Origin of the sequence: Martinezella lusitana, from assembly GCF_014207095.1 — a bacterium.
GTDB classification, from domain to species: domain Bacteria; phylum Pseudomonadota; class Alphaproteobacteria; order Rhizobiales; family Rhizobiaceae; genus Rhizobium; species Rhizobium lusitanum_B.
In genome coordinates, this window is the sequence record NZ_JACHBG010000012.1 from 113,441 (window position 1) to 158,997 (window position 45,557).

39 protein-coding genes and 1 pseudogene (1 of these 40 cut by a window edge) are annotated in these 45,557 nt (G+C 59.4%); 18 read left to right on the top strand and 22 right to left on the bottom strand.

Annotated elements, in window-relative coordinates; translation table 11 throughout:
- Positions 1-394: the 3' portion of an LLM class flavin-dependent oxidoreductase gene (locus tag GGD46_RS22100; RefSeq protein WP_210325673.1), read on the top strand. It extends 698 nt beyond the left edge of the window; 394 of the gene's 1,092 nt are visible here — the last part of the coding sequence; its start codon lies off the left edge, out of view; the stop codon is at positions 392-394.
- A 326-nt stretch (positions 395-720) separates the two neighbouring features.
- Positions 721-1,401 carry a hypothetical protein gene (locus tag GGD46_RS22105; RefSeq protein WP_184707951.1) on the top strand — a complete coding sequence of 227 codons (681 nt, stop codon included), beginning with the start codon at positions 721-723 and terminating at the stop codon, positions 1,399-1,401.
- A gap of 116 nt (positions 1,402-1,517) precedes the next feature.
- Here the strand turns inward: GGD46_RS22105 and GGD46_RS22110 are convergent, their stop codons facing one another.
- The 4 genes from GGD46_RS22110 to GGD46_RS22125 all read right to left on the bottom strand — a co-directional run bounded on the left by GGD46_RS22110 (position 1,518) and on the right by GGD46_RS22125 (position 5,983).
- Positions 1,518-2,327 (bottom strand): mechanosensitive ion channel family protein, encoded by an 810-nt coding sequence (locus GGD46_RS22110; protein ID WP_184707954.1) that lies wholly within the window; start codon positions 2,325-2,327, stop codon positions 1,518-1,520.
- 121 nt (positions 2,328-2,448) lie between these two features.
- Positions 2,449-3,915, bottom strand: coding sequence for a sensor domain-containing diguanylate cyclase (locus GGD46_RS22115; protein ID WP_184708049.1), 1,467 nt, complete (start codon positions 3,913-3,915; stop codon positions 2,449-2,451).
- 201 nt (positions 3,916-4,116) lie between these two features.
- Positions 4,117-4,566, bottom strand: coding sequence for a manganese-binding transcriptional regulator MntR (mntR, locus tag GGD46_RS22120; RefSeq protein ID WP_184707957.1), 450 nt, complete (start codon positions 4,564-4,566; stop codon positions 4,117-4,119).
- A 106-nt stretch (positions 4,567-4,672) separates the two neighbouring features.
- Entirely contained in the window at positions 4,673-5,983 is a 1,311-nt protein-coding gene (locus GGD46_RS22125) for an Nramp family divalent metal transporter (protein ID WP_184707960.1), read from the bottom strand.
- A 538-nt stretch (positions 5,984-6,521) separates the two neighbouring features.
- Here GGD46_RS22125 and GGD46_RS22130 point away from each other — a divergent pair.
- On the top strand, positions 6,522-8,459 hold the full coding sequence (locus tag GGD46_RS22130) for a methyl-accepting chemotaxis protein (RefSeq protein WP_184707963.1): 1,938 nt from the start codon (positions 6,522-6,524) through the stop codon (positions 8,457-8,459).
- Positions 8,460-8,562: 103 nt separating this feature from the next.
- Here the strand turns inward: GGD46_RS22130 and GGD46_RS22135 are convergent, their stop codons facing one another.
- The 8 genes from GGD46_RS22135 to GGD46_RS22170 form a co-directional block, all read right to left on the bottom strand.
- Complete coding sequence (locus tag GGD46_RS22135; RefSeq protein WP_184707966.1) at positions 8,563-9,567, bottom strand: inorganic phosphate transporter; 1,005 nt, start codon at positions 9,565-9,567, stop codon at positions 8,563-8,565.
- The gene (locus GGD46_RS22140; protein ID WP_184707969.1) at positions 9,567-10,208 is read right to left on the bottom strand and encodes a DUF47 domain-containing protein; all 642 of its coding nucleotides are present in this window, start codon (positions 10,206-10,208) and stop codon (positions 9,567-9,569) included. Before GGD46_RS22140 ends, GGD46_RS22135 begins: the two co-directional genes overlap by 1 nt.
- Positions 10,209-10,318: 110 nt before the next feature.
- The gene (locus GGD46_RS22145; RefSeq protein WP_409527704.1) at positions 10,319-11,386 is read right to left on the bottom strand and encodes an LLM class flavin-dependent oxidoreductase; all 1,068 of its coding nucleotides are present in this window, start codon (positions 11,384-11,386) and stop codon (positions 10,319-10,321) included.
- A gap of 72 nt (positions 11,387-11,458) precedes the next feature.
- A complete protein-coding gene (locus tag GGD46_RS22150; protein ID WP_184707973.1) occupies positions 11,459-12,313 on the bottom strand; it encodes an ABC transporter permease subunit in 855 nt (284 codons plus the stop codon).
- Positions 12,310-13,098 (bottom strand): taurine ABC transporter ATP-binding protein, encoded by a 789-nt coding sequence (locus tag GGD46_RS22155; RefSeq protein WP_184707976.1) that lies wholly within the window; start codon positions 13,096-13,098, stop codon positions 12,310-12,312. The genes GGD46_RS22150 and GGD46_RS22155 overlap by 4 nt, the downstream gene beginning before the upstream one ends.
- A 57-nt stretch (positions 13,099-13,155) precedes the next feature.
- The gene (tauA, locus tag GGD46_RS22160) at positions 13,156-14,169 is read right to left on the bottom strand and encodes a taurine ABC transporter substrate-binding protein (RefSeq protein ID WP_184707978.1); all 1,014 of its coding nucleotides are present in this window, start codon (positions 14,167-14,169) and stop codon (positions 13,156-13,158) included.
- 323 nt (positions 14,170-14,492) lie between these two features.
- A complete protein-coding gene (locus GGD46_RS22165) occupies positions 14,493-15,518 on the bottom strand; it encodes a CDP-diacylglycerol diphosphatase (protein WP_246806441.1) in 1,026 nt (341 codons plus the stop codon).
- A gap of 22 nt (positions 15,519-15,540) precedes the next feature.
- Entirely contained in the window at positions 15,541-16,443 is a 903-nt protein-coding gene (locus GGD46_RS22170; protein ID WP_184707981.1) for a LysR family transcriptional regulator, read from the bottom strand.
- A gap of 186 nt (positions 16,444-16,629) precedes the next feature.
- Between GGD46_RS22170 and GGD46_RS22175 the strand changes: the two genes are divergently transcribed.
- From GGD46_RS22175 to GGD46_RS22190, 4 genes are all read left to right on the top strand, one after another.
- Positions 16,630-17,937 carry a cytosine permease gene (locus GGD46_RS22175; protein WP_210325674.1) on the top strand — a complete coding sequence of 436 codons (1,308 nt, stop codon included), beginning with the start codon at positions 16,630-16,632 and terminating at the stop codon, positions 17,935-17,937.
- Between the two features lie 2 nt (positions 17,938-17,939).
- Positions 17,940-18,653 carry an SDR family oxidoreductase gene (locus GGD46_RS22180; protein ID WP_184707987.1) on the top strand — a complete coding sequence of 238 codons (714 nt, stop codon included), beginning with the start codon at positions 17,940-17,942 and terminating at the stop codon, positions 18,651-18,653.
- Positions 18,650-19,690, top strand: a complete 1,041-nt coding sequence (locus GGD46_RS22185) for a DUF917 family protein (protein ID WP_184707990.1) — start codon at positions 18,650-18,652, stop codon at positions 19,688-19,690. The genes GGD46_RS22180 and GGD46_RS22185 overlap by 4 nt, the downstream gene beginning before the upstream one ends.
- A 222-nt stretch (positions 19,691-19,912) precedes the next feature.
- Complete coding sequence (locus GGD46_RS22190) at positions 19,913-20,764, top strand: PhzF family phenazine biosynthesis protein (RefSeq protein WP_184707993.1); 852 nt, start codon at positions 19,913-19,915, stop codon at positions 20,762-20,764.
- Positions 20,765-20,885: 121 nt separating this feature from the next.
- On the opposite strand, the gene GGD46_RS22195 is transcribed toward GGD46_RS22190, so the two are convergent.
- Entirely contained in the window at positions 20,886-21,191 is a 306-nt protein-coding gene (locus tag GGD46_RS22195; RefSeq protein WP_184707995.1) for a hypothetical protein, read from the bottom strand.
- A gap of 421 nt (positions 21,192-21,612) precedes the next feature.
- On the opposite strand from GGD46_RS22195, the gene GGD46_RS22200 reads away from it, so the two are divergent.
- From GGD46_RS22200 to GGD46_RS22235, 8 genes are all read left to right on the top strand, one after another.
- The gene (locus GGD46_RS22200) at positions 21,613-22,605 is read left to right on the top strand and encodes an MsnO8 family LLM class oxidoreductase (RefSeq protein WP_184707998.1); all 993 of its coding nucleotides are present in this window, start codon (positions 21,613-21,615) and stop codon (positions 22,603-22,605) included.
- Positions 22,606-22,630: 25 nt separating this feature from the next.
- Positions 22,631-23,980 carry an LLM class flavin-dependent oxidoreductase gene (locus tag GGD46_RS22205; protein WP_184708001.1) on the top strand — a complete coding sequence of 450 codons (1,350 nt, stop codon included), beginning with the start codon at positions 22,631-22,633 and terminating at the stop codon, positions 23,978-23,980.
- Between the two features lie 16 nt (positions 23,981-23,996).
- Positions 23,997-25,196 (top strand): M20 aminoacylase family protein, encoded by a 1,200-nt coding sequence (locus GGD46_RS22210; RefSeq protein ID WP_184708004.1) that lies wholly within the window; start codon positions 23,997-23,999, stop codon positions 25,194-25,196.
- On the top strand, positions 25,193-25,756 hold the full coding sequence (locus GGD46_RS22215; protein ID WP_184708007.1) for a GNAT family N-acetyltransferase: 564 nt from the start codon (positions 25,193-25,195) through the stop codon (positions 25,754-25,756). The genes GGD46_RS22210 and GGD46_RS22215 overlap by 4 nt, the downstream gene beginning before the upstream one ends.
- A gap of 39 nt (positions 25,757-25,795) precedes the next feature.
- The gene (locus tag GGD46_RS34280) at positions 25,796-27,580 is read left to right on the top strand and encodes an amino acid ABC transporter permease/ATP-binding protein (protein WP_184708010.1); all 1,785 of its coding nucleotides are present in this window, start codon (positions 25,796-25,798) and stop codon (positions 27,578-27,580) included.
- 94 nt (positions 27,581-27,674) lie between these two features.
- Positions 27,675-28,619 (top strand): ABC transporter substrate-binding protein, encoded by a 945-nt coding sequence (locus tag GGD46_RS22225; protein WP_184708011.1) that lies wholly within the window; start codon positions 27,675-27,677, stop codon positions 28,617-28,619.
- 77 nt (positions 28,620-28,696) lie between these two features.
- Positions 28,697-29,632, top strand: a complete 936-nt coding sequence (locus GGD46_RS22230; protein WP_313206327.1) for an ABC transporter substrate-binding protein — start codon at positions 28,697-28,699, stop codon at positions 29,630-29,632.
- Positions 29,633-29,644: 12 nt separating this feature from the next.
- Positions 29,645-30,685, top strand: coding sequence for an LLM class flavin-dependent oxidoreductase (locus GGD46_RS22235; protein WP_184708015.1), 1,041 nt, complete (start codon positions 29,645-29,647; stop codon positions 30,683-30,685).
- A 76-nt stretch (positions 30,686-30,761) separates the two neighbouring features.
- Here the strand turns inward: GGD46_RS22235 and GGD46_RS22240 are convergent.
- The 3 genes and pseudogenes from GGD46_RS22240 to GGD46_RS22250 all read right to left on the bottom strand — a co-directional run.
- A pseudogene (locus GGD46_RS22240) lies at positions 30,762-31,160 on the bottom strand (ABC transporter ATP-binding protein); the annotation flags it as partial.
- Between the two features lie 130 nt (positions 31,161-31,290).
- Positions 31,291-31,710, bottom strand: coding sequence for a hypothetical protein (locus tag GGD46_RS22245; RefSeq protein WP_184708019.1), 420 nt, complete (start codon positions 31,708-31,710; stop codon positions 31,291-31,293).
- Positions 31,711-31,721: 11 nt separating this feature from the next.
- Positions 31,722-32,900 (bottom strand): NAD(P)/FAD-dependent oxidoreductase, encoded by a 1,179-nt coding sequence (locus GGD46_RS22250; RefSeq protein WP_184708021.1) that lies wholly within the window; start codon positions 32,898-32,900, stop codon positions 31,722-31,724.
- Positions 32,901-33,017: 117 nt separating this feature from the next.
- Here GGD46_RS22250 and GGD46_RS22255 point away from each other — a divergent pair, with 117 nt between their 5' ends.
- On the top strand, positions 33,018-33,812 hold the full coding sequence (locus GGD46_RS22255) for an AraC family transcriptional regulator (RefSeq protein WP_184708023.1): 795 nt from the start codon (positions 33,018-33,020) through the stop codon (positions 33,810-33,812).
- Positions 33,813-33,897: 85 nt separating this feature from the next.
- Here the strand turns inward: GGD46_RS22255 and GGD46_RS22260 are convergent, their stop codons facing one another.
- The 6 genes from GGD46_RS22260 to GGD46_RS22285 form a co-directional block, all read right to left on the bottom strand.
- On the bottom strand, positions 33,898-36,246 hold the full coding sequence (locus GGD46_RS22260; protein WP_184708025.1) for a heavy metal translocating P-type ATPase: 2,349 nt from the start codon (positions 36,244-36,246) through the stop codon (positions 33,898-33,900).
- Positions 36,247-36,391: 145 nt separating this feature from the next.
- Complete coding sequence (locus GGD46_RS22265) at positions 36,392-37,570, bottom strand: diguanylate cyclase (protein ID WP_184708027.1); 1,179 nt, start codon at positions 37,568-37,570, stop codon at positions 36,392-36,394.
- A 195-nt stretch (positions 37,571-37,765) separates the two neighbouring features.
- Complete coding sequence (locus tag GGD46_RS22270) at positions 37,766-38,743, bottom strand: zinc-binding dehydrogenase (RefSeq protein ID WP_184708029.1); 978 nt, start codon at positions 38,741-38,743, stop codon at positions 37,766-37,768.
- A 42-nt stretch (positions 38,744-38,785) separates the two neighbouring features.
- On the bottom strand, positions 38,786-39,388 hold the full coding sequence (locus GGD46_RS22275; protein ID WP_184708031.1) for a TetR/AcrR family transcriptional regulator: 603 nt from the start codon (positions 39,386-39,388) through the stop codon (positions 38,786-38,788).
- A gap of 56 nt (positions 39,389-39,444) precedes the next feature.
- Positions 39,445-40,701 carry an arsenic transporter gene (locus GGD46_RS22280; protein ID WP_184708033.1) on the bottom strand — a complete coding sequence of 419 codons (1,257 nt, stop codon included), beginning with the start codon at positions 40,699-40,701 and terminating at the stop codon, positions 39,445-39,447.
- 90 nt (positions 40,702-40,791) lie between these two features.
- Complete coding sequence (locus GGD46_RS22285) at positions 40,792-41,226, bottom strand: universal stress protein (RefSeq protein WP_184708035.1); 435 nt, start codon at positions 41,224-41,226, stop codon at positions 40,792-40,794.
- 806 nt (positions 41,227-42,032) lie between these two features.
- Here GGD46_RS22285 and cydD point away from each other — a divergent pair.
- A complete protein-coding gene (gene cydD, locus GGD46_RS22290) occupies positions 42,033-43,754 on the top strand; it encodes a thiol reductant ABC exporter subunit CydD (RefSeq protein ID WP_184708053.1) in 1,722 nt (573 codons plus the stop codon).
- A complete protein-coding gene (cydC, locus tag GGD46_RS22295) occupies positions 43,751-45,442 on the top strand; it encodes a thiol reductant ABC exporter subunit CydC (protein ID WP_184708037.1) in 1,692 nt (563 codons plus the stop codon). Before cydD ends, cydC begins: the two co-directional genes overlap by 4 nt.
- Positions 45,443-45,557 lie beyond the last annotated feature (115 nt).

Consider the following 45,557-nt stretch of genomic DNA (forward strand, 5'->3'; position numbering starts at 1 on the left):
GAGGGCGGAAAAGAACGGCAGGAAGGTCGGAGTTTACACGGTATGCCATGTCGTCTGCCGCGAGACACAGGCGGAAGCCGAGGATTATTACACCCGCTATGCCGTTACCATGGCGGATCATGCCGCTGTCGACCAGCATATGGCGGGCAAGAAGGAATTCTCCCAGTCCCACGACCGCGACGCCTATGATCGCTATCGGCAACGCTTTGCCGGCGGGGCGGGAAGCTACCCGTTGATCGGCACGCCTGAGCGAATTGCCGATGAAATGATCGCGATTGCGGAGCAAGGCTATTCGGGCATTGCCCTCTCATTCGTCAACTACACGCAGGAACTTCCATATTTCTGCGATCGGGTGCTCCCGCTTCTGAAAAAGGCTGGCCTCCGGGTCGCCTAACTTGCCAGCTGTAGGGAACCGTCCCATCGCTGCCTTAGTGTCCCGCTGAGCGCTAGCCCGGGCTCCATGTCCGCTGCAATGAAAACTTGAGCCAAGGGGTTTACAAGCGCGGCGGTGGATGGGATGCTTGCATGTGAAGATGCCGCCTGATTTGCGGTGGCTGTGGTCTTCACGCGGATGCCTCATTGGCTCCGAGGCACTCTGACTTCGAGTGCCTAACCAAACAAATAAATCCGAGGCCTGATGCGGCGCTAGCTGCATATATGGCTGTTGTCTCGATGCGCCCCGATAATCATTGTGCTGGGCGAAAACAAATGGGTCTATGAATGGCTTCTGCTGCAAAGCACGCCTTGCTCGGCGTTCTTGCAACTGTGCTTTCGCTGTCGCAAGCTGGAAGTGCCGGTGCCAATGCCAGTCCTAGTGCCGGTGACTTGATGATCTGGTCGCCGGTGAAGGTTGCACCCCGCACCTATAAAACCACGGTCGGCTTTCGATTGCCCCTGGCTTGGGATGTGAGCGCGGGTGTCGATCTGGGTCTCGCGGGTGCGATAAATGGAACGATCCCTCGCGACAGCAGGCTTGCAACCTTCTGGTGGATGGCGGTTGACCACCCGGGGCGTTTTTCGAACTCACCGATGCGTGAAATGGCGCTCCGTGTTGACACGCTCAATGGCGCGGGATCGCTGTGTTTTGGCCGCACACATAGCTGGATTGCCTCTGAGGATCTCGATATGCGCTCCTCCCGGTCCTTGAGCCTGAATTATGCGGGCGGGCGAAACGAACCGACCTTGATTACCGCGTCGCAGGCCGTAACCGTTGCGGTTCCCTGGACTGGAACGTCCATATCTGCGAGCGGCAACCTCAAACAGGTTGGTAGCATCTTCTCGAGCGCAGTATCATTCCAGCAGCCGATCGCCCCACACCTCAACTTCTCCGCTTCCTTCACCGATCCGCAGAAGCTCACTCCGTCAGGCAATCTTCGCCTGGATTATCGCGTACGATGGTAGCGGATGCGTAGCGCCATCCAGGTGCTGGCCGGAGAGGTGCTCGGCTCAGGCTCTTGATGTTTCGCCTGTCGTCGTCGCAAAATCGCGCAACACTTTTGCGCGACATGCGCCGGCCGCTACTTGAGTGCGATATTGGCGGCGGCCAACTGCGCCAGCAGCTTCGAGATGACGTCCTGGCGGGTAGGCGTCCAGGCCGAAGTGATCGTCCAATAGTCGATCTTCAGTGTAGTCTGGCCAGCGGACAGATCGTCGATATAAACGACAGGCGAGGGGGTGGTCTGGACACGTTGATCGGATTTGACCACGTCGAGAATGATTTTGCGCGCGAGTTCGATATCGGAGCCACCGGCGAGGATGATCGAAAGCTCCTGGCGGCGGTCGGGCTCGCGGCTGTGATTGACGATCGGCGTGTTCCAAAGGGTAGAATTCGGCGCCATCAGATAGAGGCCGTCCGCGGTTCTCATTTCCGTTGCGAAAAGACCGATATCCTTGATGAAGCCTTTGACGTTCGTCGTCTCGATGTATTCGCCAACCCGAAACGGCCGCAGGATCAGCAACATTATGCCGGCGGCGATATTCTGAAGCGTTCCTTGGAGTGCGAGGCCGATGGCGAGGCCTGCGGCGCCAAGTGCGGCGATGATAGAGGCGGTCTGAACGCCGAACTGCCCGAGAACGGTGATGAACACCAGGATCAGCAGGCTATAATGCAGGAGGTTCTGGAAGAAGCTCGCCAGCGTTTCGTCGATGCCGCGGATACGCGAGATGACACGGTAGGATGCTCGACTGACGACGCCTGCAAGAATCCAGCCGGCAATCAGCAGGATGAAAGCGCCGAGGATCGAGAAGCCATATTGAACCGCAAGCGCGGAGGCCTGATCCAGGGCCGTCCGGGTGGCAATGACGACGCCCGTCGCTTGATCTTCCATGTAAAAACTCCGTGTGTCCGCAAGGCCAAATGAGACGCGGCGGATTTTTGTTCCCGCTTGCCGGATATTTGGCGGCTGGCCTTCCAGTCATTAGCAGGGACAGAAATGCAGGATGTCGACTTCAGGCACCATGCTTTGCGTGATGCATATCCACCTTGGCTACCGCCGCATGATGGGCCTTCTTGTGCTCGTACATTCCCAGATCGGCCCGTTTCACAGTGGCCTCTATGGTTTCGCCCTGCAGGCTGGTGGCAACGCCGACCGCGACGCTGAGAGGCGCGCTGGAATAGAACTGATTGTTGATCTTCAGCAGTTCGTTGATGGTGTCGACCATGGCGGCCGCTGCCATTTCATCGGCTCCCGGCATAAGAACAGCAAATTCATCGCCGCCGATCCTGGCGGCGTGATTTGGCTGGGACACCACGCTGGAGAGTACTTCTCCCATGCGCCGCAGCAACGAGTCGCCGGCATCGTGCCCGCTCTCGTCATTGGCCTCCTTCAGACCATTGAGATCGATGACGATGGCAGAGACTGGCCGCAAGGATTTGCGTTCCAGCCTGTTGACCTCATCCATGTAGAAGGCGCGATTGTAGAGCCTGGTAAGGACATCGTGCTTGCCGAGATATTCGAGATAGGCCTCGGCCTTCTTACGCGCGGTAATATCCGTCAGTGCGACCTGAACTAGCGACCAGTCGTGTTCATGGCCCGGGAAGACGGAAAACTGCAACAGAACGTGGCGTTCGGAGCCATCGAGGGCGTAGTTCAGCACTTCGCGCTGATGGAAGAGGCGGTCGTTCCACAATTCCACGAGCTGACCGCGAAAATGCTTCTCCATATCGTCGCGGAAGACTTCGCCGATCCGTTGGTGCAAGGTCTGGCGGTCCGGCGCGCAGAACAGATCCAGCGTGGCCTGATTGACGTCGAGCACGCTGATCTCGCTCATGCATTGCTGCACGAACTCGGGGTGCACGTCGAGGAAGACCTGAAAATCGATGATGCCGCGCTTGCGGATGTCGTCCAACAGGATTTTGATGCGGCTGAAGTCCTCGACCCAGAGTGAGACCGGCGAATGTTCGAACATTCCCTCCGCGTAGCGGCGCTGGCGTTCCTCCTCGCGCCGTGCTTCCTCGCGTGCCGTCACGTCTTCTGTTGTCAGCAGCAGGCGGTCCCAGGAGGCCTCGTGTCCCGGCAGGACGACGGCGCGAAGCTGGATATCCAGTCTGCGTCCGCCCAGCGTGTAGTTGATTGCCGTGCTCGAAAACTCCGTCTTTCCCTCCCAAAGCGCCACCAGCTCATTGACATGGCTTTGAAGCATCTCGCCTCGGAAAATATCGGAAAGCCCGCCAACCAAAGCTTCGAAAGATTGCGCTTCAAACAGATCCAGGGCTTTCGCATTGACGGCGAGGACGCGGATATTCTGCGAGCAGGTCGCCACGCGGCGCAGATCGGCTAGCAAGAAAGAGCGCAGGTCGCTGACCCCTTCGCTCCGCCAATGTTCGAATTGCTCCTTGATTCCGCTGAAATCCTCCAGCCACATGGCAACGGGAGCGAGATCGAATATGGTGGAACTAAAATCCTGGGCGTTCATCATGATTCCCTGTGCCGGTCGGATAGGCGGAATGCAAAACAATGGGACCGGCGGTTCGCTAAATTCTGCCTAGCGAATATTCGTAAAACTTGCGTTGATACCGGCTGACTGGTCAAGTCAGGCAGTTGTTCGTAGACTAGTTTCAATTCATTCTTATTGAAGCTGTGCCAAAAATGGCTCTTTGGTCCTGCCTTGTGGCCATCATGTCTTCAGGAAGCGCTCAAAAGCTTCCAGGGTCTTCTCGCTGACGTGATGTTCGATGCCCTCGGCGTCGTTTCTCGCGGTGTCGGGATCGACGCCCAGACGGCAGAGGACGGCCTCGACGACTTGATGTCGCCGCCGCGTCGCCATGGCGAGGCGATGTCCTTCCTCTGTCAGGAAGACGCCGCGGTAAGGGCGCTGGGTAATGAGGTTTTCTTCCGCCAGCCGCTTGAGCATTTTTGCCACGGTAGGCTGGGTTACCCCGAGCCGCTGCGCGATGTCAGTCTGACGCGCCTCACCGGCATGTTCTATCAGGTCGGCGATGAGCTCGACGTAATCCTCCATGAGCTCCGTGCGCCGGTCATCGCGGCTTTTCTGAAACGCCTCGACATGCGTCTCGACTTCGGTAGAAGCAAGGCGGCTTTCCGGGGCGGCGGGTGGTTTCGTCAAGGCGGCTTACCCTCATGAGATTAAGAGTCGTGTAATGACGTTTAGCCTTGACTATAAAGAATGCAACTCCGTTATGAAACTCCGGTCTCCGATCCCCAGATATGGATCAGCCGTTGCCGAAGCCGGGGATCGGGATGCCGAAAGTCCGGAGGAGCAGGATCGCGTTCAGGCCGAGAATGACGATCGTTCCACCGATTGCCGCGATATCGGTCAGCCTGCCGTTGGCGAAGTTGCCCATGATGGCGCGGTTTCGGGTGAACATGACGAGCGCGATCATCGGAATGGGTAGCGCGAAGGATAGCACGACCTGGCTATAGACGAGCGCTTCCGTGGTGTTGACGCCTATGAGGACGACGACGAATGCCGGGAGCATCGTCACGAGACGGCGTATCCAGACGGGAATGCGGAAGCCGACGAAGCCTTGCATGATCATCTGCCCGGCCATGGTGCCGACTGCCGACGACGAGATGCCGGAAGCCATGAGGGAGATCAGGAAGATGCTTGCCGCCGCCCCGCCGAGCAGAGGTGTGAGGGTGTGATAGGCGCTTTCGATCTCTGCGACATCGGAATGGCCCGCATGGAAGGCGGCCGATGCCATGATCACCATGGCCATATTCACAGCTCCGGCGACGGCGAGCGCAATCACGCATTCCCAATTCGAAAAGAAGACGAGTTTCCGGCGCTCATTGTCGTTGCGGCCCGGAGCGCGATGTTGAGTGAGGCCGGAGTGCAGATAGACTGCGTGCGGCATGACTGTTGCGCCGATGATGCCGACTGCGATGGTCAGGGCCGTAGAATCCGGGATCGACGGCAGGATCGTGCCGAGAGCTGCCTGGCCCCAGGCAACGGGAGCAATGAACATCTCGGCGATGTAGCAAAGGCTGATGATGGCAACCAGGCCGCCGATGATCAATTCCATGGGTCGAAAGCCGCGCTTCTCCATCAACAGCACGCCATAGGTCACCACTGCGGTGACCGTCATACCGGCGATGAGCGGCATCTGGAAGAGGAGCGAGAGGCCGATTGCGCCACCCAGGAATTCTGCAAGGTCCGTCGCCATCGCAGCGATTTCACTGACGACCCACATTGTATAACGGACGGGCGCTGAAAATTCGTCACGACAGAGCTCTGCAAGATTGCGGCCGGTGACGATGCCAAGTTTTGCCGAAAGCGCCTGAAAGAGCATGGCGATAAGGTTCGCCACCAACACGACCCAAAGTAGAGAATAGCCGTAACCGGAGCCCGCCTGGATATTTGTCGCGAAATTGCCTGGATCCATGTAGGCAATGGAAGCAATGACCGCCGGGCCTGCGAAAAGAAGGGCGGATCGGAACCCACGGCGCCTGCCGGCCAGAACTTCGCGAATCTGCGTATCCGTACGTTCCGACAGGGTCTGCCGGGCAATCGAGTCTGTCATGGGGCCTCTCCAGCTCGCTGCAAAAAATATAGCCCGGGCTAAATTTATGTCAATATACCATTATTGAGAGTTGGTGCTAATCCCTGCTGGCCGATGGCCGCCTGCGACAAGAAGCGAGTGCCTCATCTTCGTGTACGGGTGAATACGAGGGGTTCTGGTTGGGGTGGAGGGAAATATATTGATCTTCCTCAAGGTTGTTGTTGTGTTATGTGGCATCTAAAAGTATAAATTCATCGCAATTTGCTCTTGTGTTTAAACGTAAAGATTGAGAGTGAAGTATTGCTTCAATCAATGATTATATATGACGATATTATTAGAATATAATATTTATGTCATATTTAAAAATTGTGTAATATTTAGTTAAATTAACCGATTTGTCAGCCAGTTATGTTTTTGTTGCTTTGCAGCGCCATTGGTGGTGAGCAGGACGCTCTTTATCTGCGATGCTCCCGACTCCCCCACGGCAGGCAATCATTGGCGCGGACGCACTCTGCGGCGTGCACGCGATTGTCGGCTCTTCACCGAGAGCAGGCAAATCATGTCATTTCTCCAGAATGCCAAAATCAGGACGAAAGTACTCTCCATCATCATCCCGATCTGCCTGATCGGGGTTGCAAGCGTCTTCTTTATATCGAGCCAATATAAGGATAGCGTTGGCACCTATTCGAATTTCATTTCGAAGGATGAGACAGCGGCCGTCGAGATGTCCAGAGCCAGCCAGCGGCTGACAGCACTGAGCTACAATGCCTATCAAATCCTGGTCTACAGCAGGAAAGACCCGGCAATGGCGACGTTTTCGAAAGATTACGAGGAGAACAAGACTGTTCTTCTCGCTCGCGTCGCGACAGCCAAACAGTTGATTCCAGCCGAAGCGGATGCGATCGACAAGCTGGCTGCGAAGGCAAATGACATTGTTGCGCTGACCGATCGGGCCGTGAAGGCTGGGCTGGTCGATGACAACGATACGGCCACCACGCTTCTGAAGCAGGCAGATCCCCTCATCAAAGATGAAGTCCTTGCCGTCCGCCACTGGCTCGATACCTTAAACGACAACATCAACACCAAGAGCGATAAACTTGATGAGCATGCATCGAGCACGATCACCAATACGCTTGTCGCACTCGGTTTTCTCTTTGCCGCGGCAATCCTGATCGCAATTCTTGTTTCTGCCCGCGGTATCACCACACCTATCGAGCGACTGCGAGCCCGTATGGTATCGCTTGCCGACGGCCATACGGACGAACAGATCTCAGGCCTTGGCCGCAAGGACGAGGTTGGTCAGATGGCGGCGGCAGTCTCTGTATTTCGCGACAATGCGCTCGAGCGTATTCGCTTGGAGCAGGAAGCTGCCGCAGGGCGAAGCCTCTCTGAACGGGAAAGACTGGAACGTGAGGCGCAGAAGGCCAAGGACGCGGCCGATACTCAATTCGCCGTTGATGGGCTGGCGAGCGGCTTGTCTGAGCTTTCGAATGGCAACATGGTCTATCGCATCGAGAAGCCTTTCGTCGCCCACCTCGATCAGCTGAGGACGAACTTCAACGCGTCGATGGCAAAGCTTGAGGAGACGCTGCGCGCGGTCGGTCAGGGCGGTCAAGCGATCGCAGCCGGTGCCAGCCAAATCCGCTCGGCGGCCGACGATCTCTCCAAACGCACTGAGCAGCAAGCGGCCTCGGTGGAGGAGACCGCCGCGGCACTCGAGGAAATCACCACCACGGTCAAGGATTCCACCCGGCGGGCGGAAGAGGCGAGCTCGTTGGTCGGACGGGCCCGCGTCGGCGCCGAAAAGTCCGGCGAAGTCATGCGCGAGGCGATCGCCGCCATGGAGGCCATCTCGAAATCGTCGAGCGAGATCAGCAACATCATCGGCGTCATCGACGATATCGCCTTCCAGACAAATCTGCTCGCTCTCAATGCAGGGGTTGAAGCGGCACGAGCTGGCGAAGCCGGCAAGGGATTTGCCGTCGTTGCTCAGGAAGTGCGTGAGCTTGCTCAGCGTTCGGCAAAGGCTGCCAAGGAAATCAAGGCACTGATTTCGACGTCCGGCCAGCAGGTCGACAGCGGCGTGGATCTCGTGTCGCGAACTGGGCAGTCGCTTCAGCAGATCGTCAAGGAAGTCGAAGACATCGATCGCAATGTCCGTGCGATCGTCGAGGCCGCGCGTGAGCAGGCAACCGGATTGCAGGAGATCAACACTGCGGTCAACACCATCGATCAGGGTACGCAGCAGAATGCAGCCATGGTCGAGGAGTCCACGGCTGCGAGCTACAGCCTGTCCAAAGAAGTCACTGCCTTGAACGAGCTGCTTGGACAGTTCGCGCTCAATGGCGACCGCGGCCAGTCACGACCCGCAATGGCGACGGAGCAGTCGAAAGCCGCCGCTTCGCCGGCGCGTTCGCTGCGGTCACGTATCGCCGGTGCGTTTACGGGCTCGGGCGGCGCGACTGCTGCTGCGGCCTCCTCATGGGAAGAGTTTTGATGCCGGACATGTATAATTGCCAATAAGCAATTGATAACAAGAAGTTTAATGACCGCGGCTTTGCAAGTCGCGGTCATTTTCGTTCATCGTCGCTTCTGCTTGCTTACCTGAAAAGCTGCATGCCCCAGTAGGAAAGTGCAGAGATCGCTGCCGCCGCCGGCAGTGTAATGATCCAGGCGATCACGATATTGCCCGCGATACCCCAGCGTACCGCCGAAACGCGACGAGCGGCACCAACACCAATGATGGCGCCGGTGATGGTGTGGGTGGTGGATACCGGTATGCCAAGCCAGGTCGCGGCAAAGAGCGTCAGCGCGCCACCGGTCTCCGCGCAGAATCCCTGCATCGGATTGAGACGGGTAATCTTCGAGCCCATCGTGTGCACGATCCGCCATCCGCCAAACAGTGTGCCGAGCGCCATGGCTGTCTGGCAGGAAAGCACGACCCATAGCGGAACATGGAAGGAACCTCCGCCATATCCTTGGGAATAAAGGAGAATGGCGATGATGCCCATGGTCTTCTGCGCATCGTTGCCGCCGTGTCCCAGCGAATAGAGCGACGCCGAGAAGAACTGCAGGATGCGGAATGTGCTGTCGACGGCAAAGGGTGTCTGTCGCACGAATAGCCAAGTCACGATCAGGACGAGGAATAGCGCCAGGATAAAACCGATCAAGGGTGACATCATGATCGCGCCGGCCGTCTTGAAGACACCGAGCCAGACGATCGAGCTTACGCCGACCTTGGCGAGGCCGGCGCCGATCAACCCGCCGACCAGCGCATGCGACGAGCTGGAGGGTATCCCAAATATCCAGGTGACGATGTTCCAGACGATCGCTCCCAGCAGTGCGGCGAAGATGACGGAGGCATCGACGATACTCGGATCGATAATGCCGGTTCCGAGCGTCTCGGCCACATGCAACCCGAAAAAGAGGAAAGCGATGAAGTTGAAGAACGCTGCCCACAGGACCGCATATTGCGGCCGCAGGACACGGGTCGACACGATGGTGGCGATGGAATTTGCTGCATCATGAAGCCCGTTCAGAAAGTCGAAGAACAAGGCAGTGGCGATGATCCCTATCAGCAAGGGAAAGGCGAGGGTGGCCTCCATCAGACGCTCTCGAGCACGATGCCGTTGATCTCATTGGCGACGTCCTCGAAGCGGTCGACAACCTTCTCCAGTTCGCCGTATATCTCGCTGCCGATGATAAAGGCCATGGCATTGGAGGCGCCGTAATTGCGGAACAGATCCTTCAGTCCCTGGTCGTGGAGTTCGTCGGCGCGACCCTCCACCTTGACGATCTCTTCCGTGAGATTGGCAAGCTTGGAGGCATTGGGACCCATGCGATCGAGAAGAGGAACGGCCTCGGCGACGAGATGCGCGGCTCTGACGATCACTTCGCCCATCTGCTGCATGCCGGGATCGAAGCTTTTCTGCTCGAACAACCGGATGGTTTTCACCGTCTTGTGCATCATGTCGATGGCGTCATCCATGGACATGATGAGATCCTTGATGTCGCCGCGGTCGAATGGCGTGATGAAGCTGCGCCGCACCGCAAGCAGCACATCGCGCGTGATGCCGTCAGCCTGATTTTCAAGCTCTATGATCCGCCGGCCTTTCGCGTCGATGTCCTTGCCGGCCAAAAGTTCGTTCAGGGCTTCAGCAGCGCCGACGATCGTGCGCGAGTGCTGCGCGAAGAGATCGAAAAAACGATCCTCGCGCGGCATGAGTTTGCGAAACCAGCCTAACATCAAAACTCCATGCATTTATTGTCATGAAACCGTCATAATTGACGGAGCGCGGCTTGGAAAGTCGCGTGTTCTCGATGTTCTGTGGGTAGAGCTAACGGCTGTTTAGGTAATCAGTCGCGTAGAAGGGGCAGCAATTGATCCCCCTGGCGCTGAATTTCCGTCAGGTAGGGCGTATCCGACAGGACGAAATGCGTGATGCCCAGCTCTCTGTATTTGCGCAGCGAGCGGGCAACCTCTTCTGCCGACCCAACCAGCCATGTGGTCCCGGCGCCGCCGCCACCGAATCTGCCCGGTGCGGTGTAAAGGTTATCGTCGAGTACATCGCCGCGTGCATTGAGGTCGAACAAGCGTCTCTGTCCGACTGCAATGGACTGCCGGTGATCATGCCAGCCTGTGCCGTTATCTTCAGCCATCCTGGCGACTTTTGCTTCGGCGTCCGCCCACGCCTCTGCGCTGGTCTCGCGCACGAGCGTGGTGATGCGCAAGCCGAATTCCAGCGGAGCGAGATTGCGATCGAGCGCCTTGCTCAGCGACTTCAAGCGCTCGATCCGTTCGCGTACGCCATCAAGCGGCTCACCCCAGAAGAGCTGAACGTCCGCCTCGGTGGCCGCCACGCTTTCGGCCGCCTCCGAAGCGCCGCCGAAATAGAGCTTGGGGTGCCTGCGCTCGCCGCAAGCCTGAATCCGCGGCGCTGCCGTTGATTCGGCAACGCGGAAGTGTTCACCCTCATAAGTAACGCTCTCTTCGGTCCAAAGCTTGCGAACCAGCCGCATGAATTCCCGGGTGCGGGTATATCGCTGCGCTTGATCTCCCTCGCTGTCGCCATAAGCGGCGAGATTGTCCTTGCCGGAGACTATGTTGACGCGCACGCGGCCGCCGCTCAGCTGATCCAATGTGGCGGCCGCGGATGCGAATTGTGCAGGCCGCCAATAGCCGGGGCGAATGGCGATCAACGGCTCGAAGCTTGTGGTTCTTGCGGTAAGAGCGGTGGCAACGGTGAAGGTATCAGGCCGCCCCCAGCCGGTGCCGATCAGCGCGCCTTTCCAGCCATGCTCTTCCAGCGCCTTGGCGTGGTTCGTCAACGTTTCCAGGCTGTTGTGGCTTTCGACTGTGGAGTCGCCTCGATGGCCGGGCTTCGTGTCATTGGGAATGTACCAGAGAAATTCGCTGCTGCTCATGACCATGCCTGCATGTATTGGATGGGAAGGTATCGCCGCGACGGAGATGGGTGACACCCGTCCATCATGCGCTCAGAGTTTGCCCTTCCACGGAACGAGAACTGCTTCGAGAATGCGGATCGTCGCCGTGAAGGCAAAGGCGCAAAGGGCGATTATGCCGATGCCGACGAAGACGACGTCGGTTGCCAGGAATTGTGATGCCGACATGATCATGAAACCGATGCCGCGCGTCGAGGCGATGAGTTCCGCCGCCACCAGCGTTCCCCAGCCAATACCGAAGGCAATTCTGACGCCGGTCAGGATCTCCGGCAAGGCCGAAGGCAGGACGATGGAAAGGAAGAGTTGCAGCCGGTTTGCGCCGAGCGAACGCGCTGCATTGACACGCTCGAGAGGAAGCGAGCGCACACCGGCCTGAGCGGACAGGCAGATCGGTGCAAACATGGCGAGTACCAGCAGGGTGATCTTGGAGGTTTCGCCGATGCCGAGCCAGATGATCATCAGCGGCAGGTAGGAAAGCGGAGGCAGCGGCCAGTAGAATTCGATCGGCGTGTCCAGAATCCCCTTCGCCCAGCGGCTAAGGCCCATCAGCAGGCCGGCAGGAATGCCGACCGCAATCGCAATCGCCGCCGCGACGACGATACGAAACAGGCTTGCGATTATGTGTTCCGAGAGTGAGGCGCCAGCATAGCCATCGCGGTAGATGACGCCGATTTGCGTCAGGACTTCGTCGGGCCGCGGGAGAAAGAGGTGGGAGACCAGGCCGAGCTTGGAGACGAACCACCAGGCGCCCAAAAAGACAATTCCGGTTACGAGGCTGATCGCGATTGTCGGCTTCGCACCGACGCCGAATCCGGGCATGCGAACAAGCTTTGCTTTTACTTCCGGCGAACGGACGGAAACGGGGCGAGTGCCAGTAATGTCGGTCATGCCGCGCTCCTGATATTGTCTGCATTGTGAAGGATCGCGCGAATTTCCTCTCTGAGTTCGGCAAATTCGCGGGAAGTGGTGATCGACCGCGCATCGCCGTTGGCGGCCAGACGATGCACGAAATCGAGATTGAAGCGGGCGACGACCCGGCCCGGCCGCGGCGACATCACCAGCACCTCGGTGCCCAGAAACAGGGCCTCTTCGATCGAATGGGTAATGAAGAAGATCCGCTTGTTGGTTCTGGCCCAGATGGAGATGAGTAGTTCCTGCATCTGCTCCCGCGTCAGGCTGTCGAGCGCGCCGAAGGGTTCGTCCATCAACAGAATGTCCGGGTCGGTTGCCAATGCGCGGGCGATGCCCACGCGCTGACGCATTCCGCCCGAGAGTTCATAAGGCGTTGCGTTGGCAAAGTCCGTCAGCCCGACCAGACGGAGCAACTCCAAAGCACGCTCACGCCGTTCGCTGCGTCCCAGGCCCGCAAACTGCAGTCCAAGCGCGACATTATCGGCAACGGACTTCCACGGCAGCAGCGAATCTTTCTGGAAGACCACGCCACGATCCGAGCCCGGACCGGAGACAGGCCTACCATCGAGCGTGATGGATCCTTCGGAAAGCGGCAGGAAGCCGGCGATCGCATTGAGCAGGGTGGATTTGCCACAACCGGAAGAACCTAGGGCAACCACGATGCCGCGTTCGGGGATATTGAAGGAGACGCGATCGAGCGCGTGAACGGTTCTCCCGTCCCACGCTGCGAAGAATACACTGGCGTGATCGACTTGAAGCATGGCTTTTTTCTCGAACGTTCGACGCCGGCGCGACAGGCACGCCGGCGTCAGGGAGGATCAGTTGCTTGCGCTCACGAGCGCATCGGCTGTTACGAAGGCGCCATAGCTCGGCAGAATGTCGGAGACCTTGCCCTGGCCCTTCAGGAAGGTTGCCGTGTCCTTCAAGATTTTCGCCGCCCCCGACTTTTCGCCGCCACCGAGCCAGTCGGCCGATGCCTGTACGTCGGGTGTCAGGAGAGTAAGGTTCTTGAGCGCGGCTGCCTGCTGATCCGCAGTTCCGCCGAGCAGTTTGGCAAGTGCTTTTGCGTTGTCACTCTCCGGTCCCCAAGCCGCCTTGTCCGCGGCGAAAGAGGCATAGTATTTGTTGATGACAGAGGCATAGGCCTTCAGGAATTGCGGGTTGTCGGCTGCGAATTTCGATGTTGCCACCCAGGCGGAAAAGGTCGGCGCGCCCTTATCAGCGACGTCCTTTGACGTGACGAGGACCTTGCCGTTTTTCTTCAATTCGCTCAGCGCCGGATCCCAGACGAAGCCGCCGTCAATATCGCCGCGATTGTAGCTGGCCACGATTTCGGGCTGCGGGACGGCGAAGACCTGCACATCCTTTTCCGTGAGGCCGAGCGACTTGATGAGAGCGAGCAACTGGTAGTGGTCGGTCGAAACCGGTGCTGCCGCGAGCTTCTTGCCCTTCAGGTCGGCGAGGGTATTGATGCCGGAGCCGTTGCGCACCACAAGCGCTTCGTCGATACCAGAGATGGACGAGAGGTAGAAAGCCTTGACCTCAAGGCCGCGCGATGCGGCGGCTGCAAATGGGCTCGAGCCGACATAGCCGATTTGGACATCGCCCGATGCGATGGCGGCAAAGATCTCTGCTCCCGAGTTGAATTTGCGGAAGTCGATCGTGTAGCCGGTCTCCTTGGCGAAATCGCCGTTGGCAATGGCGACGGAGGAAGGCAGCGCATCGGTTTGATAGCCGACAACGACCTTCTTGTCGGCCGCATTCGCGGCAACCGCGATCGAGATGCTGGCGAGACCGAAGGCGGCCGCGGCGACGAGTTGTTTGAATTTCATATCTGTCCCCTTTGCCGGGCGTCCATTTCCGGCGGTTCCCTGACTTCAATGGACGAAGCCTAGCGACAAGAACGGGGTGATCGATAGAAATAACAAACTATTTTTATAGACTATAAGGGGAATGGTTTGTCAAATTGGCGCTCACGATGGAGTCTATGCATTTTGAAGGATGAGATGTGGCAAGGAACGAAAGTAAGATACTGGCTCGGACGCGATGCCGAACTTCTTTCGAGCTCTACGCTTCAGCAAAGGTTCGTCCCTTGCTTTCTCCCATCCATGCTGCATGGATAGATATCAGGAAAGTCGCAACGGCTTGCCGGGCGTTAGGATTGGCACTTGGGATCGATCATGTCCTCTGCAGATCCATGAGATTTGTTTTCTCCCATGATCCTCGCCAGAATATAGAAGCCGCGCTGACCGTCCGGCAATGTCGAGCCGAAGACGCCAACGACAACGTTCTCCATGTCCGAGCGGGCTCCCTGCAGACCGTCTGCCACCAGCTTCAGAGGGTTCAGATTTGTGAGGTCGTCAGCCTTGTGGAAGAGAGCCCACCAACCGGCTCTGGTCTTCAGGCTTGTAAACCTGTCACTTACGATTTCTGCGGCATGTGTCTTCAAGAGCGCGCGAAAGCGGGGCGTCTCGCACCCCATATGGATGTGGAGCCGATCCTGTGTGCGCCAATTGGCGGCGTTTATCGCGAGCGCAAAACGCTGCGATAAAACTCCTTCCTCGCGCAGGCCGGTGCCGGTCGATTGCTCCCGCCACGCCTCATCAAAATAGTTCGGTGCTCCTGCCGTCAGAAGTCGGGGGTCTTCGATACCGGGCACGTCGGCCAGTGGCGCAAGAATCGTGCGTTCCTTGTCGGTCGGCTCGCGCAGCACCGCGTAGGAAGACAATGGATCCTGTGCCTGAACGACTTTGAGGCACGGATACGGCGATCCCGTGAGGGTGGAATTGATCTCGCAGGCTCTGACAACCAACCCCAAAGCGGAGCGGCTGACGAATGAGCTCATGACGATAACTGCGAAGGCGAGAAAGCCAATAAGAACAACGGGACGATACTTCATGCGTGATTTCGTATTTTTGCTCACAAGCCGATCATTTCCAAAGACCTGATTGTCATCATACTCCAACTTCAATGTCTTTTGATAGGCGAAGAGAAGCCGCTGGCGCCAGGATTCTGGCCAGGCCACCGTTGCGGCTGGCGAAACATTGATATCTCCAGACTCATTGTCTGGAAAAGTGGTAGGAATGCACAACCCTTCTCCAAGGATATCTATCGATTCGCAGGGCGCCGACGAGCAAATGCGTTTGTCCGGATGTGCAGCCCTATGGACGATCGCCGTCAATCTCGACCGTTTCGAGAGGCCGTTAAAACTGTCGAAAATGTGAGACAAGCAAGTCGGTCAGCACCCGTGTTCTCAGATTCATGTCACGTCGATGTGGCCATACGGCCTGAATGGGCAATCCGTTCGGAGCGAAGGCTTGCATGACAGTCACGACAGTTCCTTGTTTCAAGGCATCGGCGACAAGCCATTCGGGGAGTTGCGCCACGCCGAATCCGCGCAAAACGCAGTCATAGATTGCATCATAGCTGCCAACGCTGAACGTGCCGGAAACGTCCGTCTGCCGGACGAGGCCGGTCTCATCGGCCAGTAACCACGGCGCCCGCCCGTCGCTTCGCGAATAGGTGATGCAGTCGTGCCCCGCAAGGTCGGACACGGCTTCTGGTGTACCGCGGCGGGTGAGATAGTCGGGCGATGCGCAGATGACGATGTTCTGCGTACCCAGGCGACGCGCGACCAGATCGGCGCTGTTTCCGACGTTTCCAATTCGAACGGCGAGATCCATGCCGTCTTCCACCAGGTCGGTGAGCCGGTTAGAGAAGCTGACATCGAAGGTCAGCATGGAATAGGTCTGCGACAGCTCCAACAGAATCGGCATGATTACCTTGCGGCCCAGCAGTTCCGGCAGGCTGATCTTGAGCCTGCCGGCGGGTTCGCGCGTTCTGGAGGTCAAGGTTGCTTCTGCGGCTTCGAGCTCATTGAAGGCGCGCTGACATGCCTGCAGGAACAGCGCGCCATCTTCCGTCAGGGTCATTTGGCGCGTTGTGCGGTGAAACAGGCGTGCGCTGAGCCGCGTTTCAAGCCGCGCTACTGCCTTGCCGACCGCCGAGCTCGTCAAGCCGAGCTTTGCACCTGCATCCGAGAAATTCTCGCTTCTGGCGGCCTGCATGAACGTACGGATCGCCGTCAAATGCTCGCTGGAAATCATGTGTCCCCCTATAACGGAATTAAATTCCGATATATTGAGAGTAATTGGATAAACTGAGAATTGAAAGAACGATTAATGTCTGTTCCGCGTGCCGGGCTCACGGTACGAAGAAAAAGGGAACAGACAATGGAAAATCGGCCAGACATAAATCACGATCTTGATGACTTTACCCTCACTCGAGTACCGATGAGTGCGCGTTATTCCTGGCTCTCGGTTGCGATGCAGCGGTTTGGCCAGCTCTCGTGTCTTTCTCAATTCATGGTCGGTGCACTGCTCGGCTACGGCATGACCTTCAAGGACGCCTTTCTGGCGCTGACCTTGGGGGCGGTCATCCTGGAGATCGTTTCGATCTTTGTCGGCATCGCAGGGCAAAGGGAAGGAATGAGCACGGCGATGCTGGCCCGTTGGACCGGATTCGGACGACACGGCTCCAGTTTGCTGTCGCTGGTCATAGCCATCAGTCTCGTCGGCTGGTTTGCTGTTCAGAATGTAATATTCGCTTCCGGAATGCAGTCCCTGACGGGCGGATTGCCATTTTGGGGCTGGGCCGTGGCGTGTGGTCTGGCGGTTACTCTCGTCGTCACCTTCGGCTTCTCTGCAATGGCCTGGTTTGCCTATGTCACGGTTCCGGCATTTCTGGTGCTGGCGGGCTGGTCGATCGCTTCGGCACTCTCGACCCATTCACTCCAAAGTCTGATCAATTCTGATGCTCCCGGCCCGGCACTGAGCCTAACCGCGGGGGCGACCATGGTTGCGGGCTCGTTCATTATCGGCGCGGTTGTTACGCCTGATATGAGCCGGTTCAACCGCTCCGCATTTGACGTCGTCAAGCAAACCGTGGTCAGCATCACATTCGGGGAATATCTGGTCGGTCTTATCGGCGTTCTGCTCGCGCACGCCGTAGGCAGCGCGGATGTCGTCAAGATCATCCTCACGACAACGAGCTTTGTCGGTATCATTATCCTGGTCGCCTCGACGGGGAAGATCAATGACTGGAATCTGTATTCCGCCTCGCTCGGTGTCGTGAATTTCTTCCAGAGCGTTTTCGGCATTTCGATTGGCCGCACGACTGCAACGCTCGTCATCGGCGCTTGCGGGACCCTGTTGTCGATTTGGGGCGGCCTTCAACAGTTCACTGGGTTCCTCATTGTGCTGGGCGTTGCCATTCCTCCCGTTGGAGGGATCATGATCGTGGATTATTTCGTCCTGCGTCGGCAGAGGGCTCTGTTGGACCGTTCGGCTATCCACGGACTGGTGCCGGATGCAAGCGAAGCCTGGAATCCCGCAGGTCTGTTCAGCTGGGCCATAGGCTTCCTCGTCGGCTTCTACATCAGTATCGGCATCCCCTCCATAAACGCACTTTGCGCCGCCGGGCTTTCCTACTGGCTGATCCAGCGGGTGCTGGTGCCATTCTACGCAAAGCTTACATCGCGCACGCCCAAAGGCGATGGCGACATTCAAACATCGACCAACCACTCGTTCAACAAGGACTGAATATGCTTACCAACAAGACAGTTGCCATCATCGGCGGCACTTCCGGCATCGGCTTGTGCGTCGCGGAGATCGCCATTTCGCTGGGAGCCTCCGTCGTCGTCGGCGGCCGGAACGGCGAGCGCATCGAAAAGGCGGTCCAACGTCTGGGTTCCTCGGCACGAGGAGCTGAGGTCGACAATCTCAATCAGGCCTCGATCAAGGCTTTTTTCGAGGCGGCTGGAGCAATCGACCATCTTTTCACGCCAGGAGCGTCTTATGCGCGCGGCCGAATAGATGAAGTGACCGACGAAGTGGCGGAAAGCTCGTTCAAGTCGAAGTTTTGGGGGCAATATTACGCTGTCAAACATGCTCTGCCTCACCTAGCAAAGGACGGTTCCATCACGTTGATGGCAGGTGCCTATAGCGTGCGTCCGGCGCCGAACGGTGCCGCCTATGGCGCCTGCAATGCCGCGATTGAGGGCCTCGGCCGTTCGCTTGCTGTGGAATTGGCGCCGGTGCGGGTGAACGTCGTATCGCCCGGCACGATTGACAGCGACCTATGGCAGCGCCAGCCGACGGAACTGCGTGATGCGTCCTTCTCGTCGTATAGCGACGTTGCACTGCTGAAGCGTGTCGGCACCACGGATGAAGTGGCCGGTACGGTGGCCTTCCTCATGCAAAACACGTTCATGACGGGATCGACGCTCTATCCGGACGGCGGGTTTGCGCTGAGATGAAACGGACGCTGACATTAGACGACATCGAACCGGCCGTCCTGGGAGGAGCCATTCTCGGCGGCGGCGGAGGAGGATCGATCGACGAGGGACTACGCTCCGCGAGACTGGCATTAGAGGCGGGGACCCCGCAACTGTGGAGTCCGGGGGAGATATCACCGGAGACGCTTTGCGTCACGGTCGCACTCGTGGGGGCGCCTTCGTCTCCGCGGGCCTATGTTCGTGCGGCTCATATGCTGCGGGCTCTCACACAAATTCGGCAGGTGGAGCCGCGAATTGCTGCCATCAACACCAATGAGAACGGAGCTGAGACAACCGTCAATGGCTGGCTACAATCCGCCTTGACCGGATTGCCGGTGCTGGACCTTGCCTGCAACGGCCGTGCTCATCCAACGGGGTTGATGGGGGCATTGGGGCTCCACAGAATGGAAGGCTACCGCTCGCAGCAGGCCTATGCAGGCGGCGACAGCGAGCATTTTGTCGAAGGCTTGCTGTCCGGAACGCTGGAGAGAGCGGCCAACATCGTTCGCGGTGCTTCCGTAGAAGCGGGCGGACTTGTGGCCGTCGCCCGCAATCCGGTGCCGCTTTCCCTTGCCGTCGATAACGGTGCGCCAGGTGCGATCAGCCAGGCGATTGGCGTTGGGCGGGCGCTGCTCGATGGAGGCGTTGAGGCCGTGGTACGGCACATGGAAGGTGAGATCGCCTTGGAAGGGGAGGTAATCGACTATCAATGTGAACGGCGCGACGGCCTGGACATCGGCCACGTGACCATCTCCACGAAGGGGAAGCTGCGCTTCATCAACGAGTTCATGACCTTCGATATTGATGGTCATCGGATAGCGTCCTTTCCAGACCTCATCATGACCTTCGACGAGGAGGGGCGCCCCGTTGTGTCCGCAAGGATAACCAAGGGGCAAAGACTGACAGTCATCGCCGTCCCTCCCGCCAAGCTCCTGCTGTCATCGACGATGGCAATGCCCGAGTTGTTCGAGCCGCTTGACCGCATACTGGCGGCCAGCCCCGGCGAGAGATCGTTGTGATGGCGCGAATGCCGTCGGCAATTTTCGCTTGTGGTTTCAGGTATCTGCCCACCGGCGAAGGCTCTGCTGTCAGATATCGCAGTCTTGGCCGGTCTTCAGCGTTTAATGCAGATCTGGAGATTTGGATCGAGATCGGCGCCGAAACGCGATAGACACTTGCCTACGCCGTGAAAGCCTGCTTGGCCAAGCGGGATTCCAAAGACGCAGGAGAGGTGCGATTCCATGCAAGGGAAACAGACGCTGACGTTGGGCTTTCAGCAGGTCGATGTGTTCTCGTCCCAACCACTGCGCGGCAACCCGCTCGCTGTTGTCATGGATGCGGATGATCTGGCGGATGGGCAGATGGCGGCCTTCGCAAACTGGACGAATCTCAGCGAAACGACGTTTCTGCTCCGTCCGCAAAATCCGGAAGCGGATTATCGTGTCCGGATATTTACGCCTCTGACGGAGCTGCCTTTCGCGGGGCATCCGACCCTTGGCAGTTGCCATGCGTGGCTTGCTGCACAGGGCGAATTTCCGAGGAGGGATATTGTTCAGGAGTGCGCAGCCGGTCTCATTCGCGTGCGGAAGTTCGAGGACGGTCTGGCTTTCGCAGCTCCGCCGCTCATCCGGCAGGGTGATCTTGAACCGGCCTTATTCGAGCAAGTGCTGAATGGCCTTCATCTTTCGCGCGAAGATGTCGTCGCGGCGCAATGGGTGGACAATGGTCCCGGTTGGCTGGCGTTGCTTTTGAGAAGCCGCCGGGAGGTTCTTGCGTTGAAACCCGATTTCCGTGCGATCTCCGGCATTCGGGTCGGGGTCTGCGCGCCATGGCATCCGCAAGACGATGGCCGGGATGCCGACCTCGAGGTGCGGGCGTTTACGGCCGCAGGCTTCGAAGATCCCGTCACCGGCAGCCTCAATGCGGGCATCGCATGCTGGCTGATTGGCAGCGGCATTGCCGCAACTGTCTATACGGCAGCGCAGGGGACTGTTCTCGGGCGTGAAGGGCGAGTGCGTGTGATCCAGGACACCGACGCGATATGGGTCGGCGGAAACGTGACGACCTGCATAACGGGAACGGCTTCGTTTTAGCCCGGGCCATAAGCGGTCGGCACGACGCCAACAACAGGCGCCTTGCTTGGAGTGTCGGTGGGAGGAAAGGTTCCGTGTTCGGTGGGCCGGCGCATTGACAACAGCTCGCTCCGGCTGGGGATTATTTGGACTTTATAGTCTCTCCGCCCAACGCTCTGCCGATAGTCGATACTGAACCCTTACTCTGTCGGCTCGCTCCGAGGTCGTTTTCGTCGAAGGCGTGCCGGCGCAGGAGGGCGAAGAGCGCTTCATTCATTCGAGCGCCATCCAAGAGCTCGGGATTGTCGCAGATGATGTTGATGGTTCGCTGCACGACGCGGTCCGCGGCGGCATCGGAATCGACCAGTTTTCCGGCCCATACGCGCAGAAGAGCGCGAAGTTGCGGATCCTGTGGCGTGTCTGAGGAATGCGAAAGGGGCACGCTCACTCCTACTATCCTTGCAAGCGGTTGGATGAAAACCGTCGATCACCATCGCCCATCGGATCGGTTAGCGACCAATTCATAGTCTCGCTTTGGTGCGCGAGTCCAGATCCAATCAGGAGCTTTCAGTGGAACGAGATCTAAGGTTACGCCAACGCGAGCATCAAGCCAAGCCGCCCGGTTGGGCAAATTAAGTGTGAGACTCCTAGCTACCCATCACCGCAAGTCGACCGAGTTCTTCACTCGATCCCGCTCCAAGTGACATTCGCTGCGGGCTTATCCACTACCATATGATGAAATGCTTATTTTTTCCGCATTGAGTGGAAGAAAGAGAAAGCCGTTTCTTAAATTCCGTAAAATCTATGCTTTTTATAGACTATAGCTTTGATGGTCGGCATCGAGGCAGTTATGGATGAAACGAAACGGCATGTCCTATCTTCTCAGCCTTCTCGACAAGAGCCCTATCGAGCAGGGGCTTAGCGCCACCGATGCTCTGAGCGTTACCACCCGCTTGGCCGTCAGAGCCGAAGAGCTTGGCTATCATCGCTTCTGGGTCGCCGAACATCACAATATGGCGAACCTGGCAAGCTCGGCACCGGAGGTGCTGATTGCCTATCTCATTGCCAGAACCTCGAAGATCCGTATCGGTTCCGGCGGTGTCATGCTGCAGCACTACAGTGCTTACAAGGTCGCCGAAGCATTCAATCTTCTGGCTTCGCTGGCGCCAGGCCGCATCGACCTCGGCGTTGGCAAGGCGCCAGGCGGCTTTCCGCTGTCGACGCGGGCATTGCAAGTCGCCGTTGATCCGGAAAGGAAGCCGAGCTTTGCCGAGCAGCTATCCGATCTGAACGGCTATCTCGCCGCAGAACCCCAGTCCGAAGGTGCCCTAGCGACACCGTTTCCCCCTCGTGCAGCCGAGCGCTTCCTCCTCGGCGCAAGCGTCGAGAGCGCAGAGCTTGCAGCGGACAAGGGCTGGACGCTGGTTTTTGCCGGTCACCTGAACGGCGATCCGGAAAACCTGCGCAGGACCTTTGAAGCCTATGGAAGGGCAACAGGCGGCAAGGTTCCGATCCTGGCGCTGGCGGCTTTTGCCGCCGAAAGCGAGGCCCATGCCCGTGAACGTGTGGGGCAGCTTCGCATCGTCAAGCTCTTTCTGCCGAATGGTCAGAGCGTCAATGTCGGAAGCCAGGAACAGGCGGCGGAATTCGCCCGCCAGGCCGGTGTCACGGATTACCGCACCGAAGAGAAAGTGCCGAGCGTGCTGCACGGCACGGCCGCCCAAATTCGCGCCGAACTCGACGCGCTGCATCGCAGCTACGGCGTTGAGGAGTTCGTGCTCGACACACCGGCGCTGACGGCCGCCGAGCGGCTCGTCTCGATCGAATTGCTCGCCAAAGAACGCCTTTCCCTCGTTGCCTGAACGGCACGTCCAAGGAGGATCTATCATGGTTCAGAAACACGTCACTTTCGGTATCATGCTGCAGGGGCCGGGCGGCCATATGAACGCCTGGAAGCACCCGAGCGTACCGGTCGATGCCAGCACCAATCTCGACTTTTTCGTCAAGACGGCCCGCAAGGCGGAGGATGCGGGCATTGCCTTTGCCTTCGTCGCCGACGGGCTCTACATCAATGAACAGTCGATCCCGCATTTCCTCAACCGGTTCGAGCCGCTGACGATCCTTTCGGCGCTTGCCGCCTATACGACGAAGCTCGGTCTGGTCGGCACGGTTTCGACGTCCTACAGCGATCCCTTCACAATCGCCCGCCAGTTCGCCTCGCTCGATCTCATCAGCGGCGGTCGCGCCGGCTGGAATGCCGTGACCTCGCCACTTGAAGGATCTGGCCGCAACTACAGCCGCGAGCATCCCGAGCATGAACTGCGCTACGAGATCGCCGACGAATATCTCGATGCCATCAAGGGCCTGTGGGACTCCTGGGACGACGATGCCTTCGTGCGCGACCGCAAGGCAGGCGTCTATGCCGACAAGACCAAGCTGCATCGCCTGAATCACAAGGGGCGTTTCTTCCGCATCGAAGGCCCACTCAATATTGGCCGCTCCAAGCAGGGCCAGCCGGTGGTGTTCCAGGCCGGTGCTTCCGATTCCGGCATTCGGCTTGCCGGCAAGCACGCCGATGCGGTCTTCACCAATGGCGGGCCTCTCGATGACGCCAAGGTCTTTTACAAGCAGGTCAAGCAGAGTGTGATTGCGCATGGCCGTAGCGCGGCTGATGTCGGCATCTTCCCGGGCATCGGTCCGATCGTCGGCGCAACGCAGGAAGAGGCGGAAGCCAAGTATCGCCAGATCCGCGATCTCGTAACCATTGAGGAGGCTCTCGCTTATCTCGGCCGCTTTTTCGATCACCATGATTTCAGCGTCTATCCGTTGGACCAGCAGTTTCCCGATCTCGGCGATATTGGCCGCAACAACTTCCGCGCCACCACCGATCGCATCAAGAAGACGGCTCAGGAGAAGGGGCTTACGCTGCGCGAGGTCGCGCTTGACGCGGCGACGCCGCGCACCTCCTTCATCGGAACGGCCGAGCATATCGCAAACGAGATCATTCGCTGGGTCGATCAGGAAGGCGCTGATGGTTTCATCCTGGGCTTTCCGGTCATCGGCGAAGGCTTCGACGATTTCGCCAAATATGTCCTGCCTATCCTCACGAGCCGCGGCTATTTCGATCCGCAGCTGAAGGGGGACACGTTGCGCGACCATCTCGGTCTGCCGTTCCGGGAAAGCCGTTATGCCGCGGATGCCGATCGTGTCGAACCCGCAAAGGCCGTTGGCGCCTGAGCCGGGACCGATCACCATGAACGCTATCGTCAAACCTGCTTCGGTCAACGACCCCGTCGAGAGAGGGATCGCCGCCTATCTCGATGAGATCATCGCACTGCGGCACGACCTGCACCAATATCCAGAGCTCGCCTTTCAAGAGCATCGAACGTCCAAGAAAGTGGCGTCACTGCTCGCAGATTGGGGCTACGAAGTCGCAATGGGCATTGCCGGAACCGGTGTTGTCGCAACGCTTAAGCGGGGCGATGGGCAGCGCAGCCTAGGCATCCGTGCCGATATGGATGCGCTGCCCATTGAGGAGGCGACCGGGCTCGACTACGAGAGCAGCAATCCCGGCGTCATGCACGCTTGCGGCCACGATGGGCACACATCCATCCTGCTCGCCGCCGCCCGCTATCTCGCCGAGAGCGGCAATTTCAGCGGTACGCTTCGGCTGATTTTCCAGCCCGCAGAAGAGATTGGCGCCGGCGCCCGCAAGATGCTGTCGGAAGGGCTTTTCGAGCGCTTTCCGGTCGACGCAGTCTTCGGACTGCACAATTGGCCGGGGGTTCCAACCGGGCAGTTCGGCTTCGTCGTCGGCCCTGCCATGGCTTCCGTCGACCAGGCGGTCATCAAGATCGTGGGTAAGGGCGGTCACGGCGCCGAGCCGCATCGAGCTGTCGATCCGGTACTGGCCTCGGCGTCCTTCATCACCGCGCTTCAAAGCGTGGTCTCGCGCAATATCGATCCGCAAGACATGGCGGTTGCAACTGTGGGATCCATTCACGCCGGCTCCGCATCGAATGTCATTCCGGAAAGCGTTGAGATGAAGCTCACCATGCGGGCTTTTAGCGAAGGCGTGCGCGCAAAGCTCCAAGAACGCATACCGGCGCTTGCCCGGGCGCAGGCCGAAAGTTTCGGCGCCGAGGCTGATGTCAATTATCGGCTGGGCTTTCCCGCGCTGGTCAACCATGCGGACGAAACGGATTTCGCCAGGAACGTTGCCGTACACGCACTTGGGTCTGCAGCTCTGGCCGCGGATTTTCGCCCGCGTACGGCCAGCGAGGATTTCGCCTTCATGCTGGAGGCGAAGCCCGGCAGCTATCTTTTCGTCGGCAACGGCGACAGCGCGCCGCTGCACAGCGCCCAATACAATTTCAACGACGCCATCATCGCGCCCGCCGCCCGCTACTGGGTGCGGCTCGCCGAAACTTTCCTCGCGGATGACAACAGGTGACGAACGACATGAGCGACACGTTTCTCTACACGAACACACTGGATCCGCGTGCCAAGCCGCTGATCGACGAGTTGATTTTCGAATATGACAGCCGCTATGGCACCTATTTCAACGCCGAGGGTGCGGCTGCCGAATTGAATCGTTATCCGCCGGAGGCCTTCGCGCCACCGCATGGCAACTTCCTGCTTCTCCTGCGCGACGGCGAGACGATCGGCGGCGGTGCCTTCAAGTACTATGACGACCGAACCGCGGAGTTCAAACGCATCTGGACGCGGCACGATCTCAGGCGTCAGGGCCTGGCGCGCAAGTTGCTCGTGGAACTCGAGTTGCAGGCAGCCCGGCAAGACTATCAGCGCATCTATCTGACGACAGGCTTCCGTCAGCCGGAGGCCGTCGGCCTCTATCTGAACAATGGCTACACCGCACTCTTCGATACCTCGGTCGATCCGGAAATCTACAAGAGCCTGCCTTTCGAAAAGGATATCAGCCAGCTGGCGCGGTTCCATTCCCTCGAAACTTCCGGGTCTCAGCAACAGCGGCTGGCCGTCGCCGGACGGTAACGACGAACGAAGCAACGACAATCATAAGGGGCAAGCATCATGGCACTGACGACGGATTTCGCGGGCATCGATCCCGCGAGTGCAGCAAACGAGACGAAGACGGATTATGCGCGTTATCGCATCGTGCCAGCGCGGCATCTCGGACGCATCGTGGGGACGATCTTCGCGGTGCTCGTTCTCGCCGTCGTTCTCTACTCCACCTTTACCAATCCCCGTTGGGGATGGGGCGTATTTGCCGAGTGGTTCTTCGCTGAACCCGTGCTTGTGGGTCTCGGCAGAACTTTGCTCCTGACAGCGCTTGCGGCCGTTTCCGGTTCTATCCTCGGCACCGCATTGGCCCTGGCGCGCGTATCGAAATCGCCGCTGCTGGCCAGCCTGTCCTGGGGTTATATCTGGCTGCTGCGCTCGATCCCGATGATTGTCCTGCTGCTTGTGCTTAACAATCTAGGCTACCTCTACGAGACGATCACCATCGGCGTCCCCTTTACCGATAGGGTCCTGTTCGACTACCCGACGACACAGCTTCTGACGCCGTTTGCAGCCGCGTTTCTTGGATTGACGCTCAACCAGTCGGCCTTTTTCGCGGAGATTGTGCGTGGCGGCATTCTTTCCGTCGATCAGGGGCAGTTGGAAGCGGCTGCTGCGCTCGGCTTGCCGCGCAGGCGTCAGGCATTCCGCATCGTGCTGCCGCAGGCCATGCGCTCCATCCTTCCGACGGGTTTCAACGAACTGATCGGCCTCGCCAAGAGCACATCCATGGTTTACGTGCTGGCCTTACCAGAGCTCTTCTATACGGTACAGGTTATCTATCGCCGTAACCTGGAAGTGATCCCGCTGCTGATGGTGGCGACGGTCTGGTATCTCGTCATCATGACGGTCCTGTCGGTCATCCAGCACTATATCGAACGCTATTTTTCCAAGGGTGCCGTGCGCAATCCGACTCCGCTGCCCTTTCAGGCCTTCTTTCAGCGCTTGCGCCGGCCGCTTCCCGTCGCTGCCTCCAATGCCGGAACAAGCACGAGAACTGTTGCGGCCATTCGCAGAACAACCGACCTTTATGCCAAGGGCGGAGCGGTTCGCATTCACGGCATCTCGAAAAGCTTCGGTGCGCTGAAGGTTCTCGACAATATCGAGCTCAGCCTGCCAGCCGGCAGCGTGACGGCCATCATCGGTCCATCCGGTTCGGGTAAATCGACGCTGCTGCGCTCCATCAATCACCTTGAGCGCGTCGACGGCGGCTTCATCTCGGTTGATGGCGAACTCGTCGGCTACACGCAGAAGGGCGAAGTGCTCTACGAGCTGAAGGAGAAGGACATTCTGAAGCGCCGGACCGATATTGGCATGGTCTTCCAGAGCTTCAATCTCTTCCCGCATCTGACCGTTCTGGAAAATCTCATTGAGGCGCCGACACAGGTCCGTGGCGCAAGCAAGGAAGATGCCATTGCTTTCGCTCAGGAGCTGCTCGCCCGCGTCGGTCTGAGCGATAAGGCCGATGCCTATCCCCGTCAGCTCTCCGGCGGCCAGCAGCAGCGTGTTGCGATCGCCCGCGCTCTGGCGCTCCGGCCAAAGGTTCTGCTTTTCGACGAGCCGACTTCGGCCCTGGATCCGGAATTGGTTGGCGAGGTGCTCGACGTGATCAAGGAGCTTGCCCGCACCGGGACGACGCTCGTCATCGTCACCCACGAAATCGGCTTTGCCCGTGAAGTCGCCGACACGGTGGTCTTCATGGAGGGCGGCCATGTGATCGAAACCGGAGCGCCCGCCCAGATCCTCAACGACCCCAGACATCCGCGGACGCGGGCATTCCTTGCCAAGGTTCTCTAGCAATCCAGGCTGGTGAAGACAGTGCGCCGAGCCTCGGCGGCACTCGGGAAATAGTAACAACGACAGCAACCTAAAGATGAAATGGAGAAGGGAAATGGCATTTTTTGATAGAAAGAAATACGCGTTGGCCGGTGTGATCACGGCTGTGGCGTTGAGCTGCACGGCGGTGAATGCGGCCGAGAAGTTCAACCTAAGCCCGGATACGTCCAATCGTGTCCGAGCGCAGAAGGATGAAGCCGCGATCAAGGCGATTGCGCCTAGCTTCAAGTTCGTCAATCCCGGCAAATTCACGGTGGGCATCAATCCGTGGGATCCGCCGATCGCCACTTATGCCGCCGACGCGAAGACCGTCGTCGGCGCCGATCCGGATATCGCGCAGTTGCTCGCCGATTCCCTCGGCCTGCAGCTTGAGCTGGTATCGGTTGCCTGGGAGGACTGGCCGCTCGGCGTTTCCTCGGGCAAATACGATGCCGTCATTTCCAACGTGACGGTCACCGAGGAACGCAAGCTGAAATTCGATTTCTCGACCTACCGGAAAGACGTCCTCGGCTTCTACGTGAAGGCCGACAGCAAGATCACCTCTATCAAGGAGCCCAAAGACGTCGCAGGTCTGAAGGTGATCACAGGAGCCGGCACCAATCAGGAGAAGATCATTCTCGAATGGGATCGGCAGAATGTGGCGGCCGGGCTGAAGCCGATCGAGGTACAGTATTTCGACGATCGCGCCGCCGCGGATCTTGCCCTGCAGTCCGGCCGCGCCGATGTCGAATTCAATCCGAATGCGACCCAGGCCTACAATGCCACGATCAACGGCACGAGGAAGCTCGTCGGCACTCTTTCGGGCGGCTGGCCGATAACGGCTGAGATTGCCGTGACGACAAAGAAGGGGGCAGGGCTCGCCGATGCCGTCACGCTCGCCGTGAACGATCTGATCAAGGACGGCAAGTATGCCGAAGTGCTGAAGCGCTGGAGCCTGAGTGCCGAAGCGATCGATCAAGCAAAGACCAACCCTGCGGGCCTGCCGAAAAGCGGTTCGTAATGTTGGTCGAGCGGGCTGGCGCCGGTGGGGCCTGCGCCGGTCCGCTCCCATCCTTCTTCTATGGAGATACAGTTTCCGTGACTATCATACCTACCTTCAGAACCGTGCTTGTCGCCACAGCGGCTGCATTGATCGGCTTCGGCTCGGCAAGCGCTGCCGAGGAGTTCGACCTCAGCCCGCAACAGTCCGGGCGCACTCATGCGGCCAGGAACGAAGCGGCGATCGCTGCCATATCCAAAGGTTTCAAATTCGCGACGGCGGGGAAATTCACCGTGGCCGTCGCTCCGGGCGGCCCGCCGCTTGCAGCCTATGCAACGGACGCCCGGACCGTCGTTGGCGCCGATCCGGACTACGCATCGGCCGTTGCCGATGCACTCGGGTTGAAGCTGGAACTTGTTCCGGTTGCCTGGGCAGACTGGCCGCTCGGTTTGACATCGGGCAAGTACGATGCCGTTATCTCCAATGTCGGCGTCACCGAGCAGCGCAAGGAGAAGTTCGATTTCTCTACGTACCGGCAGGGTCTGCATGGTTTCTTCGTGACGACCAAAAGCAAGATCGCTTCCATCAAGGAGCCGAAGGATGCAGCCGGATTGAGGATCATCGTGGGTGCGGGCACGAACCAGGAGCGAATTCTGGTCAAGTGGAGCGATGAAGATACAAAAGCCGGCCTGAAGCCGATCGAACTGCAATATTACGACGACGATGCTGCGAGCCTGCTCGCGCTCCGCTCGGAGCGCGCAGAGGTCATCGTGCAGCCGCATGCACAGCTCGTCTACATCGCCGCACGCGACAAGGACATCAAGAGCGTGGGTACGCTGAGCGCCGGTTGGCCGGATCGTTCCGATGTTGCGATTGCAACGCGAAAGGGTAGCGGCCTTGCAGCCGCGCTTACCGCCGCGACGAACGGACTGATTCAGGACGGCACCTATGCCAAGATACTCGACCGCTGGCATCTTGCGGATGAAGCGCTGCAGAAATCAGAGACCAATCCGCCTGGCTTGCCGAAATTTTGAGGAGACAGCGAGATGAGCCATCCAGCCCCATCGATCAGCCATATCGGTTTTCTCACACCAGGCAACTATCCTGACGAGGATCCGTTGGCCGGACTAGAGCAGACTTTGCAGCTTCTGGAATATGGCGAACAGAGAGGGTTTGACAGCGCCTGGGTCCGGCAGCGTCACCTCGAACCCGGGATTTCCTCTGCCAGCGCGTTTCTGGCGGCAGCAACGCAGCGCACGCGCCATATAGAGCTCGGGACGGCCGTCATTCCGATCGGCTACGAGAGCCCCTATCGCCTCGCAGAAGATCTGGCGACGGTCGATGTTCTGTCGAAAGGAAGGCTCAACATCGGATTGAGTGCCGGACGCCCGCTGCACGCCGATCTGATCGGCCCGCTCGCCTTCGATGGCGATTGGGAGAACCACGATTTCTCGCATCAGCGAGTGCTGCGCTTTGCCGACAATCTTCGCGGCACCTATGTCGGCGATCAGGATACAGTCATCAAGACCCCGTTCGGGCCGCAGCGGCCACGTCTCCAGCCCTATGCCAAGGGGCTGATCGATCGCATCTGGTATGGCGGCGGTTCGTTGCGTTCGGCGGCCTGGGCCGGCCGTAGCGGCTTTAATCTCCTGATCGGCAATGTTACGACCGGCGAGGAGACTGATGATTTCTTCGTCGCACAATCCCGGCAACTCGAAACCTATCGCGCTTCCGGCGGCGATACGAGACGGGTAGCGCTCGGTCGCGTCATCGTCCCCTTCGACAGTGCCGATGCCGTCACGCGCAAGCGCTACACGGATTATGCTGCCGGTCGCTACGAGCGCACGCTTTCGCCTCAGGGCGAGCGGCGCACGCTCTTTGCCCGTGATCTTGTCGGTACGTCAGCGGATATTCTGGAACGTCTCCATGCTGATCCGATCCTGCCCTATGTCAGCGAATTTCGATTGGAGCTGCCCTACGAGTTTCACGACGAGGAATATAGGCAGATCCTGCATGACTTCGTGACGAACATAGCACCGGAATTGGGCTGGAAAGCCGCCCCGGTCCTGCGCCGCGCGGCATCCTGAAATCGAGGGTACAGACCCCGGGGGCGGATCGGCAGGGACATGTACCGGTCCACTCTCTCCTTCAGCCGACAGCCATTCAGCTTGGGATCGCGACAGGATGACCTGAGGATGGATGTTGAATGACATGCATGTTGAGCCCGTACATGGCTCGCAACGCCTCCGTGGTGAGGATATCGCCCGGCGAACCATTGGCGATGATCCGTCCGGAATGCAGGGTGATGATGTGGTCGCAGAAGCGCGCCGCCATGTTGACATCGTGCAATACGACGACGACGCCAAGACCTTTGGCATGGCTGAGGCTCTGAACCAGCGACAGCCCCTCGATCTGATGCCCGACGTCAAGGGCGGAGGTTGGCTCGTCGAGCAGCAGGTATTCGGCATCCTCGGCGACCAACATGGCAACCCAGCAGCGTTGGCGTTCACCACCGGAAAGCGTGTCGACGATGCGATCCGCCATGCCGGCGACATCGGTAAGCCGGCTGAGCATTTCTGGGAAAAGCGTGCGGCGATTTTCCGATTGGCATGGGTGGGAAAACGGGAAGATAGGGCGCTTCCATGCCTCAAAGAGAAGCGAAAACGCCCAACGTCATCAATATGCCGGATTTTCAACCCGCGGCTGTGTTTTCCTGGCCGGAGAGAATTTGCTCGGCGAGTGCGAGAGCTTCCGTGTTCGAGGCGGCGATTTCCATTCTCGTACCGAAGGCTTTCGTTGCAAGGCTCATCTGAACCTGTATCGCGGCGCGCTTGATGGCGCTGGCTTCAATCCCAATGACGGCCCTGCAAACCGTAGCAAGAGCGGCCTTGTTTTTCTTGAGCCAGATACCGCGCGCCTTGCGGTCTTCGTGATCCTCGGCGGGCTGGTCGCCTTCCATGATCACGACGAATGGCATGGAAAGGGCGAGCAGGGAGTCCATCTCCCGTTCCCATTGCTGCGCATAACCCGGTCGCACGGATTGCGCACTCTGACGGACGATCGGCCATTCGGAGACGTCGTGGAAGGTGAATGTGGTTGCGTCGATAGTCATGGCATTCTTCCTCAGGCAAGATTTTCGAACAGCATTGCAGCACCGCGCTCCGATGCATCGATGGCGCGGGCGGCCCGATCGCGCATGTCAGCCTCATAGTCGAGCATCGCTATCTTGGCCGGCTTGGCTTTCGAACGGGCATCGGAAAGAGTTTCCGCAAGGACGCGCGCATCTTCGAGCGCCGTGTTGGCGCCGAGTCCGCCGGCTGGGCTCATGGCATGGACTGCGTCTCCCAAAAGCGTCACAGCGCCGAATGGCCAAAGAGCATCGGGGCGCCCGCTGCGAATGGGCAGCGCCGCGACTGTCGCAGGGTCGCTTCGGCTGATGATCTGCCTGATGCCTGGGTGCCATCCTCGCATGGCGTTCGTAAGCAGGACCGGCAAATCCTGAACGTGATCATATTCCTCCAGACCCAACCGTTGCCGCGGCCCGATCAGCGCCCAATAAAGATAGTCCTCCACTGGCGTAAGGTGGCAACCGGGCGCAAGGCGCGAGGCGAGGGCCGAAAAATCCCCGCCGAAACGCATGAGATCGAAGATTACCGTGCAACCGTCTGCAAAAACCACGGTGGTGCCGTCGTCCAACGGTTCTGCCGTCGTCGATAGCGGCAATTCCATCTTGCCATAGATGCATATGGATCCTGTGTCTCGCGGCTCGGCATAGGGCGCGAGTTGCCTGCGCACTTGCGAATTCACGCCGTCCGCGCCCACCAGGAGGTCGCAGGATACTAGCGGCAGGCCTTCCAAAGATATCGAGACCGAGCCATCTTCAAAGCAACGATAGCTTTTCAACTCATGTCCGAAATGGACGTGTCCCTCGATCCCCGCCAGCAGGATTTCGCGTAGAGTCTGGCGATTGACGCTCAAGTCACCCGTATCGTCGTCCTCAGCCATATCCCAGCTTGCCGGCGCGCGCCCTTCGATGGGGAGAAGCTGCGGCGTGACGAAGCGGCCGGACGAGGCGTTGCGAGAGGCCGTCGCTCGAAACAGGGCAAAGAGTTCCGGTGGGAGGCAGGCTGCGAGCGCCCTCTGTCCATAGGCGTCTATCCGAATGCGGTAGCCTTGAAGACGGCTATCTGGCGCTGCATCGCGCTCGTAGACGTCAAAACTGATGCCAGCGCGCTTCAATCCCTGTGCAAGGCACAGGCCTCCGAGGCCCGCGCCGATGATGACGACATGAAAATCCTGCATGAGTTATTCGATTCCGTTCTGCTTTCAATCTTAAGAACAAGCAGGACGATAGCGTAGTGCTACACGGATGTGATAACGACATTCGGACGATAAATGTAGCAAAGCGGCCAAACAAACATGGACTTGGAAGACATTGGCGACCGTGCCGACGGTCCGCCCCTCATCGCCTTCTGGGGATCGGATGAACCCGGCAGCGCCTTTCGCCTGGGAACCTTCGAATATGACTGGCACTCCCATGTACGTGGTCAGCTTTTCTGTATCGAAAGCGGCCTTGTGCATATGCGGACACCGGCAGGCTCATGGCTGCTGCCACCAAGGCGCGCGGGTTGGATCCCGCCGGGCATGATGCATAAGGCAAGCGTCAATGGGGTGCTGAGCGGATGGGGCATCCTGCTGACACCGCTCGCAAGTGCCAGCCTACCCACGAGCACATGCGTTCTGAGCGTCAGCGAGGTTTTGCGCGCGCTGGTGCAAAGAGCGGCGACTTGGCATTGGGAAGAAAGGCTTTCGCCGCCCCAACGTCGACTGGCCGCCGTTTTGCTGGACGAAGTTCGTGCAGCACCGACCGAAAGCCTCCATCTGCCTATGCCGGCGGATCGGCGTGTTCTTCGCATCGCCGAAGCGGTGCTCAGGCATCCAGCCAGCGAGGAAACCTTCCATGTGCTGGCGCAGCAGGCCGGCATCTCCGAGCGCTCGGCGCGGCGCTTGTTTCATGCGGAAACCGGCATGTCATTCGCCAACTGGCGGCAGCAGGCGCGATTGCTGCTGGCGCTGGAGGAACTGACTGCGGGGCACAGCATCGTCGAGGTTGCCGACAGTCTGGGCTATGCGAGCGCAAGCAGTTTCATCGCGATGTTCAGGAAGGCATTCGGCCTGTCGCCGCGCCGTTATCTTGCTGTGCGGAAGTCCTGAGCCGCGCCGCCGCTGCCAGGCTATATGCGCAACACGCAAATGGGCGCCGAAGGTGATCGGCGCCTACGCTTCGTTTTCGATAGGTCTAAGCCGCTATGAGTTTGCGCTTACCACCGAGCAGGCGAAGGGCATTCATGGTAACGAGCACAGTCGCCCCTGTGTCGGCGAGGATCGCAGGCCAGAGGCCCGTGATGCCGATGATCGTGGTGACAAGGAACACACCCTTCAGGCCGAGTGCGATCGTGATGTTCTGGCCGATATTGCTCATCGTCCGCTTCGAAAGATCGATCATCTCGATGACGTCGCCAACGCGGCCATGCAACACGGCGGCGTCCGCGGTTTCGAGCGCCACGTCGGTGCCGCCGCCCATGGCAATCCCGACATCGGCCGCGGCCAGCGCCGGCGCATCGTTGATGCCGTCGCCGACCTTGGCGACACGAAGGCCCTCACGCTTCAACTCGCCGACGATGCGCTGCTTGTCTTCCGGCAGCAGTTCAGCGCGGACCTCGATGCCGAGCGTCTTGCCGATGGCTTGCGCGGTGCGCTTGTTGTCGCCGGTCAGCATGATCGTCTTGATGCCGGCATCCGTCAGAGCCTTCAGGCCTGCCGCAGTATCGGCACGGGGTTCATCGCGCATCGCAAGCAACCCGGCGACGCTTCCCTTGGCGAGCAGAACGGAGACTGTCTTTCCCTCGTCATTGAGGGCAGCAATCCGAGCCGATTGTTCCGGCGCAAGCGAAACCTTGTTCGCAACGGCCTGCGGCGAGCCGAGGAAAACGTCAAGGCCATCGACCGTGCCGCTCACGCCCTTGCCGCCGATCGCCTTTGCGTCGAAGATCGAGGGAACTTCGATCCCGTCCGCCGAGGCGCGGCCGAGGATCGCCTGGGCGAGCGGGTGGCTGGATCCGGTTTCAAGCGCTGCTGCCAGTCGAAGCACCTCGGTCTCGCTCATGCCGAGGCCAACAAGGTCGGTGACCTTTGGCTTGCCCTCGGTCAGGGTCCCAGTCTTGTCGAAAGCAACGGCCGTCACCTTACCGATATTTTCCAGCACGGCTCCACCCTTAAGCAGCAGGCCGCGTCTCGCACCCGATGACAAGGATGCTGCGATTGCTGCCGGCGTCGAAATGACCAGCGCGCAGGGGCAGCCGATCAGCAGGATGGCGAGGCCCTTATAGACCCATTCGCTCCAAGAGCCGCCGAGAAACAACGGAGGGATGATTGCGACGAGCGCGCCGACCACCACGACGCCTGGCGTATAGTAACGCGAGAAGCGGTCGATGAAGCGCTCGGTCGGCGCCTTCGATTCCTGTGCCTCCTCCACCAGCTTGACCACGCGGGCAATGGTGTTGTCGGCGGCAGCTGCTGTGACGCGGACCCGCAGAACTGCATCGCCATTGACTGTGCCGGCAAAGACGGCGGCATCCGCCCCCTTGCGCACCGGAGTGCTTTCGCCAGTGACGGGTGCTTCGTCGATCGAGCTCTCGCCCGATACGATCACGCCGTCGGCCGAAATGCGATCGCCGGGGCGCACCAGAATGATCGCGCCAACGGGCAGGTCTTCGGCCGGTACTTCGCTGATCTTTCCGTTTTCTTCGACCAGAGCGGTCTTTGGAACCAGGTCGGTCAGCGATTGAATGCTGGCCCGTGCCTTACTCGCAGCAACACCTTCTAGCAGCTCGCCGATCAGGAAGAGGAAGACGACGGCTGCGGCTTCCTCGCTGGCGCCGATGATGACCGCGCCGATTGCGGCAATCGTCATCAGCATTTCGATCGAGAAAGGCGTTCCGGCTATAGCGGCCATGAATGCGCGCCGGGCAATCGGAATGAGGCCGACCAGCATGGCGGCGGTGAAGATCCAGGCGTCCAGTTCAGGGACCATTTTGCCGATGGCCCAGGCGGCGGCAACGGCAACGCCGCTGGCGATGGTCAGGCGGCCCTTGGCTGATTTCCACCATGGTCCGCTGGTCGGTCCATGGTCATGACCGTGGAGGCCGGCGACGGCTTCATCCCGCGCCTTGTGGCTATGTCCGGCATGATCATGTCCATGAGCACCGTGGTCATGGTGGTGATCATGTCCGTGGTCATGGTCGTGCGCCTCATGCTCATGCTCATGGTCATGCGATGAATGGTCATGATGGTTATGATGATCGTGGCCGCAGCCACAGGCATGGTTGTCGACCTCTGTCTTCGCGACCTGTGTGTTGCTCGACGGAAGCGGAATAACCTTATAGCCCAATCCGGTGACGCGCTTCGCGATGGCCGGTGCGAGGGCCTCGTCACCCTGATGCTTGACCGTCATCGTACCCGCAGTGACCGAGACGGAGACGTCCTCGACCCCCTGCAGGCGGCGAACGGCGGTGTCGATTTTCGCGGCACAGGAAGCGCAGTCCATGCCCTCCACGCGATAGCGGCTTTGTTGTGTTGTCGACGTCATGTTCAAGTTCCAATTTCGTGTTGGAACCATTGCTACATCCTCTAGCTACTAGAGGAACAAGAGCGATTCTACAGTTTTTTGCGAACCGGCTTCGGAGGCTCCGGTAAGCGACTGAATCGCTGGACAGTTTTGGATTTCGCCTTCGCTATTGGAGTAGCTTTGCCGAAGGGCGGGCCACCGTCACCGTGTTTCTGCCCGCCCGTTTTGCTTCGTAGAGAGCCGCATCGGCGGTCTTCAGCAGGTCTTCGAGCGTTTCCTGCGAAGTCTTGCCGCAGGTCACGCCGAGGCTTGCTGTTACATGCCCGTCGCCCAATCCGCGATGGTGGATGGCAAGAGATTCAATGGATCGTCGCGTTCTCTCGGCTATGGCCGAGGCCACCTCGCAATTGGTATCGGGCAACAAGACGAGAATCTCCTCGCCGCCGAAGCGGAACGTGGTTCCATTGCCGGCGACCTCCCGTGAAATACACTGGCAGACCGCTCGTATACACTCGTCGCCCTCGACATGCCCATGGACATCGTTGAAGAGCTTGAACCTGTCGATATCGAGCATGATGACGGCAACGGAAGCGATCTCCCCGTTCTTCCGCCAGATCGAAGCACGTACGCGATCGAGAGAGTGACGGTTGAAAAGGCCGGTCAGTTCGTCCCGCTCCGACTTTTGCTCTAACTGGACATGCAGCAGGCTGCCGCGAAGCTGGTTGAGGAAATTCAGCCGGTCCTTGTGCTCGGTGAAATAAGCGCTCAGCACAAGGAAAGTCGTCAGCGTTACATAGAAGGTGATGATACCGGTATAGACGACATCGTCGAAAGCACCGCTGAGTTTCGTCGTCGTGAATTGCACGGCGCACATCAGGACCAGGCCGATGAGAATCGTCGGAAAGCGAGGCGCCAGCGCGATGACGAAGAACAGGAAAGCGGCGACATTGCCGTTCTGGTAGACGAAGAGGTATGGGCTGCCGCTGTGCATGGCGACGGACATCGGCAAGGAGACACCGAGCACAGCCACGCAGATTGCGAGAAGGTCGTAATTTAGCGCGTTCGGCCAACGCCGCAGAGCGATTACGCTGAACAGTGCAAAAGGCGTGAAAATTCCGAATCGCACCAGCACAAGCTGAGAAAAGACGTCCGCCATCATGGTGCGGTCGCCGAAATAGACGAGGTCGTAGATCAGCGTGCCGACAATGGCCCAGATCGGTGCCAATCTCACTCGGTTTGCCGCGTAGTCCTGCAGAAAGAGCTTTTCTATCGCCGGTTTGAAACGAAGAAACCGAAACCCGTTCAGGATTTGACGGTCGACCTCTTCCAATGTCACGGCGCTCACCGATGTTACTCCGAACTCATGAGATAGATTTGTGCTTGATAACGCAAAAGTCTGATCAGGATCTAAAGAGTAGGACGCCGCGGGTCGGATCCGCGTGCCGAATCGGGAACTTGTAATTGGAATACGCGCCCCACGGCGTCACGGCGCTTCTTGCTCCGCTGGCAGCCAAAATGGGCGCGTATCGAATTGGGTCGATTATGGCTTCAGGAGAACCTTGCCCGCCTTGCCGGGCGCCAGTGACGATTTCACCGCCTGCGCGATATCCGTCATGTCATAAGCCGCCTCCACCGGCAGCTTGACTTCTCCGGCTGCGACGCGCGTGATCAGTTCGCCGATCAGCCGCGTCCGTTCTTCGGTGGTCATGGCTGCGCTGATCTTGCTGCCCCAGAAACCCTTGATGGTGAGCTGCTTGAAGATGACGGCGCCCGATGCGATCTGCATGGGTTTGCCGGCTGCCGTTCCGAAGGAAACGAGCAGGCCATCTTCGCCCAAAAGGTCGGCGAGATCGTTGCTTGCGACACCGCCCACGGAATCAACAGCCGCCCGAATCGGGGCGCTGCCGACCAGGGCGTGAACCTTGGCCTTCCAATCCGGAGAGGCCGTGGAGACCGCATTCTCGACGCCGAATGCGGCCAGCTCTTCGACGCCTGCATCGCGGCGGACGAGATTGATCGCATGCACGCCCCGGCTATGCGCCAGCATCGCCAGCGTCTTGCCGACGGCTCCATTGGCAGCGTTCTGGATGATCCAGTCGCCCTTTTTGACATTGAGGAATTCGAGAAGCGCGATGGCGCTGAACGGCATGGCGATCAGCTGCGCTGCAGCTTCGTCGCTGATGATGTCGGGCACCGGAACGAGGCTTGCTGCGGGCGCGATGAACTGCTCGGCCCACGTGCCGTGAACACCGGCCGCGACTACTCGCTTTCCGATGAATGCACTATCGACGCCTGCGCCGACAGCATCGACGATACCTACCGCTTCACTGCCACCGATTGCAGGCAACACTGGCTTGTAGCCATAGGCGCCCCGTACCGTCCAAAGGTCGTGATTGTGGATCGGCGACAGAATGGTGCGAATGCGCACCTGTCCGGCAACCGGCTGCGGCGAAGGCATCTCGGCAAGACGAAGAACTGCAGCCGGGTCGCCGAAGACTTCGTGAATGGCGCTACGCATTATGGTTTCCTTGCATGTTGGATGTGCTGGTCCTGGCTTTGCTCAAAGGCTGCCGGGGGCGGAAAGGGCTTGCTCGGTTGCAAACATGGCTTGATCGAGCGGAGTTTTGTCTTTTCCAAGTTTGGCGAGGATCGCTGCGCCAAGCCAAAGGCTGTAAAGTGAACGGGCCATCTTTTCGGGCACGCAGGACGGCGAGATGGAGCCGTCATCGCGCCCCTCCATCAGCGTGGTGGCAATGCGCCGCAGGAGATCGTCGACACCGCCGAGTAGGATCACGCGCATGCTTTCGGAGAGATCGGAGATTTCGGCTGCGAGTTTCACCACGAGGCAACGGTCGGCAAGGCTGCCGGCATTGCCGTCAGCAAGCCATGCGTTCCAATAATGCATCAACCGCTGACGCCCGTTTCCCTTCCAGCCGAAAAGCGTATCGAGGCGCTGTGCGTAGTCGGCACAATATTCCTTGAGCAAGGCGCAGCCAAAGGCCTCCTTGGAAGCGAAATAATAATAGAAAGATCCTTTCGGAACGGCACTCTGTTCGAGCAGTTCCTTTAGTCCAACGCCGCCGAAACCCTTGCGGAGGACGAGCTCTCGCCCGATCTCAAGGATATGGTTGCGTGTCAGATCGGATTTCTTTCTGGTCGCCATGGCCGTCCGATAACAAATAATCGACCGGTCGTCTATAAGGCGAGCGTTGTTTGCAGCTAGATCAGCGCAAGGGCTGCCAGAGATAGGATCAGCGCCGGGAGCATGACGACAGCGCCGAGTTTCAGGAAGGTCCATGCGCCCATATGCAATCCTTCGCGCCTCAGTGCGGCGAGCCACAGGATGGTGGCAAGCGAACCGGTGACGGAGAGGTTTGGACCAAGATCGACACCGATCAGGACGGCCCCGGCTATGGTATCGGGAACATGCGCCGCCTGCACGGCGCTGCCCGCAAAGAGACCAGCCGGCAGATTGTTGACGAGGTTGGAGATGATAGCGACCGAAAGTCCGGCGGCTCCGACCGCCTGCGTCTGCGAATGGGCCACAAGCGATGCGAGCCGATCAGACAGAAGCGCGGTAAGGCCGGTGTGATTGACCGCCTCGACAATGACGAAGAGGCCGCCGACAAGGGGCAATACGCTCCAACTGATACCGCGGATCGTCTCGACGGGGCTCTGCCGCGTCAGGGCAAGGATAATGATGGTCGAGACGACACCGGCTGCGAAGGTTGGGACGCCCAGATCCAAATGCATGGCTGACGCTGCGATCAGGATGATCGCCGTTATCAAAAGTCCCCATCCCGCCAGTTTGGCGCTGTGCGACAGAGTGGGTTCCTCGACATCCCGGGCAATGTTGTCTTCGGACAGCGCCCGCCTTTGCGTCCAGTAGAGGCAAGCGAAAGTGACGACGATCGAGACGATCGACGGGAGCAGGAACGTCGCCATCCAGCGGGAGAGGGACGGCATTTCTCCGCCGGCAAAAATCACCAGATTGGCTGGGTTGGAAATCGGCAAGACGAAGCTGGCGGCATTGGCGATGAAAGCGCAGACCAGAAGGTATGGCATGGGGTCCCTGACCCGAGCCGCCCGGCAAGCGGCGTAAACGGCCGGTGTCAGAACCACCGCGGTCGCGTCGTTCGACAGAAACACCGTCACCACCACCCCGACGACATAGACGAGCAGAAACAGCCGTCGGGGTGAGCCCTTAGCATGCGACGTTGCTATCGCCGCTACCCAATTGAACAATCCCTCGCGGCGTGCGAGCTCTGACAGGAGCATCATGCCGATGAGGAACAGGTAGACGTCGAAGCCCTTGGAAATACCTGCCCACACGTCGGCTGAACCGATCAATCGCAAGGAGAGAAGAAGGGCTGCGCCGAGCACGGCCCAGACCGCTTCGGGCCAGCGGAACGGGCGGGCGACGACGCCTAAGGCGGTCAGCCCGGCGATGCCCCAGGTGATTGCGGATTCAGTCATTCAGATGATCTTGGATATGAGTGCGCAATATCCGGCACTCTCGATTTGCAAGGCAAGCGATCTTTGGCGGCATGACGGGCATGGTCTCACTCAGCTGTCGCCCGCCGGAGGTGCTCTTTCGGCGCGATCGATGAGAACAGAGCATTCTGCATGCTGGATGACATACTCCGTCGTCGAGCCGAAAATTCGGTCGAAAATATCCGAGGCATGTGTTGCAAGCACCAGCAAGTCGGCCTTTTTCTCCTTGGCGACGAGAAGGAGTGTCTTGGAGGCCGTGCCGTTACGCACATCGATCTGGGCATCAATGCCAAGACGCCTGCACAGCGCACTGAGTTTTTCCTCTGCTTCGCCGAAAGCGGAAATGGCTCTTTCATCCGGATTTTCTCGCGCCGACGGGAAACGTTCGATGACATGCACGACCGTCAGCTCGCCGCCAGGCGTCAGAAGCGCGTTAGATGTGCGCAGCAAATGCTCGGCGCGCTCGCGGGAACCGAGACCGATCGCACAAATAACCCTGTCATACATTTCAGTCTCCTTGAGCACCTCGATGCTCGAACAGTTCACGTCCTCGTCCGGCGATCTCAGGTCGCATTTGCCGAGAAATGCATAAGCCTACACAGTGCATCGACAACACAGCCATTCGTCAAGCGTCCTCTTCGAAATAGCATGAGCATTGCGGCTCCGATACTTGCCCAGACTACACTTTCCGCCACGCGGCGGGCCACGATGACGATTATGACCTTGGGCGGGTGATTCGGCGATCCCAATCACGCGATCGGCGTTGATCATGGTCGGAATGGCCGTCAAATATACCTCCCCACTGGGCGCTAGGGATTTGCAGCCGGAGCGGGTTTTAAACTCACTGACGTGCGATGTCGGATGTCTGTGAAAGTCGGAAAATGCTGCGTTGCAAAATATCGTGGCCGTCAAACAAATAGCCGTGCTGACGCCGTAAGCGGGAAAATCAGCATATTGAAGCAAAATGAGACGGTTCTGCGTCAATCTGCCATGGTCCTGGGCAGGCCCTGCGACATCCTGTGCGCTTTTCCGCAGTGCACAATATGCATAGAACCATTTCGCGAACAGCTTGCTGGGGGATCAACTACTCGGCGAGGCAGCTTGTGCTATTCTTGTCGCTGACAAGTGGCAAAAAGCCCGTCATATTAGCGCTCCGATATGGTCGACTGCCGCAAGCGTGTTCTAGGTTCGACGAAAGACAGATGCGTCTGCTGTGCAGATTATCGATCTTGTTACTTCGGCGAGCCTTCCTTGGTGACAGACATGGGAAAGGATGGGCCGCCGTGAGTGCTTCTTCGGCCAGCGACGGGATAATGGAGAGACGAGACGTTCTAGCAACGAGCGCCTCGGAGAGCGCCGACGCTCGCCAAACCATACCACATCCGTCCGCCGAGCGAGGCGGCGCCTCAGGTATTGCGCCGGCTATTCTCTGTCTTTCCTCGCTGCTATGGATCGGCCAGGCTGCCATGCTGGCAATCGGCGTTGGTGCGATCGCCGATGGAGGTGGGATTACCGAGGTGGCGAACCCGGCTCTGGTTGTTGCCGGCCTTGGCATTCTGCGCGCGATCCTGGATGCGGCAGGCAGCCGATTGGCGTTTCGCGCTGCCCGACGGGAGCTCAGCATGCATCGTTCGGCTGCGACGGCGGCGCTGGCGCAGCGCTCGCCGCTCGATAGCGACAGGCCTGCATCTGGTCTGGCAGCAAGTGTCCTGGGTGAGCAGGCCGAGGCAATCGTTCCCTATCTCGCGCGCTTTCGTCCCGTCCGGATGAAGGCGACCGTCGTGCCGCTGGTCATGCTGGTGTGCACTCTGCCGATTTCCTGGTTGGCAGCGCTGGTCCTGACGTTCTGTGCGCCGCTTATTCCGATCTTCATGGCGCTGATCGGATGGCGCGCTCAGGCAGCCAGCGAGAAGCACCTCGCCGAGACCGGCGGCATCAACGCCTTTTTGCTCGACCGGCTTCGCGGCCTGGCGACCATTCGCGCGCTCGACGCCGTCGATGAGACTGCGCTCCGACTGCGGGCGAATGCGGACGCGTTGCGGATCCGCACCATGGCTGTGCTGAGGATCGCCTTTCTGTCCTCGGCCGTGCTCGAGTTTTTCGCCGCGCTCGGCGTTGCCGCCACCGCAGTTTATGTTGGTTTCAGTCTGCTGGGATCCATCGAAATCGGCACCTGGGAGGGCCGATTGACACTCACCCAAGGACTTTTCATTCTTCTACTTGCTCCGGCCTTCTTCGAGCCGCTGCGTGAACTGTCCGCCGTATGGCACGACCGTGCCGGTGGCGAAGCAGCGCTTGCGGCGTTGAAGGAACTGGCGGCATCGCGGCAGACCATTCTCAGCGGCAACGATAGGGAGCAGGGCGCATCCGTCGGCCCAGCATCGATCGAAATTGAAGGACTGACCTTTCGCCACGCGCCCGAGCGCAAAGCCGCCACTGATCATTTCGATTTGTCAGTTGCTCCCGGAGAACACGTGGCGCTCTGGGGCGCCAGCGGCTCCGGCAAGACCACGATCCTGTCGTTGATAGCAGGCCTGGCACGGCCCGAGGCAGGCGTCCTACGCATTGCCGGGATGCCGTTGCGGGATGACACCGCGGATGGCCTGCGCCGCCGCATGGCATGGATCGGCCAGTCACCGCATGTTTTCGCCGGAAGCGTCATGCGCAACGTAGCGCTTGGGCGCAACGGCATTGACGCTGCCGCGGTAGCACACGCGCTTGGTGGTGTCGCGCTCGATAAGGTTTTCACGGCCGAGCGCGTGGCCGCGGTCGGGGAGGGTGGTCTCGGTCTCTCCGGCGGCGAAGCGTTGCGGCTGGCATTGGCACGCATGATGCTGGATGAGCAGGCGGATATCATCCTTGCTGATGAACCGACCGCGCATCTTGACGCGGAGACGGCTTCGGCCGTCACGGATGCACTGCTCGCCGCCGCCGAGGGACGCACGCTGATCGTCGCGACGCATGACCCGGTTTTGGCCAGGCGCCTGAACAGGGTCGTGCGTCTAGACGCGCAAGCACTGGGGGGTGCAGCATGAAGGGCGGGCTCAAGACACTTTTACCTGTCGTCAAACTCTTTTGGAGCGAGCGCAGTACAAGCCTTGCATTAGGCGCCGGGCTTTCCGCTCTGGCGACGCTTGCCGGTGGCGGCTTGCTCGGTCTTTCCGGCTGGTTCATCACGGCTTCGGCTTTTGCGGGCCTGACGGTTGCAAGCGCCATGGTCTTTGACGTCTTCATGCCGTCTGCCGGTATTCGCCTGCTGGCAATCGGCCGAACGGCGACGCGTTATGGTGAGCGGCTTGTCACGCATGACGCGACCCTTAAGGTGCTAGCGGCGCTACGCGAACGGCTATTTCGTGGCTGGGCGGAACCTGCAGCCGCGGCCATGATGATCCGCCGTCCGGCAAAGCTGCTGTTTCGGCTGATGAATGACGTCGATGCGCTCGATTCGCTCTATCTGCGTGTGCTGGTGCCAGCCGTTGTCGCCATACTCGCCGCCTGTGCTGTCACCGTAGCGCTCTGTTTTGTCGATCCGGTTCTTGGCGGCATCGCCGGACTGTGGTTGGCCGTGGTCTGCCTGGGTCTCTCGCTCATCGGCGGACGTATGGCTCTGAAGCCGGGGCGCCGTCGCGCCCATGCAATGGAAGCGCTGCGCGCCCGAAGCATCGATCTCGTTGCCGGCCAGACGGAGTTGGCAATGGTCGGGCAACTGCAGGCCCAGCGGATCGCCATTGCCGAAGCTGACAGGCGTCTTGCGAAAGCGGACGACGCTTTGAACCGGATAGATTGTGCTGTCGCTGCAGGCTTCTCGCTTGCTTCCACATTGCTGCTGACCGCAACTTTATTGACGGCGGCTCTGCTCGCCAAACAGGGGACGATCGGTGCCCCTGCGGCAGCCTTCGCATTGCTCGTCGCCTTCGCCGCCACCGAGCCTTTTGCGGCCATGCGTCGCGGAGTTCTCGAACTTGGACGGACGCTGCTGGCAGCCAGACGCATCGCGCCTCGGCTCAAAGCCGGGACGATAGTACAGGCTATAGCAAGACCGGGTGACGGCTATGCCTTCCAGCTCACGAATGTCTCGGCGGGACATGATGAAGCGGCGCAGCCGGTTCTGCTGGATCTCTCCTTGTCGCTGACCGTTGGAGAGCGGCTGGCCGTGGTCGGCCCGAGTGGTGTCGGTAAATCGACGTTGTTGGCGCTGCTCGCTGGCGAGATCGCACCCCGCGGCGGAGCAGTCAACCGTCTGCCGGCCACAAGATTGACGCAGCGCAGCGAGCTTTTTCAGGACACGGTGCGTGGCAATCTCCAGCTGGCCGCGCCGAGTGCCGATGATTGTCGCCTGCGCGAGGCTCTCGCGGCTGCGAGCTTGCTCCAGGATATCGAAGCTTTGCCGCATGGTCTGTCGACGCGGCTTGGCGAAGGAGGTGCTGGTCTTTCTGGGGGCCAATTGCGGCGGCTGGCGCTTGCGCGGCTTCTGCTACGCGACACCCCGCTCTGGCTGTTCGATGAGCCGACGGAGGGCCTCGATGCAAAGACGGCACAGGCGGTTCTCGACGGCCTGGCTTCGGCCGCCGTTGGACGCAGTCTTGTCATTGCCACTCATATTCGCCGGGAAGCCACTTTGGCCGACCGCATCGTGCTTCTGGAGGCCGGCGGCATTGCCGGCAGCGCACTCCGCGGCACGCCGGAATTCGAAATGCTTCTCGACCGGCTTCGGCCGGACTGAGGGGGTAAACAACATGCCTGCGGCGCATTTGGCGCCGCCTTCCTGTCAGACACACCGTAGGGGGTGGGAGAAAGACTATGGAACTTGATATCGTGGCGTTATCGCGCCTGCAGTT

Coding starts and splice junctions, on each gene's coding strand:
- GGD46_RS22105 (WP_184707951.1), top strand. CDS start 721: ATGGCTTCTGCTGCAAAGCACGCCTTGCTCGGCGTTCTTGCAACTGTG.
- GGD46_RS22110 (WP_184707954.1), bottom strand. CDS start 2,327: ATGGAAGATCAAGCGACGGGCGTCGTCATTGCCACCCGGACGGCCCTG.
- GGD46_RS22115 (WP_184708049.1), bottom strand. CDS start 3,915: ATGAACGCCCAGGATTTTAGTTCCACCATATTCGATCTCGCTCCCGTT.
- GGD46_RS22125 (WP_184707960.1), bottom strand. CDS start 5,983: ATGACAGACTCGATTGCCCGGCAGACCCTGTCGGAACGTACGGATACG.
- GGD46_RS22130 (WP_184707963.1), top strand. CDS start 6,522: ATGTCATTTCTCCAGAATGCCAAAATCAGGACGAAAGTACTCTCCATC.
- GGD46_RS22135 (WP_184707966.1), bottom strand. CDS start 9,567: ATGGAGGCCACCCTCGCCTTTCCCTTGCTGATAGGGATCATCGCCACT.
- GGD46_RS22140 (WP_184707969.1), bottom strand. CDS start 10,208: ATGTTAGGCTGGTTTCGCAAACTCATGCCGCGCGAGGATCGTTTTTTC.
- GGD46_RS22145 (WP_409527704.1), bottom strand. CDS start 11,386: ATGAGCAGCAGCGAATTTCTCTGGTACATTCCCAATGACACGAAGCCC.
- GGD46_RS22150 (WP_184707973.1), bottom strand. CDS start 12,313: ATGACCGACATTACTGGCACTCGCCCCGTTTCCGTCCGTTCGCCGGAA.
- GGD46_RS22155 (WP_184707976.1), bottom strand. CDS start 13,098: ATGCTTCAAGTCGATCACGCCAGTGTATTCTTCGCAGCGTGGGACGGG.
- tauA (WP_184707978.1), bottom strand. CDS start 14,169: ATGAAATTCAAACAACTCGTCGCCGCGGCCGCCTTCGGTCTCGCCAGC.
- GGD46_RS22170 (WP_184707981.1), bottom strand. CDS start 16,443: ATGATTTCCAGCGAGCATTTGACGGCGATCCGTACGTTCATGCAGGCC.
- GGD46_RS22175 (WP_210325674.1), top strand. CDS start 16,630: ATGAGTGCGCGTTATTCCTGGCTCTCGGTTGCGATGCAGCGGTTTGGC.
- GGD46_RS22180 (WP_184707987.1), top strand. CDS start 17,940: ATGCTTACCAACAAGACAGTTGCCATCATCGGCGGCACTTCCGGCATC.
- GGD46_RS22185 (WP_184707990.1), top strand. CDS start 18,650: ATGAAACGGACGCTGACATTAGACGACATCGAACCGGCCGTCCTGGGA.
- GGD46_RS22190 (WP_184707993.1), top strand. CDS start 19,913: ATGCAAGGGAAACAGACGCTGACGTTGGGCTTTCAGCAGGTCGATGTG.
- GGD46_RS22200 (WP_184707998.1), top strand. CDS start 21,613: ATGTCCTATCTTCTCAGCCTTCTCGACAAGAGCCCTATCGAGCAGGGG.
- GGD46_RS22205 (WP_184708001.1), top strand. CDS start 22,631: ATGGTTCAGAAACACGTCACTTTCGGTATCATGCTGCAGGGGCCGGGC.
- GGD46_RS22210 (WP_184708004.1), top strand. CDS start 23,997: ATGAACGCTATCGTCAAACCTGCTTCGGTCAACGACCCCGTCGAGAGA.
- GGD46_RS34280 (WP_184708010.1), top strand. CDS start 25,796: ATGGCACTGACGACGGATTTCGCGGGCATCGATCCCGCGAGTGCAGCA.
- GGD46_RS22225 (WP_184708011.1), top strand. CDS start 27,675: ATGGCATTTTTTGATAGAAAGAAATACGCGTTGGCCGGTGTGATCACG.
- GGD46_RS22235 (WP_184708015.1), top strand. CDS start 29,645: ATGAGCCATCCAGCCCCATCGATCAGCCATATCGGTTTTCTCACACCA.
- GGD46_RS22245 (WP_184708019.1), bottom strand. CDS start 31,710: ATGACTATCGACGCAACCACATTCACCTTCCACGACGTCTCCGAATGG.
- GGD46_RS22250 (WP_184708021.1), bottom strand. CDS start 32,900: ATGCAGGATTTTCATGTCGTCATCATCGGCGCGGGCCTCGGAGGCCTG.
- GGD46_RS22255 (WP_184708023.1), top strand. CDS start 33,018: ATGGACTTGGAAGACATTGGCGACCGTGCCGACGGTCCGCCCCTCATC.
- GGD46_RS22260 (WP_184708025.1), bottom strand. CDS start 36,246: ATGACGTCGACAACACAACAAAGCCGCTATCGCGTGGAGGGCATGGAC.
- GGD46_RS22270 (WP_184708029.1), bottom strand. CDS start 38,743: ATGCGTAGCGCCATTCACGAAGTCTTCGGCGACCCGGCTGCAGTTCTT.
- GGD46_RS22275 (WP_184708031.1), bottom strand. CDS start 39,388: ATGGCGACCAGAAAGAAATCCGATCTGACACGCAACCATATCCTTGAG.
- GGD46_RS22280 (WP_184708033.1), bottom strand. CDS start 40,701: ATGACTGAATCCGCAATCACCTGGGGCATCGCCGGGCTGACCGCCTTA.
- GGD46_RS22285 (WP_184708035.1), bottom strand. CDS start 41,226: ATGTATGACAGGGTTATTTGTGCGATCGGTCTCGGTTCCCGCGAGCGC.
- cydD (WP_184708053.1), top strand. CDS start 42,033: ATGGAGAGACGAGACGTTCTAGCAACGAGCGCCTCGGAGAGCGCCGAC.
- cydC (WP_184708037.1), top strand. CDS start 43,751: ATGAAGGGCGGGCTCAAGACACTTTTACCTGTCGTCAAACTCTTTTGG.